This is a genomic window from Myxococcus sp. AM010 (genome assembly GCF_013372585.1).
Lineage (GTDB): Bacteria > Myxococcota > Myxococcia > Myxococcales > Myxococcaceae > Myxococcus > Myxococcus vastator.
Genome location: NZ_JABXEO010000053.1, coordinates 1 through 57,225, shown reverse-complemented (window position 1 = coordinate 57,225; position 57,225 = coordinate 1). Strand labels below are relative to the sequence as shown.

The window sequence follows — 57,225 nt, the reverse complement described above, 5'->3', positions numbered from 1 at the left end:
GCCCGCGGCGCCGGATGCTGGTGGCCTTCCAGGGTGCCACGCTGAGCGACGGCACCGTGATGCCGGGCACCATCGGCATCTACTCCGGGGACTGAGCGGCCCGTCGGACGGAACGTGGGTCGCGGCCGGGCTTCTTCACGGGAGCCCGGCCGTCGCCTGTTCGCGCTTCGTGGCTACTTGTACCAGGGGTACGTCAGGTTGGCGGGGAGCAGGAAGCCCCACCCCGCGTCGATGACGATGGGGCCCTCGCCGGGCCTGCCATACACCTGCACCGGTACCTGGGTGACACCTTCCTTGTATGGGTACTGCAGCGGTTTGTCCCCCTGGCGGAAGTGCACGTCCCGGAGCACCACGCGCAGTCGCTCCGGGCTGTACAGGGTGGCGACGAACAGGAAGTGCTCGTCGTCTCCCGGCACTCGCTTGCGCTCCACCGTCATCAGCAACGACGTCCGTTCATCGGACTCCACGCTTCTCACCAACCTCCGCGTGTAGCGGGGCGCCAGCCAGAAGGCGGCCAGACCGATGACAATCAAGAGACTCCCCCAGATGGGGAGCTGGGCGCTGAACGGCCATCTGTACCTTCCGGAATCGAGCGCCCGCTGGAACGATGACGCGCCGTAAAGCACCGCCAGCGCCCCCAACGCCACACCCACGCCGGCCCAGCGGAAGGAGCCCGCGAGGCGCTGTCGCAGCGCATCAATCAACTCGTCACGGCTCCCCTGCACAGGCTTCACCTCGGGACGCGCATCCGGAACCACGGAGGACCTCCTGGTTCACTGCCCCGCGTCCTAAATCGCCCCGCCGCGCGGCGATAGCCTCCGTCGACCGCGCGCCGCTCCTGCCAAGCGTGCAGTTCCGCCCTCCGCGGGCCAGCGGCCTTCACGAGCCGCCGTGTGGCGACGCCGGGCTGCCCCGCCTTCGATGCGCCACGGGAGCCCGCCCCGCCCGCCTCCGGTCGGCCCCCGCATGGCCGGCTGCTGGGCGGGCATCGTCCTGAGGGACAGGAAGTCACCATGGAGCGCGAAGCCGTCTAGAATCCCCGCCGGCCATGCCCGCTCTGCCCCCCGCACCCATCCCCTCTCACACCGTCGTTGGCGCACGGACCCAAGGGGAACGGCTCTCCGCCCAGCTCTTCCACCTGGTCCTGCTGGACACCGAGCGCGCCGGCACCGTCTTCCCCCTGGCCAATGAAGCCCTCCGCGTGGGCAAGGCCCCGGACAACGACGTCGTCATCGACCACCCCACCGTGAGCCGCAACCACCTGGTGGTGCGCCGCCAGGGGGACCGCTTCCTCGTGCAGGACCTGGGCTCCACCAACGGCACGTTCCTCGACGGTGCCCAGGTGCGCGAGGCCTTCCTCCGCCCCGGCGCCCTGCTGGAGGTCGGCGACGTCCGGCTGCGCTTCAGCCCCCAGGTGTCTCCCGTCCAGGTGGAGCCCATCCTGGAGGACCGGCTGGGCGACCTGGTGGGCCGCAGCCTGCCCATGCGGCAGATCTTCGCGCTGCTCCAGCGAATCGCCCCCACCGACTCCACCGTGCTGCTCGTGGGTGAGACGGGCTCCGGCAAGGGCGCCGCCGCCAAGGCCACCCACAAGCTCAGCCCCCGCGCGGGCGGGCCGCTCGTCGTCTTCGACTGCGCCAGCGTGTCCGACTCCCTCATCGAGAGCGAGCTGTTCGGCCACGAGAAGGGGGCCTTCACCGGCGCGGTGAGCCAGCGCGTCGGCTGCCTGGAGCGCGCCAACGGCGGCACCCTCTTCCTGGACGAAATCGACGACCTCGCCCTGGACCTGCAGCCCAAGCTGCTGCGCGCCATCGAGGACCGGGAGTTCCGCCGGCTCGGCGCCTCCGCCCCCATCTCCTTCGACGCGCGCATCATCGTCGCCAGCAAGAAGGACCTGTGGGCGGAGACGCAGGCGGGCCGCTTCCGCGAGGACCTCTACTTCCGCCTCTCCGTCTTCACCGTCAGCCTGCCCTCGCTCAGGGACCGCAAGGAGGACATCCCCCTGCTGGTGGATGCCTTCGCGGGCGAAGGCGTGTGGCCCCGGCTGCCGGAGAAGATTCGCGAGCAGTTCACCGGGCACACCTGGCCGGGCAACGTGCGCGAGCTGCGCAACGCCCTGGAGCGCGCCCGGCACATGGTGGACATTCCGGAGCTGGCCGGGGACACCCTGCTGCGTGAGTTCACCCGCGAGCCCCCCGCCGCCGCCGGAGACTCCCTGCCCGTGGAGTTCACCGGCCCCTTCAAGGTCTGCAAGGACGAGCTCATCCGCGCCTTCGAGCGCGAGTACCTCACCCGGCTCCTGGGCCGCGCCAAGGGCAACATCGCCCGCGCCGCCCGCGAGGCCGAGCTGGACCGGAAGCACCTGTACTCGCTGCTCCACAAGTACGGACTCGTTCAGAGCGAGACGGACTGAGGCGCCCACAACGTCCGGGCGCGTCGGACTGGCCAACAGCGGACGGAGTGTAGAAGCGGCTCGTGACAGCCCTGCGGGCCGTGGCATGTTCGCGGCGCACTGGGAGTCAAGCCTCCCCCCTCTAGGAGACGTCAAAGAATGAAGCGTCCGTCCCCCTGGCTCGCCATGCTGTTCGCCGGTTTCATGTCCATGCACGCCACCGGCTGCTTCGGCCAGTTCCAGCTCACGCAGAAGATCTGGAACTTCAACAAGAACATCTCCGGCAACAAGTTCGTGCAGTGGCTGATGTTCCTCGTGCTCACCATCATCCCCGTCTACGGGCTGGGCGCGTTCATCGACGCCATCGTCATCAACAGCATCGAGTTCTGGACGGGCAGCAACCCCGTCGCCAGCGTCGACGGCGCGCCGGAGACCACCCGCATCGTCAAGCTGAGCCCCACCGACACGCTGCGCCTGTCGCGTGACGTGGAGACGGGCGTCATGCGCATGGCGCTGGAGCGCGAGGGCCAGGAGACGATGGTCCGCTACTTCGAGCCGCTCGAGGACGGCATGGTGGTCCGCGACGACGCCGGCGCCATGCTCATCCAGGCCCAGGAGGCGACGGACGGCGCGGTGGCCGTGACGGACGCCGCCGGCACCACGCTGACGGTCCACGCCCGTGACGCGCTGGCCGTGGCCCGCCGCGTGTACGAAGAGGGTGGCGCGCAGGCGCTCGCGCAGCACGCCGTGTCCCAGGCCTCCGTGTCCCAGGGCCTGGCCAGCAACACCTGCGTGGCCCAGTAGTCACCACGCCCAAGGCTCGCTGTTCGGAAATGTCGGGACATTCGCGGCATCAAAACCCCCGACATTCCCGAACAGCAGCCTGCCCGACGTGCTCCGGCCCCTCCCTTATTCGGGAGGCGTGCCCGCGTCGGGAGGCGGAACGCCGCCGTCGAGCAACTGGCCCGGCTCCGGGCCGAAGCTCGCGTCCTGCGCGACCACGGAGAAGGTGCCTTCCAGGTTGCGGCCAGCGCCAAAGCCATCACCCCGGATGAAGGACATGGAGAAGTCTCCGCGCGTGGGTTCGCCCGGGTTGCCTCCAGACTCCAGTTGCAAGTCACCCTTGTTCACCGGCCCGAAGACGCGCGCGGGCTCGCCCGCGTTGAGGTGCACCACGGTGGCCCGAGCCTGCCCCGAGGGCGTGGTGCCCGCGAGGTCCACCTTCGTCCCGGGACGCAGGTCCAGCCCCTCGGTGGACACCGTGAGGCGGACGACCAGGTCCACGTCCAGGTCGTTGTTCCGGTAGTAGCTGACCTGGAACGCCTCCGCGTTGCGCAGCACCTCCACGCGGGACACCTCCAGCGGGAAGAGCTCAGACACGCTGCCGGCCAGCGAGTTGTCCGCGAGGCCGCACGCGGCCAGCCCCGCCCCGGCCATCAGGGCGGACAACCCCACGGCGGCCAGCGCGCGGGCCGCGCGCGTCATCGCTCCACCGCGAGCTTCAGCACGCCCTTGTCCTGCGCCACCACCGGCGCCCGGTACAGGACGACGCGCTTGCCGTTGGACAGGTACGCCAGCTTCGGCGACCAGCCACCGCCCGCGTCCACCAGCGTCTCCCGCCAGTTGCCCTGGATGCGCGTGGAGATGACCAGCGCGTCGTCATTGGGGTTGCAGCTGGTGTCATTGCGGCCGGACTCGGCGGCGCAGATGTAGAAGGCGATGGACGGCTCGTGGTGGACCGGGTCGAAGGCGAGCGACGGATACCAGCCGCCCGTGCCGTTGTTGAACACGGGGTCCGGCGAGGACCAGTCTCCGGTGGCCGTGCAGGCCGTCCCCGTGGTGTCGGCGCAATCCGTGTACGTGAGCTTGTCGCCGTTCTTTTCCAACACGGCGATGCCGAATCCCGCCTCCGCGTCGTAGGCCAGCGAGGCGCCAAGCTGCGTGTTGCTCACCGCCTGCACACGCACCGGCGCCGTCCACGTCAGCCCGTCCGGGTTGCGGCGCTGGAAGTGCACGTCCGTGCCGGTGGCCTGCGCGCCTTCGGGCGCCTTGTCGTGCACCACGGCCGGTTGCGAGCCCGCCATCACCAGGGAGATGTGGGCTCCGTAGCCATGCTTGTTCTCACCCGAGGACATCGCCACCCGGCGCTGCCAGTTGGTGGGGCCGCCGCTGGCAATCTCCAGGTCGCTGCTCTCCCAGTCCTGACGTCCGAAGTTGCCGCTGTGTCCGTCGCGGTATGCGACGATGGCCTCGCTCCCGTTGAAGACGATGGCGGGATTGAGCCCGACGAGGAAGCCCACGTCCGTCACGGGATTGACGGGCTGTGCCTCGTCGGAGCGCCGCACGACGACGCGCTCCGTCCAGGCGCCAGAGGCACTGCGATAGGACACCGCCAGGTCGCTCTGGAACCAGAACGACGAGGGCTCTTCGCGGTCGCCGCCCAGGTACGTCACCACCGGCTGGCCGTCCGGTCCGAAGGCCACGGACACGCCGTACACGCGCTGCGTGGTGGAGATGCGCTCCGCCGCGCCGAGCTGCCCGCCGTTGAACTCGCGGTACATCAGGTCCGAGTTCTCCACGTTCTCCGTCGTCGTCCCCGTGCGGACGAAGTACGCCATGCCGATGCGGTCCTGAGGGCCCACTGCCATGGCGATGGTGGAGATGGGGTCGAACTGGCCTTCGTCGGAATCCACCACGAACTTCGCGAAAGACGAGGTGTCGGTCGGACCGCCGTCGGGATTGCCGCCCGCGTCAGGGAGCAGCGGGTTGCCGTCCTTGTCACATCCCAATGCGAGCACCAGGCCCAGCGCCCAGGCATGCCGTTTCATGTGCCACTCCTCGTGTGTTGTCGGCCCTGCACGTCGTGGTGGCATCCTACGCCAGCGCCGCGCGGCGGGGAGCGACCGAGCATGTCTTATGAATCCAGCGCGAAGCGCGCGCGTGCGCTAGGCTCGCGCGCCGTATGACACGTGCGCATTCCAACCGGGGGCGCCTGTCCCGGCGCTCCCTCATCCAGCGGCTGACCTTCCTGGGCGGAGGCGTGGTGCTGCTCGGCCCGGCCTGCAAGCGCTCCTCCGAGTCGAAAGACAAAGCGCCCCCCACGGACCCCGGTCCGCTGGCGGCGAAGCAGGACGGCCAGGGCCCGCGCACCTTCTCCTCCTTCGAGTACGCCGTAGTGGCCGCCGCCACCGAGCGCGTCCTCCCGAGAGATGAAGACCCGGGCGCCCTCGACGCGAACGTCCCCGTCTACATCGACCGCATCCTCCAGACACCCGAGCTGGAACCCGTGCGCGAGGACTTCCTCTCCGGCGTGGCGGCCCTGGAGCGCCGCGCCCAGCGCATGCACAAGAAGGGCTTCGCCGCCCTGACGGCCGAGCAGCAGGACGAGCTGCTCACCCTCTTCAAGGACAGCCCGCCCCGCAGCGGCGAGGCGCACTTCTTCGAGCTGCTGACGGTGATGACGCTAGAGGGCTTCCTCGGGGACCCGTCCTACGGCGGCAACCAGGGCAAGGTGGGCTGGCGGCTCATGGGCTTCGACACCGTGGGAACCCTCGCCTCCGCGCCGCCGGAAGGCCACGACGGGCCCAAGTGCCTGCGGGAATGCGGGGTCCACCGGTGAGCCTGCCCGAAGTGGACATCTGCATCATCGGCAGCGGCGCGGGCGGGGCGCCCATGGCGCTGGAGCTGGGCCGCGCGGGCTTCAAGGTCGTGCTGCTGGAGAAGGGCCCGCACTACCAGCCCAAGGACTTCATCCACGACGAAATCCTGAACAGCCGCCGGAACTTCTTCATGCCGGTGCCGTGGGAGGAGCCGCACCTGGTGCGCCAGGGCGCGAAGGGCCGCTATGAGAAGACGAGCGCGGCGTGGACGGCCAACTGCGTGGGCGGAGGCACCGTCCACATGAGCGGCTTCTTCTACCGGCTCAAGCCGGTGGACTTCCGCCTGCGCTCCACGCTGGGCGCCGTGCCCGGCAGCACCGTGGCGGACTGGCCCATCTCCTACGAGGAGCTGGCCCCCTTCTACGACAAGGCCGAGGCGGAGCTGGGCGTGTCCGGCGAGTCCGTCCCCCACCCCTTCGCCGAGCCGCGCAAGGGCCCCTACCCGCTGCCGCCGCTGGACGTGCACCCGGTGGCGAAGGAAATCGACAAGGCGTGCGGCGCCATGGGCTGGCATTCCCTGCCCACCGCGCGCGGCATCCTCAGCAAGCCCTACCGGGGCCGGGCGCCGTGCTCGTACTGCGCGCTGTGCGGCAGCTACGGCTGTGAAACCGGCGCGAAGAGCGGCACCCACGCCAGCCTCATCCCCGCCGCGGTGGCCACCGGCAACGTGGACCTGCGCCCCAGCTGCATGGCGCGCACGGTGGAGGTGGACAAGCAGGGCCGCGCGCGGAGCGTCGTCTACATTGACGCGGACGGCGTGACGCGCGAGCAGCCCGCGAAAATCATCGTCGTGTCCTGCACCGCCGTGGAGAGCGCGCGCCTGCTGCTCAACTCCACCTCCAGCCGCTTCCCGAAAGGCCTGGCGAACGGCAACGGGCTGGTGGGGCGCAACCTCACCTTCAGCTCGTTTGGTGAGTCCCACGCCACCTTCCGCCTGTCGAAGCAGTCCGCGGCGCGGCCGTGGCTGAAGGACCCGTCTCCCTTCGTGAACCGCAGCCTCCAGGACTTCTACCTGCTGCCCGACGCCCGCTTCGGCTTCCGCAAGGGCGGCACGCTGGGCTTCATGTGGGCGCACCCCAACCCCATCCACGCCGCCGTGGGGCTGGCGGGCAAGGGCGAGAAGGCCCTCTTCGGCAAGGCATTGAAGGACAAGATGCGGGAGTACCGCGACTCACGCATCCTCCAGTTCGAGGTCTACGCCGAGTTCCTCCCCACCGCCGGCACCTACGTCAGCGTGGAGGACGGCGTGAAGGACCGCTACGGAATCCCCGTGGCGGCCATCACCGTGGACCGGCACCCCATGGACCTGGCGGCCACGCGCTTCCTGGTGGAGCGCGGCGAGGAGGTCCTCCTGCGCCTGGACCCGGATGACGTCCGGCGCGGCACCACCAGCGGGGAGACGTCCATCCTCCAGCACGGCACCTGCCGCTTCGGCGACGACGCGGCGACGTCCGTGCTGGACCGCGACTGCCGCGCCCACGAGGTGCCCAACCTCTACGTGGTGGACGGCAGCTTCATGCCCACCGGCGGCAGCGTGCCGTCCACGCTCACCATCAGCGCCAACAGCTTCCGCGTGGCGGACCATCTGGTGCGCAAGCTCAAGGGCTGACGCTAGCGATTGCGCAGCGGCGTCACGTCCACCTTGATGATGTAGCGCGCCTGCATGTCGGACTCGAACTCGATGAGGTGGTCGCCCACGCCCGTGAGCTCCGCCTCCTCGGTGAAGGCGCCCTGCCGCTCCATCACGTCCAGCACCGCGCGGCCCTCCGTGGCCCGGCGGATGCGCGCCCGGCAGCCCTCTTCATGGAAGAGCATCACGGTTTCGCTTCCCGCCGCGGTGACGTCCTCCAGGAAGAGGCTCACCTTCACGGCGGAGGCTTCCTTCAACTGGACGATGACCTGCTGCCGGCCAGGGAAGCGGCCTTCCGAATAACTTTCCGAGCCGAGAATACAGCCCGCCACGCGGTCGCACACGGGCCAGGCCGCGCCGCAGGTGTCCTTCACACGCGCGCCAATGAAGTCTTCGCGCGTGCCGTCGCAGGCGCCCCAAAGCGACGCGAAAAGCAGCACCGCTGCTGCCTGGGCCTTGCGGCCAAACACTGTTACAACCGGCGTCATCTTCAGACCCTCATGCGAGGCGTGTATGTCCATGCGACTGCGTACCCGTTGGCTCCCCATCATCTTCTTCGCCCTGGCTGGCTGTGGGAACGAAACGGAGCTTCCCCAGGCGCCCACTCTCTTCATCGACCGCCCGGCGCTGACGTTCAACCGCGAGTTCGAGCACGGCACCTACGTCGGGCAGACGACCTTCAACTCGCTCGCCATCCAGAACCGCGGCCTGGACCCGCTGGACATCACCGCCATCACCCTGTCGGCGCCAGGCGTCTTCACCCTCCAGCTCCCCGAGGGCTTCTCCCCGGGCACGCCGTTGCGGCTGGAGACGTATGAGCGCGCCTTCCTGACGGTGGCCTTCCGGCCCACCGATGACACGGAATACGACGGCACGATTACCATCGAATCCAACGCCCCCCAGCAGGTCATCACCCTCAACGGGCTGGGCGTCGCGCCCTGAAGTCCTCGCGGACCACCGCGTGACGGGCGGGAGCCAGCGCTCCCGCCCCGCCGCCGCCAGGCTCATGGCTGGTAGGTGAAGTTGCAACCTTCGGCGTAGTTCTGGATGACGCCGCCATCCGCGTCCGGCGTCGTCCCACCGTCGGTGACGACCGGGCACGACACCGTCGACCCGCCATCCACCGGGTAGCTCTGGGGGTAGTCCCCATAACCGGTGCGCAGCGTGTAGTTCACCCGCTCGTAGTCCAGCCGCTCCGACGCCGTCACGTCCACGCGCAGGGTGCCGCCGCGGATGAAGCGCCGCTCCAGGCAGCCGCAGGCATAGGGCGCCAGGGTGACGACGGTGGAGTTGGGACGGTCCTCCAACTGGTAGAGCGGCTGCAGGCTGCTGGTGCCCGCGTTGGACGGCGTGTGCCAGGCCCGCAGCGCATCCGAGCGGTAGCCCAGCGTCAGCGGCCCGCGGTTGCCCGTGCGCACGGGCGTGCAGGTGCCGACACCGGCGTCCGTCGCATCCCCGTCGCAGAAGGTCAGGTCCAGCGCCAGGCCGTGCGGCGTACCACCGTCAGCCAGCTTCGCCACCTCCCACTGGAGCAGCCACGTCCGGTCCTCCGGCGGCGGCACCGAGGGCAAGTCAAACACGTACGAGTCCATGTCGGAGGGCACGGCGTCGTAGTCCAGCGGGCCGCGCACCCCCAGCCCATTGACGCGGTCCGTGCCGCTGCGCAGCCGGCCGTGGCCATGCGACAGCTGGCCCGTGACGGAGAACTCCGCCGTGTCGGGCGGCGACGGGAAGGCCGTGGTGGACGCGAGCGTCCGCGCCACCGGCGCCTCCGCGCCGTCGACGTAGCGAGACAGCTCGTCCGCGTCCTCCGCGTCCCAGCTCACCTCCAGGCGGTAGTCCTTGTCGTCGACCCACGAGCCGTTGTCCTGCACCAGGAACAAGTACGTCACCGCGCCGGCATGCGCCGGGACCGGGACGACCCCCCGGAAGTTGCGCAGCCCGGTGAAGCGCGAGTTGCCCACCGCCTCCTCACGCGACGAGTGCACGCACATGGGCGCGGGCAAGTCCGTGCGGCGGCAGAAGCCATCCACCAAGGCCCGGGCGTCGGGGTTCTCCGAGAAGTCACGCGGGCAGACGGCCGCGTTGGTGGCGCAGTTCTCCCGCCACTCGCTCAGGTTGGCTCCGACGGAGCTCAGGGTGAACACATGCAGCACGCGCGAGGCCGTCACCGGCAACGCGGGGAAGCGGCCCCCCGTCTCCAGCGGCACCAGCCGGTAGCGCAGCAGCGTGGGGGCGCTGAAGGCCGGCAGGCGGATGGAGTACCAGTCCCGGTCGGAGACGTAGCCCAGGCGGCCGGTGAAGGAGGCCGTCGCACCGGCGCCGCCGGGCGTGGCGCTGTCGAAGTTCCGCGCGGTGGCCTCCTGCACCCGGTCATTGCCCATCCGGTCATCGACCGTCACGACGCGGTCCGGCGCGTCCTCCTCCTCCAGCACGCGCACCTCCACCTCATAGGGCTGCGAGAGGTCCCCCTGGGCCGTGTCCCGGTCATTGGTGCCGCGGTAGCCCTTCACCACCAGCGTCCACCGCCCCGCGTGCCCCACCTTGATTTTGCGCGCGGTGGCCAGCTCGCCGCCGCGCACCTGGGGCAGCACCACGCCTTCGTCTTCCTTCTCCATGAAGCGCGGGCGCCACAGCTCGTAGGACAGGCGCCAGTTGGGAACGAAGTCCAGGTTGGGCGCGACGACGCGCACGTAGGCCACCTTCCCCACCTCCAGGTCGAAGGCGTAGTGGTCCACGTCGTTGTCGGTGGCCAGGTAGCCGGTGGAGGCGCCCATCAGCATCTCCCCCGACTGCGTCAGCACCAGCGGGGTGGCCGTCTCCGGCGTGTCGTTGGGCTCCTGCGCGTCCGGGTTCTGGTCGATGCGCACCGTCAACCGGTACTTGCTGCGCGCGTCGTAGTTGGGCCGCGACGGCACGTCCGGCGCGTCCTGCACCAGCACCAGCAGCGTCTGGCTCTCCAGCCCGTCGCGCAGCGGCAGCACGATGTCCACCGGGCGGGGCGCGCCCTGGGCGTGCTTGTCCTCCTTCTTCGCCAGCGCCCCCTCCGTCCCGTCCAGCTGCGGGCCCAGAATGGTGACGGACAGATTCACGGCGGTGCTGGACGCCAGGTACGTCCCGTTGACGTTCAGCAACGTGCGGGCGTTGGTGCCGGGCGGCAGGACGACGCGGTACCAGTCCTGGTCACCGGCGCGAGGCTCGCTGTCCAGCGCCAGGAAGCGCTCCAGCGGCTCGCCCGGCTTGAGCTCGCACTCGGGCCGCGTCAGCGCCTCCTCGCGCGAATTGCACAGGTCCTCCACCACGGGAGTCCCCGCGTCCGGCGTCTCCCCTCCTCCGGACGAACAGGCGGCGAGGACGAGCAACGCGAGCGGCAGCAGACGAACGGAGGTGGGCATGGCGTCGGTTCTCAAGGCGTTGGGGGCACGTCGTCGGGGCGGCCGGGGCAGCCGTCGACGAACTGCTCGGGCTCCACGCGGAGGACGCCGTCGGCGGGCGACTTGATGCCGCCCACCGGGTAGCGCACGTCATTCACGCGGAAGGTGCGGACAAGCGTCCGGGCGGTGGGGTCGTCTCCGGGCACCATGGCCACGGACATCGCGATGTCGTTGAAGCCCGCCCCGCGCAGCACCACGCCCGCGTCGTCCGTGGACGCCATCGTCGGGGCCAGCAGGACGTTCTCCACGCGGAAGCGGTAGCACTGGCGGCCCAGGGTGTCCGGCGGGCCGTCCGCCTCGAAGGCGTAGCGGTAGCCATTCACCGACAGGTCCGCGCTGTCTACCACCAGCGGCCGGGTGTGCATCCGCAGCTCCATCCGGTTCGTCAGCCCGTCGTTGTCCGGGTCTTCGTCCAAGTCGTTGCTGGCGCCCTGCGTGCCGCCCAGCCACTCCATGCCGTCCGGCACGCCGTCCCGGTCACTGTCCGCCAGCGTCGCGTTGGTGCCCACGAACTGCTCGTCGCAGTCCAGCAGGCCGTCGCAGTCCGAGTCCACCCCGCGCAGCGCCGGCGGGCACCCGCGGTCCAGTCCGCCGCCGTCCGGCAGGGCCTCCTGCGTGGGGTCGAAGTCCACGCCGCGCTCGCGGAAGTACACCTCCACACCGTCGCTGAAGCCGTCCCCGTCCGTGTCCACCTGGTGCGGGTCCGTGCCCAGCTCCAGCTCACGCGCGTCCGTCAGGCCGTCACCGTCCGAGTCCGCCTCGCCCACCGGGCTGCCGGGCGGCGCGGAGAAGTTGAAGGCCACCAGCTCCTTCATGATGAAGGCGCGGCGGACCTGGCCGAAGGTGAAGTCCAGGAAGTTGATGGGCTCGTTGTTGCGGAAGTCGCGGAAGTTGCCGCTGCCCAGCGAAGCCATCTGCTCCAGCCGGTCCGCGTTCTGGTTGATGATGAGCAGCGGGCAGCCCCCGTCACCGGACAAATCACACACCGAGGACACCGGCTGCGTGGGGTTGAAGACGTGCACGGTGTTGACGCGCACGTCCTCCACCAAGTCCCGCAGCTGGCGGATGCGCACCACCGCGTCGCCCCGGAGCAGCTCGTCGTCCTGGTCGTTGGTGGGCTTGCCGTCCGACAGGAAGATGACGGAGTAGCGCGCCTGCGCCAGCGCCTGTGAACCGCCCGGCTCCAGCCGGCTGCGCGCGATGTCCGTGTTGATGAGCGAGTAGATGTCCGACAGCGGCTTGACGAAGTCCGTCGAGTCCCGGTTCGGCGAGGTGTCGGGGTTGCGGAAGGTGAGCAGCTGCTCGGACAGGCGCCGCAGCGTGGCGTCATCCATGGAGGACACCTGGACGAAGCCGTCCTCGGGCGGGTTGCCCGGCTGCTGCGTGAGGAAGGCCGTGGTGCTGCCCGCGAAGAGCATCACCGCCAGGTGGACCTCGGGGTCCCTGGGCAGGTTCTGGATGAGCTCCACCAGCGCGGTGGCGCGCGCGCCGTCCGGGTCGCTCACCCGCATGGACTGAGAGGCGTCCATGGCGACCACCAGCTTGATGGGCCGCACCACCTCGTTGCTGCCCACGGTGCAGAAGCGCCCCTCCAACGTCACCGCCCGGTCCTCCGGCACTTCCGTGTCACGGCGCGGGTCGTACAGATAGGAATCCGTACACGCCATCACCAGCGCCACGGACACCAGGACGCCCGCCAGGACTCGTGCGGCGCGGCTCACGGGTTGACGCTCCCCGAGGGCGGGATTCCGACGCAGTCGTTCTGGTTGTTCCACGGGTTGCTCAAGGTGTCGGGCCGGCGGAAGTCAGCATCATCGAAGGTCAGCTCGGGCCCCAGCGGGACGCGCACGCTGGGCGGCGCGTACTGCGCCCAGGCGCAGGCGGTGCGCCACACGCCGTAGTCCGTGCTCACGCCACTCTCCGGCGCCTCGGCGAACCACACCTTGAAGAGGTTGTAGCCCTGCTTCACGCCCGCGCGGTCCGGCGGCGTGACGAGCTGCAGGTTGGACACGGTGAAGTCGTAGCAGAGGCTGCCGTCGGGGCGGACCTCCGCGATGCGCGTCTCGTACTGGTAGCCGAAGCGCTCGTGGAAGGCCTTGTCGCGGCGGGTGGGGTCACTGCCCGCGCGCAGCTCCTGTGCGTCCGGGATGCCGTCCCCGTCCGTGTCCAGGCCCGACACGCTGTTCTCCAGCGGGTCGAGCCCCCAGCGCGCCTCCAGGCCATCCGGCACGCCGTCACCGTCACTGTCCACGATGCCGGCGCGCGTGCGCAGGTAGTCCTCGGCGAACTGGGACAGGCCGTCACCGTCCGTGTCGCGGCAGACGCAGTTGGGCGTCAGCGGCGAGGCCGGGTTGCACCCGCGCGCGTCCAGGTGATTGGCGGCGCGGAAGCCCTGGTCCTCGCGGCGGGACTCGAAGCCGTCATCCAGACAGTCGCCGTCGCTGTCCGCCACGAAGGTGTTGGTCTTCAGCGTGAAGCTGTTGTCGATGGCGTCCGGCACGCCGTCTCCGTCGCTGTCCAGCACGCGGCTGGTGTCACCCGGCGCGGAGCTGAGTGACTCCACCATCAACGTCTTCATCACGTTGCGCGAGGCGAACGACGAGTAGTCCAGCGCGCCCAGCCCCAGGTTGGAGATTTCGCCCGTGTCGTTGAACTCCTGGTACACGCCGTTGCCGATGTCCGCGAAGCGCCGCAGCAGCCACGCGGCGATCTTCTTCGCGGCCTCCGGATATTGCGCCGGCGCCACGCCCGGGTAGACGCCGTAGATGTCCTGGCAGATGGGGCCACACGCCCGCACCGCCTCCTGGTTGAAGAGCAGCACCGTGTGCATGCGCAAGTCGCCCACGTTGTGCTGGTCCTTCAACTCCATCAGCCGCCGCACGTAGCTGAACAGCTGGTAGTTCTGGTTGCGGTCCGTCCCCACCTCGAACCCGTCAATCTGGTCCGTCGTGTTGGTGAGGTTGCAGAAGTCGACCAGCGAGTCCGCCCACGTCAGGTCCGGGTTGTCCGGGTCGGCGTAGACGCTGAGGTTGTCGGTGGCCGAGCAGCGCGGATACGGCGTGCCGTCGGTGAGGAAGACGACGACGTAGCGCGTGCGCGGCAGCAGCTCCGGGTTGGACTGCGCCACCGCGTTGATGTCGCTGGAGATGAGGCTGTAGGCGTAGGACAGGGCGCCCTGGTAGTCGGTGCCCTTGCCCAGCTGGCTCTGCAGGCCCTCGATGTAGCTGTCGATGTTGTTGTCCGGCCGGGCGAAGCGGTCCCCCGTCGTGGCGGGCGGCCAGACGTTGCGCACGTTGGTTTCGAAGGGGGCCACGGACACCTGCACGTTGCCACCCTGCGCATTCACTTCCCGGAACTGCTGCACCAGCCGCTTGAGGGCGCGCACGCGCGCGGGCTCGGTGACGCCCTCCGGGATGATGTCCAGAATCTCCCGGCGCTGGCAGAAGCCGCTGTCGAGCTGCGCGCCCGGCGGGTCGGAGACGCACATGCTGCCCGACTCGTCGATGACCACCACCACCTTCACCGGGAAGCCGGAGGGGCTGGGCGGGCGCGTGCACACCCGCCCCTGGAGCGTCAGCCGGTCATCGAGGTTGGAGAGCGCATCCACCCTCGATTCGAGCATGGCGTCCGAACAGGACCACAGGCCCGAAGCCAGGAGGCCCGCCGCGAGCAGCGAGGTACGAACGAAGCGGCGCATGCGGAAGGGACCTCCTGGTGGGGGAACGGCGAGGTTACTGCTGGGGACGGCGGCGGCGCATCAGCACGCTGAGCAGCGCGGCGCCCAGGGCGGTGGCGCTGAAGCCCACGGGCACCGAGCTGCAGCTGTTGCCCTCCTCCGAGTCATCCCCCACGAGCACCGTGAGGGTGGAGGTGGACACGCGCTGGTCGGGGAACACGCGGTCGGAGAAGGCCAGGCGCGCGGTCAGCTGGAGCTGGTACTCGCCCTTCTTGTCCGGGACGAAGGTGGGCACGCTGCCGTCGACGTACATGTACTGCCAGTCACGGCTGAGCGTCACCGCGCCCTGCGGACGCTCCACCACCGCGGTGGAGCCCGAGGGACGCTTCACCACCGCCCACTCGTACTCCATGGCCGCGCCGTTGCGGTTGGCGAACAGCGGCGGACGGATGGTGATGCCGGCCTCGTCCGTGCGGAACAGGCCACCGGCGCTGACGGTGAACGGCGACTTCGGGTCCAGGCAGTCGTCGGGGCGCTCGGGGTTCGTCACCAGGCAGTAGCGCGTGTCGCACGCGTCGCCCATGCCGTCCCGGTCATCGTCGCGCTGGTCGCGGTTGTCGACGGCGGGGCAGTTGTCCTGCGTGTTGAGCACGCTGTCGCCGTCGATGTCGGGGTCGCACGCGTCGCCCACGCCGTCACCGTCCGTGTCGCGCTGGTCGGGGTTGGGCACGCCGGGGCAGTTGTCGCTGCTGTCGGAGATGTTGTCGCCGTCCGCGTCCACGCGGCACTCGGTGACGTCCTCCGGCATCGCCTGGTCCGGGTTGTAGCCGCGGGGGCAGTTGTCCTCGCCGTCCGGCACGCCGTCGCCGTCGTCGTCCAGGTCGCAGACGTCGCCCAGGCCGTCACGGTCCAGGTCCTCCTGGCCCGGGTTGGGAACCAGCGGGCAGTTGTCCTCCGCGTTGACCTTGCCGTCGTTGTCCTGGTCCGGGTCGCAGTCGTCGCCGATGCCGTCGCCGTCCGCGTCGCGCTGCTGGAAGTTGGAGAGCGTGGAGCAGTTGTCGCAGGAGTTGCCCACGTCGTCGCCGTCGTCGTCCGCCTGGTCGCGGTTGGAGACGAAGGGACAGTTGTCGCGGTCATCCGCGCGGCCGTCGCCGTCCGCGTCGTCCGTGTACGACAGCGTGTCGCCGTCGTCCGTGTAGTTCACCCACACGCTGCCGCCCGCGCCGCAGCCACAGCCACCGCCGACCTCCAGCGGCATGCCGCACCGGTCCCCCAGGCACTCCGGGTTGTCGGGATTGTTGTTGTTCTGTGCCAGCGCCCCCGTGGGGCCGAGGACGAGGAAAGCCCCCAGCGTGAGGGCTGAAGCGAAACGAGCGCGTGTCATGGTGACTCCTTTCAACACCGGACGCCTAGCAAGGAACGATCCGTACCAGACACTTGGGAGAAACCCTGGAATGTCAGCGAGTTGGACACGAGGAGGAGCACGTCAAGCTGAGGATGTGGGGGGGACTCCCCAGTGAAGGCGAGGGGTACACCCCACACCCTCGCAGGGCGTCAGGTCCCCGGGATGAAGGTGTCGGGCTCCAGGGGAATGATGCCGGCCGGCAGGCGGCCCCCCTCTTCGCTGTATTGGATTTCCTGGATGAGCAGCGAGCCGATGCCCGCGCCTCGTGGATCATTGTCCCGGCCGGCCTGGAGGTACAGGTACACCTCGTTGGTGCCCGCCTTGATGACTTCACCCGGGATGAAAGGGTGTGCCCGCTCGCGGGTGGGGACGACGGTGACGTTCTCCACGCGCACCTGGTAGCAGCTGCGGCCATCCGCGGTGGGCGTGGTCTCCACCAGCTCGTAGCCGTAGCCACGCTCGCGGTGGAAGTCGAGGTCGGCGCTGAGCGGGTCCGCGTGCGCCTCCACCTCCGCCACGTTGGTGACGCCGTCGCGGTCCGTGTCGAGCAGGTCCTCGGGGATGAGCGGGTTCGTCATCGCCAGCGCCTCCACCAGGTCCGGGAGCGCGTCCCCATCCGTGTCACCGATGCAGGCGTTGGTGCCCAGCACGCGCTCCTCGCAGGTGTTGAGCCGGTCGCCGTCCTCGTCCAGGGACACGTTGCAGCCGTTGATGATGTCCGGCTGGAGCGGGTCCAGTCCCATGCGGACCTCGACGCCGTCCATCAACCCGTCCTGGTCCGTGTCCTGGCGCAGGGGGTCGGTGCCCATCAGCTCCTCATCCTCGTCGGGCAGGCCGTCTCCGTCGCTGTCGACGAGCACCTGTCCAGCGCGCACCACCACGTTGCGGTTGTAGGCGAAGAAGCGCTTGAGCTTGAGGGTGTTGGTCCGCGCGGCGTACTGGATGTTGGTGAGGGTGCCCGACAGGCCCGCCGCGTCCGTCTCCAGCGGCTCGGTGCCGCCGGCGGCGGCGATGGCGGCCACGTGCTGGCGGGTGATGGGGTCTGGCGTCTCGCCGCGCACGTAGATGGGCTGCACCACCACCTCGCCCGCGCTGAACTGCGAGGCCAGCGCCTTGATTTCGCCGGTGACGGCGGTGAGCTCACACTGGCTGCACGCCGACGTGTTGCCCAGCGCGCTGCAGCGCGAGTCGAGCCCCACGTTGAAGGCCGGGTTGGCGCAGCTGGTGTCCTGGCTGCGGACCACGACGACGATGACGTAGCGCGTGCGAGCGACCTCGCCGCGGCAGGACGTCTGCATGTCGCCCGACAGCAGCGTCTTGGCCAGCCGCAGGGCGGCGCGGACGCTCACGGGGCCGGACTCCTGGTAGGTGGCGTAGCGCGGCAGCGCGGCCTGGAAGTCGGACGCATCCGAGAAGCTGCCCAGCAGGCCGGTGGCCACCGTGTGGTACGCCACCAGGCTGAAGTGGACGAAGGGACCGGAGAAGCGGCTGGAGAGCGTGGACAGCGCATCGGTGGCGTAACCCACCACCTCGCGCTCGACGCCTTCGCCGCCCTGGAGCGCGAAAATCACCTTCGTGGGAAAGGCCTCGCCGCCCGCGAGCGGCACGCAGACCGTCCCAGAGAAGCTGGCGCGGTCCTTTCCGCCGGGTCCCCGGCCATTGAGCGCGTAGAGGCCCGCGTCGGAACACGACAGCAACAGCACGGGAATGAGCCAGACGGACCGCGAGAGGGCGCGCATCAGTCCGATTGTACACCTTAGGCCCCGGTGACAACGCAAGTGCTCGTGACACGAAGCCCGCAGGCACCGCTCAAGTGGCACAGCCCGGGCCGACAATTCGCCCCCCCGTGGAACGGGCGTCGGGCCACCCGGAGGCGCCGTGAAGCCCGGTGTCCTCCGGGTATGGGCAGCCAGGTGACATCCTACAGGGTGAGCAGGAACGCCAGCAGGTCGTCGCGCTCTTCAGACGAGAGTGCCCTGGCGTCGCCATGCTGGGGCCCGGACGTCTCCAGCAGCGCGCGCAGCGCGAAGCGCGTCTCCACCACGAGCCGGTGGTCCTTCACCCCGTAGCCGGCGGTGCCGCTCGTCAGCAGGGGCCACACGTCCCACGCTCCCACCAGGGAGGGCGTCGCCGCGCCGGGCGCCAGGTCCTGCTGCTCCAGCCGCAGCGGCAGCGCCACGGGCGTGCCCACCTCCAGATACCGGCCCCGCGTGGCCAGGTCCTGGTCCAAGGTGTAGAGCGGCGCCGGGTGACACGTCGTACAGGCGCCCTTGCCCTCGAACAGCGCGCGTCCTCGCGCCGGCCGCCCCACCCTGCCGTCCGGCAACTCCACCGCCTCCAGCGGGGCACCGTCCTCGCCGCGATGGGGGTTGGGCGGGGTGACGATGAGCGCGTTGAAGAGGGCCAGCGCCTCCACCTCCGACGGCGACGGGGCCGGGTTGTGGAAGCGGTTGCGCGCGCCCACGAAGCGCACCGTGTCGACGAGGCTGATGTGACTGGCGGGCGTGAAGTACGGCGGCGTGTCGCGGCTGCCTCGCAGCGTCGTGGAGCGGTAGATGCGGTTGGGCTGCGTCTTCTCGTAGAAGATGCCTCCCGTGTGACCCTCGATGTGGCAGCCGTCACAGGTGATGCCCGTGCGTCCCAGGTCCGCGTAGTAGAGGACCTGCCCCAGCCGGCGCTTGGCCTGCGCGCGGGACGTCTCCACCGGAAGCTGACGCACCACCCGCGCCTTGCCCGCCTTCGCCTCGCGCACGTCCACCACCGCCACCGTCCGGGTGAAGCGGTTGAGCACATACAGCGTGCGCGCGTCGGGTGACAGCGCCAGCGCGCTGGGGCCTGAATGGAGCGCCTCGCCCGCCCTGCCCCGGACCCCGAAGTCCTCGGGCGGCCGGATGCGCGGCGTGCCTTCGGGCGGCGCCACCGCCACCTCCTGGAGCACCGCGCGCCGAGCGGGCGCGTCTCCCGACACCAGCGCTCGCGCATCCAGCACCCGCACGAGCCCCAGCCCCACGTCCGCCGCGTAGAGCAGGCCCGCGCCGTCATCCAGCGCCAGCCCCTCCGTGCCTCCCGCGCCGAAGCCCCGGTGCCGCACGTAGCTGCCCCGCGAGGGCTCCACCACCGACACGCCGCTGTTCGCGCTCACCTCCATGCGCTGGGGATTGGGCCCCACGTTCGGCCCCAGGCTCGACATGAAGACGTGCCCCAGACGCTCGCTCGCCACCAGGAAGCGCGGCGCCTTGCCGCCCATCACCTGCTCGCGGAAGCGCTCGGTGTTGCCCCCGACAATGGCCACGCCCGGGCCCGGCGCCACCGTGGAGACGAGCGCCCCATCCTCCTGCCGCAGCAACTCCAGTTGCCCCGTCTGGAGGCTGCCCACCGCCAGCAGGTCCTTCCACCGCGCCAGGGCCCGCGGGTTGGGGTCCACCGGCGCCGACCACCGCACGCGCCCATCCGCCAGCGACAGCGCCCGCACCTGGTCCCGCACGCGCTCGGCCACGAAGGCCACGCCGGCACGGCCATCCACGGCCAGCCCCTCCGCCCCCAGCGGCGCGGGCAGCACCCGAGGCGCGGCCTCCGGCGCGTCCAGCGCGTACAGCCACAGCTCCGGCTGATACCGGTGCGCCACGCCCAGCCAGGGCCGGCCGTCCGCATCCGTCCAGGCCGCCAGCGCGGAGGGACCGTCTCCCGTGGCCAGCCGCGACACGCGCCCGCTGTCGACCTCCAGCGCGAACACCGTGTCGGTGGGCGACGAAGCGATGAAGAGCGTGCGTCCATCCGGCGCGGACACCATCGCCGTCAAGTCAGTGAAGGCCGCGTCATTCACCACCGTGAGCCGCGCCGAACCCTCCGACTCGGTGCCGTCCGGCCCGACGAGCCGCGCCTCCACCACCGCCTGCGGCGCCTCCGCTGGCAGGCTGAGCCTCGCGGGCAGCCGCGCATAGGCGTGCGTGGCATCCACCACCGTCAACGGCAGGCGCAGCGACAACGGAGGCCCCAGCGACAGCGACAGGCCCGACACCAGCCGCTCGCCCTGGATGGAGAGCGGCTGGGAGGTCTCATTGCTCGTGAGCCGAGGCCCCACCGACGACAAGACAGGGCGTTCGGCCTCGGTGACCGAAGCGGGCGCGGCTGCTTCACGGAGCCGATACACCACCACTCCCGCGGCGACCATCGACACGCTCAGCACCGCCAGCACCGCACGCCTGCGACTCCTGCTCATCCGCGCCAGTAACCTCCGCGCGCGAGCATACCCATCAGCCCGGCGAGCTCGAAACGCAGCACCGCACGCCATCTTTCCAGCGTCCCGGAAACATCCCGCCCTACCGTGGTGGACGCGCCCCACATGGGGTGGAGTGCCCTCTACACCTGGGCGCGCACAGCGTCACATGTGCGCGCCGGAGTGTGCGTTGACAGGTCGGTACACGCATCGCTTAACCTGTTGATGATGCGACGCTTCCTCCTCTGCATGGCTGTCGCCCAGCTCATCGGCGTCGGTACGCTGGTGGCTCCGACCGAAGCCTGGGCCCAGAAACGTGGCCGTACCTCGCGCCAGGTGAAGTCCAGGGCCGCCAAGAAGGCGGCCGCCAAGGCGCCGCCGAAAATCGAAACCAAGGGCGCGTCCGTGGTGGACCCCGTGACGGGCGACGCGGCCACGGCCTCCTCCAACCCGCTGCCGCAGCGGGGCCCGGCGCGCATCGACTTCGATGACCGGCTCATCCAGGGACAGACGAACAAGTCCGGAGCCGTGTACCTCTACGACCGCAAGGAACTGAAGACGCGGTCGATGATCCGCGAGCGCGAGAGCTTCCGCTCCGAAACGCTCTCCACGGTGTACGACCCCTAGGGCAGCACCGCCCCCCAGCCCTTGAATGGAGCGTCACTGTTGAGCGGTCAGCCCAGCGTCCTGCAAGTCGTCATCCTCCGCGACGGTCTCCTCGTGGGTACCGAGGTGTTCGTCCCGGGCACCTATGCGCTCGGCTCGGATTTGTCGTCCGACCTGCGCCTGGATGACCCGTCCGTGGAGCCGCGGCACGCCCTGCTCTACTTCCAGAACGGCCGCGCGGCGGTGCAGGACGCGGGCTCCAGCACGGGGCTCTTCGTCAATGGCCACCGCGTCTCCGCATGTGAAATCCGGCCGGTGGATGAGGTCCTCTGCGGGCCGTTCATCCTGAAGACGCGCGTGCTGTCGCAGAAGCCGCAGGAGGCCAAGCCGCAGCCGCCGCCCGAGGTCGCCGCGCTGCTTGGCGCGGCCCAGGCGCCCACGCCACTCGCCCCGCCGCCGCAGCACGCCGCGGCCCCGCAGCACACGCCGCCGCAGCAGCACGCCGCGGCCCCCGCGCGGCAGCTCCGTCCCGCCACGGGCGTCCCTCCGCTGTCCGCCACCATGCCCGCCGCGCGCGCCCCACAGCAGGTCGCCGCGGTTCCTCCCGTCCACGTGGCGACGCAGGTGGCCTACCCCACGCCCGCGCAGCCCATGCCCGCGGTGGCCGTGGTTCCGCCCGTGACTCAGCAGGCCGCCGTCCACGCCGCTGGGGCCCACGCGCATGGCGTCCCGCAGGCGCAGCCCGCCGTCATCCCCGTGTCTGGCGCGCAGCAGGCCCCCGCGGGCGTGCCGGCGAGCACGGTGCCCTCGGTCCGCCGCAGGGCCGCGCCCGAGCCGGCCCCCGTGGCCAACCCGGGCATGCAGTTCGCGGACGAGCTGATGGCGGATCTCGCCCTTGATCCGCTCCCCTCGCCCACCGGGCCGCTGCTGGAGGAGCAGCGCACGCTGACGCGGCCCACGCATGCGCCGCGCATCGCGTCCGGCAAGGGCACCGCGCAGCTCTATCTGGAGCTGTACTGGGGCGCCGTCCGCCGCGACGCGCGCCGCTTCGCGCCGGACAAGAAGAAGCCGGTGCAGGCCTCGCTGGACCTCGAGGGGGCCATGCCCTTGTGGGGCTTCACGCTGCCGGAGGGCGCGCCCTTCACGCTGGCCGAGCCGCTCAACAACGCCTTCCGCCTCTTCGTGCCGCCGGGCACCGACGTGGAGAAGAGCGCGGGTGACGGCCGCTTCACCCCCGTCACCGGCGCGGCCCTGGAGTCCGACGGCAGCCGCCGCTTCCTCACGCTGCGCGAGGGCACCGCCGCGCGCCTGACGCAGGGGCAGATGTCCCTGGTGGCCTACGCCGCGCCCAAGCCCGCGCGCGTCTTCGTCAACCCGCTCAAGGGCCTGCCCTGGCTGACGCTGACGTGCCTGGGCCTCTTCGCCTCCGCGATGGCCGCGTTCCTCGTCTTGAAGCCACACCAGCCGGAGGTGGCGGACTTCCAGCAGAAGAGCCTGCCCCCCGTGGCGCTGCGCCTCATCGCGCCCGAACCGAAGAAGAAGGAAGAGGCCAAGAAGAAGCTGGAGGCCATCAAGCAGCAGGCGAAGAAGCCCACCAAGGAGAAGGTGGCGCAGAAGGCCCCGCCCAAGCCGGCGGAGAAGACGCCGCCGCCGAAGCAGCCCGAGCAGGCGGTGGCCGCCGCGCCGCCGCAGAACAAGGCGCTCAAGGCGCTGGCCAAGCTGTCCGCCGCGGGACCCGCCACCAAGGACCTGCTCGCCGCCGTGGACAAGCTCGGCAGTGGCCCCGGCAGCAAGAACGTGAAGAACTCCAACTACAAGCTGTCCGGCCTCATCGGGAAGGCGCCCATCGCCAACGCGGGCGTGGGCACCTTTGGGTTGGGCGGCGGCGGCAAGGGCGGCGGCGCCACGCTGGGCGCGGAGCTGCTGCGCGGCAAGGGCGGCGGTGGCATCGGCGCGCTGGGCGCGGGCCGCGTGGGCAAGGGCAAGGTGGGCGGCACCGTCACCCGCGCCACGGCCCGCAGCATCGCCTCCACGCAGGGCACGGTGGACCGTGAGGCGGTGGCGCGCGTCATCAACAGCCACCTCAACGAGGTCCACGGCTGCTACGAGCGCGCGCTGCTCAAGGACCCGGGGCTCGCGGGCAAGGTGGTGCTGCAGTGGACCATCGGCGCGAGCGGCCGCGTGGTGGCCGCCAAGACGAAGTCCTCCACGCTGCGCAATGCCTCCGTCGAGTCCTGCATCCTCTCCAAGCTGAAGTCGTGGACGTTCCCTTCCCCCAAGGGTGGCGTCGTCATCATCACCTACCCGTTCCTCTTCAACTCGGTCGGCTACTGACGTGGCCTCAGTCCGCGCGTCCGTTCCCGTCCTCCCCCAGGAAGCCCCCACCGTGCGATACGCCCTGCTCATCCTCTTGCTGCTGACGCCCGGACTCGTCCGCGCGCAGGCCGAGGCGCTGGAGAATCCCGGCGCCGTGTCCGCCATCCAGGAGCGGCGATTCCGGATGCACCACGAGCTGCTGCTCGGCGTGGGCGTGCTGCCGGCCAACGCCTACTACAAGGGCCTGGTGGGCACCGTCGGGTACACGTACCACTTCAGTGACACCTTCGGGTGGCAGGTCGGGCGCGGCACGTACAGCTACAACCTGCAGACCAGCCTGCGCCGTCAGCTCGAGCGCGACTTCAACACGTCCCCCAACGCCGCGGCCTTCCAGGACCAGGTGCAGTGGATGGTGGGCTCGGACCTCATCTGGAGCCCGCTCTACGGGAAGATGGCCTTCCTCAATGAGTCCGTGCTGCACATCGAGGCCTTCCTGCTGGGCGGCGGCACGGTGGTGAAGCTCGACCGGGACGGCGGCTTCAAGCCCGCCGTCAACGTCGGGCTCGGCCTGCGCCTCTTCACCGGCAAGACGCTGTCGCTGCGCCTGGACGTGACGAACAACACCGTGTTCACCGGCCCCACGCGCGTCATCCAGGTGCCGCTCATCCAGTTCGGAACCGCGTTCAACTTTGGCGCCACGGAATGACCTCCCGCTCGCTCATCGCCGCGCTCACCAGCGCCGCGCTCCTCGTGTCTCCAGCGCCCGCCGCCGCGCAGTCTCCGGCCGCCGCGCAGCCCACGTCCCCCGCTCCCGCGCAGGGCTCGCCTCCAGCGGGAGGAGCGGCCGCGGCCCCCTCAGACGCCAAGGCCGAGGCCGCTGACGCCGGCAAGCCCGCCGCGAACGCCGCGGCCGAGGAAGCGCCGCCTCCCGCGCCGCAGAAGGTGGACCCGGGCGTCTTCGACAAGGCGCTCAAGGATTACTTCGACGGCAAGCCGCGCGACGCCGCGGGGCCCCTCCACGCCTGGCTGCAAGCCGCCCCCAAGACGGATGAGAACTACGCCTGGGGCCAGTACTTCCTCGCGCGCAGCCTCATCGACCTGGGGCTGACGCACGCGGGGGCCTCATACTTGGCCCGCATCGCCCGCGAGCGCTCCAACCCCAACGCGCTGCCCCGCGCCCTGGACACGCTCAAGGCGCTGACGGACCGGCCGCACGACGAGGTGATGATCGAGCAGCAGGTGTTCGGCGCGCTGGACCTGGGCTTCCTCCCGGAAGACACGGGCGCGTATGCGCACTACCAGCAGGGCCTGGTGGACCTGCGCGTGGGCAACGAGCGCTGGGCCAACACCCACTTCGCCAAGCTGTCGGAGACGACCGCCGAGGCCAGCCACGCGAAGTTCGCGCTGCTCGTCACCCGCCTGAAGCAGGTGAAGGAGCCGTCGGACGAAATCATCGCCGACTTCCTGGCGCTGTCCGAGGACGAGAAGCTCACCCGCGAGGCGCGCAACGAAGCGGCGCTGGCGGTGGCGCGCCTGCGCTACGAGCGCAAGGACTTCCAGGGCGCGCTGGAGGCGTATGACCGCGTAAAGCTGCCCGAGCTGGACCCGGGCCGCGCCAGCCTCTACTTGGAGGAGGCGTGGACCCGCTACAAGCTGGGGGAGCTGCGCGCGTCGCTGGGCATCCTCACCACGCTGGACGCGCCGTCCTTCCGCGACGAGTTCATGCCGGACAAGTACCTGCTGCGCGCGCTCATCTACCGGGACTTGTGCCACTACCTGCCGGCCAAGCGCGCCGCCAAGGAGCTGACGCGGCGCTTCGCGGACTCGCTGGAGGCGGTGCGCAACCGCGAGGACCTCACCCAGGACGTGCGCCTGCGCCGCGCCGCCAACGCCCACGGCAGCACCCAGCGCGCCGCGCGCTTCCTGGAGACGCTGGAGCTGGAGGGCGAGCGGCTGGGCCGCTACGCCGGCAGCTTCGGCGACCGGCTCTTCTCGCACCTGACGAAGCTCTATGACTTGTCCCGCGCCGAGGCGGTCCGCGTCCATGACGCGCGGCTGGCCGAGGCCGTCCGCCAGGAAGCGGACACGCTGCTGCGCGCCGCCGAGCAGGTGCGCCTGATGGAGTACGAAGTGGGCTTGAAGCTGTACGAGCGCGTGAAGAAGGGCGCGCGGATTGTCGCGCCGGAGGACGAGCAGATTCTGTCGCCCACGCAGACGGCCTACCGTTTCGACGGCGAGTACTGGAACGACGAGCTGCGCTCCTACCGGGTCCGCATCGACAGCCGCTGCATCGAGGAGACGCCATGACCGGCCACCTGACGGGCCTGATTGCCGCCGCGATGCTCGCGGCTGCCCCGGGCGGGGCCGGACGTCCCGGCCCGGGCATCAACCCGATTGTCTCCAAGGCCAAGGAGCGCGACGAGCTCATCGCCAAGCTCAAGCGCGACATCTTCAAGGTGGACCGCGCCCTCGGCGAGACGGAGCGCCTCATCTCCAAGAGCCGCAACGCGCCCTACCTGCCGGACCTCCAGTTCCGGCTGGCCGAGCTCTACGTGGAGAAGAGCCGCTACGTGTACTACCTCCAGGCAGAGACGCGGCCGGAGGGGGCCAGCGGCGCCATCGTCTCCCCCGAGACGCGGCTGATGAAGCAGAAGGCCGTGCAGCTGTACTACCGGCTGCTGCGCGAGTACCCGGACTTCAAGGACGGCGACCAGGTGACGTTCTACCTGGCGCACGAGCAGCGCGAGCTGGGCCAGTTCGACGAGATGCTCAAGACGCTCGGCGACCTGACGCGCAAGTTCCCTGGCAGCCCGCTGCGCCTGGAGGCCGAGCAGATTCTGGGCGACCACTTCTTCGACAAGGCCGACCTGGGCCAGGCGGAGAAGCACTACCAGGCGATTCTGGAGGCCCCGCCCTCGCCGGTGCACGACCTGGCCCGCTACAAGATGGGCTGGATTCGGGTGAATCAGGCCAAGCACGCGGAGGCCGTCACCTTCTTCGAGGCCGCCGCCGCCAGCGCGCCGCTGCCCGGCGTGGACGTGAAGAAGGCGCTCAACGTCAAGCGCGAGGCCCTGCTGGACCTCGTCTACAGCTACACCGAGGCCAAGCCGGCCAAGGGCGCGCTCAACTACTTCGAGAAGCTCAGCGACAGCCGCGCCACCTACGCGCTCGCGCTGGACAAGCTGGGCAACCGCTACTTCATCAAGCAGCAGTACGAGTGGGCCATCCCCGCGCTGCGCAAGCTGATGGAAATCCAGCACGACCCGGAGCTGGACCTGGAGCGCGGCCAGAAGCTCTACGACGCCATCAAGGCCTCCAAGGGCAAGGTGCTGCCGGACGCCGAGGACCTGCGCATCCTCGTGCGCGCCGCGGTGCAGAGCAAGACGGACCCCGAGCTGGTGGAGGCCGAGCGCAAGAAGCACCTGGTGGAGCTGGAGGAGATGGCGCGCGACCTCTCCACCCTGCTCCACGTGGAGGCGCAGAAGAAGAACGACAAGGCGCTCTACGTGAGCGCGGCGGAGGCCTATCAGGCGTACCTGGGCCTCTTCCGGCCCCAGCAGCACGTGCGCACGATGATGAAGAACCGCGCGGACGCGCTGTTCTCCGCCAACGCGTACCCCGAGGCCGCGCGCCAGTTCGAGGAGCTGGCCCGCTACCACGTGAAGGCCAAGGACGCGAAGGGTGAGGAGGAGGCCCTCAACGCCGCGCTGCTGGCGCACTTCTCCACGCTCAAGCCGGAGGAGGCGCAGAAGCGCAACGCCTTCGAGGTGGCGGACGCGCGTCAGGCCATGAAGCTCCTGGGCGCCGACTTCGTGTCGCGCTTCCCCCGCAGCGAGAATGCCCTGGTGGTGAAGTTCAACATCGCCCGCGCCTACTACGAGGACGGCGAGTACCCGAAGGCCGCGGAGCTCTTCACCGCCTTCGCGCTGAGCCACCCGCAGCACAAGGAAGCCCCCGTGGCGGGCAACCTGGCGCTGGACAGCCTGCGGCAGCTCAACGACTTCAAGGGCCTGGACGAGACGGGCAAGAAGCTGCTGGGCGCGCCGCTGCCGGCCAGCTTCCGCGCGGACGTGCAGAAGATCCTCACCCAGAGCCGCGCCGAGGCGCTGGACGAGTTGGCCCTGCAGAGCGCCCAGGAGACGGGCGACGTCATCCAGGGCCTGGTGAAGGTCGCCGACGAGAACAAGAACACCGACATCGGCGAGAAGGCGCTCTACGGCGCGTTCACCGCGGCGCGCGAGAAGCGCGACATGCAGGCCGAGCGCGAGCTGGGCGCGAAGCTGGTGCAGGACTACCCGAAGAGCCAGTACCTGTCGGACGTGCTGCTGACGCTGGGCCGGCACGCGGCGGAGGCCGCGGCGTTCGGAGAGGCGGCCGGCTGGTTCGAACAGGTGGGCCAGAAGCTGGGTGGCGACTTCGCCGCCGTGGACGGATGGCTGGCCGGCGCGCGGCTGCGCATGGCGCTGGGCGAGCACAAGGAGGCGGCGCGTGACCTGGAGGCCGCCGCCGACATCGCTGGCGCGCGCAAGGCGGACGTCCTGGTGCTGCTGGCGCAGACGCGGCTGAAGCAGAAGGACTTCGCTCGCGCGAAGACGGCGGCCGAGGCCGCGCTGAAGCTGGACCGCCACAGCGCCGCCGCCGCGGCGGTGCTGGCCGAGGTGCAGGCCACCACCGCGCCCACCGCCCCCGCCGACGCGCTCATCGCCACCCTCACCACCGCGGTGCAGGGCCCCAACGGCGGCACCGAGGAGGCGGCGAAGGGCCTGTGGTACCTGGGCGAAATCCTCTACCGCGGCTACAGGGACTTGCCCGCGGACCAGGTGGAGGAGAAGGTCGCCGCGCTCCAGAGCATGGAGGGCATCTACACGCAGGCCGCGTCGCTGGGCTACGCCGAGTGGGCGGTGGCCTCGCTGTGGCGGCTGGCGCTCGCGTACGGCCACATCGCGGACGTGGTGGAGAGCACGGCCCTTCCCGCCGGCCTCTCCGCCGCGGAGGCGCAGCAGTTCCGGGCCGCGGTGAAGGAGCAGGTGACGCCGCTGAAGGCGCGCTCCGACGAGGCGTTCAAGGCCTGCTTGTCCCGCGCCGAGTCCCTGGAGGTCTTCAGCGCCGCGGTGGTGGGCTGCCGCGCCCGCGCGGAGACGGCGGCGCTGCCAGTGCCGCAGCCGGGAACGCCCACGCAGCCGGCGTCCCTGGAGGAGCTGCGCAAGAAGGCCGAGCGCACGCTCAACGCGGAGGCGCTGGAGGCGCTGGGGCTGGCCTACCTGGACGCGCGCCAGTACGGCATGGCGCAGCTCACCCTGGGCCGCGTCACGGAGCTGCAGGACACGCGGGCCTCGGCGCACTCCGCGCTGGGCCTGGCGCTGCTCCACATGGGTGACGCCATGGGCGCGCGCGAGGCCTACGGCCGCGCCATGGACTCCGACCCCACCTTCGGCAAGGCGCGCCTCAACCTGGCCGCGCTGCGCTGCCGCTTCGGCGACGTGGACGGCGCCCGCCGCGAGCTGGCCGTGCTCAAGGACGTGGCCTCGCTGGGCGGCAACGACGTGGATGGCGGGTGGAAGGCATGCAAGTGAGGCCCGCGCGTGCATCGTGGCTCGGCGTCCTGCTCACCGCCGCCCTCTGCGCCTGTGGCGACGAGGGCGGGCAGTTGGAGGGCAGCGTGACGTCGCTGCTCGACCTGCGCTACGACCGCGCGGAGGCGCAGCTGGCCGAAGGCGAGCTGGCGGTGAACTTCGTCACCCAGCAGGGCACGGGCACCAACACGGTGCTGAAGGTCAGCGCCCGGGTGCAGGACATGCTCCCGGAGGGCTACACCGGCTCGCTGGACGTCAACCTGGCGGAAGTCCTGGCCAACGGCGCCCAGCGCGGCGCCATTGGCCGCAACGTGCTGGATGAGCCGGCGCGGACCTTCCCGGAGCTGCGGGTGGGTGGGCTGAAGGTGAAGGCCCTTCCCAGTCAGCAGGGGCAGCGCATCTCCGGCGAGTTCCACGTCACGTTCGTCAACGGCACCCACACCTATTCCGGGCGCACCATCTTCGGAAGCTTCGAGGCGACGGTTCCATGAAGCGCTTTGTCCTGCTCACCCTCCCCCTGCTCTCCGCGTGCGGCGCCAGCTACAACATGCGCGTGCCCGACTCGCTGGAGAAGAAGCTCCCGTACGAGGCGCGCATCGAGCTGCTGGAGGCGGAGAACAACCTCGCGCTCGCCATCGACAAGGTGGACGAGGCCGACAATGAGATTGGCCGCGCCCGCGACCACATCCGCCGCGCCCGCTCACGCCAGGAAGCCGCGGAGGATGAAGTGGACCGCGCGTCGGACGAGGTGTCCCGCGAGGTGGCGAAGCTGGCCATCGCCGAGGCCGAGGCCCGCGTGGAGTATCTGCGCGCCCGGCAGCGGCTCACCGTGGGCCTGCGGGACGTGGAGCGGCTGGCGCTGCGCTGCGCCTTCGCGGAGTTCGAGCTGGCCCGCCTGCAGGTCGCCCGGAAGGCGAAGGTCGAGGGCAGCGAGCGGCTGGACCCGAAGGACTTCGAGGAGCAGGTCTCCGAGTGCAAGGCGGAGGTGAAGGAAGAGCGCGCCGAGCTCACGGGAGACGAGAAGGAAGAGAAGACGGCGCGGGAGGCGTGGGAGGCGAAGAAGGCGGCGCTCGCGAAGAAGACCTTCGACGCGCGCGCGAGTCCCTACGTGGAGAACCTATAATGAAGACTGCCAGCTTCCTGGTGCTCCAGCTCCTCACCGCGCAGGCCGCCGAGCCCGACACGGCCACGCTCGAGCGCACCGCCGCCGTGGAGAGCGCGCGGTTGGCCGAGGCCCCCGATGACGCGGACGCCCTGTATCGCCTGGGCACCGCCTTCCTCGCGCTCAACACGCCGAAGAAGGCCGTGGCGCCCCTGAAGAAGCTGGTGGACCAGGAGCCGGACCTCATCCCGCCGAAGCTGGCCCTGGCCCGCGCGCTGCGGCTGTCCGGGGAGCCGGGACAGGCGCGCGCGGTGCTGGACACGGCCATCGCCGCCTTCCCCGAGGAGTCCACCCTCCGGGCGGAGCGCGGCCTGCTGGCGCGCGTGCTGGATGAGCGCGACGTGGCCATCAGCCAGTACGCGGTGGCGGTGGAGCTGGCGCCCCAGGACGCGGAGCTGCGCTTCAACCTGGGCGAGGCCCTGCAGCGCGCCAGCCGCACGGACGACGCCATCGAGGCCTACCGCGAGGCGCTGAAGCTGGACGCGAAGCTCAACGTGGCCCGTGTGAATCTGGGCAAGGCCCTGGCGGAGAAGGGCCTCAACGGCGAGGCCAAGGAGACGCTGCGCGAGGCCACCCGGCAGAAGCTGGGTGACACCGAGGCGCACTACAACCTCGGCGTGCTCCTCATGCGGGAGAACGACCTGGACGGCGCCATCGCAGAGTACCAGCGCACGCTCGCCGCGGACCCCAAGCACGCCAGCGCGCACAACAACCTGGGCGTGGCGCTCAACGGGAAGGACGACCCGCGCAAGGCCACCGACGCCTTCCTCAAGGCCATCGCCGCGGACCCGAAGTTCGCCGAGGCGCACTTCAACCTGGGACTGGCGTACTACCAGCTCGGTGACAACGTCCGGGCCATGAAGGCCTTTGAGAAGGCCGTGGTGCTGGAGCCCCAGCGGTCCAGCGGGCCGTACATCCAACTGGGCCACCTGTACCTGACGCAGGGCAAGAAGAAGCAGGCCGTGGCGGCATTCAAGAAGGCCATCGAGAAGAGCGCCGAGGACGGGAAGAAGACGACCGAGGCGTACCAGGGACTCGCTCGCGCGTGGCTCAGCCTGGGCAAGGCGGATGAGGCGGTGGCCACCCTGAAGACGGCCGTGGACGCCTTCCCGAAGGACGCGAGCGCCCGCGCCGCCTATGGCGAGGCCCTGCGCGCCAAGGGTGATTTGGATGGCGCCATCGCCGAGTACGAAGTGGGCGTGAAGCTCTCCCCCACGCCGGAGAACCGGCTGGCGCTCGCGGATGTGTACGCGCAGAAGCGGGTGGGCGCGAAGGCGCAGCCGCTCTACAAGGCCCTCTTGGAGGAGGACCCCGCCAATCGCGCCGCGAAGCTGGCGCTCGCGGACCTGCTGCTGGCCATGGGCGACTATGTGGCGGCGGAGGGGCTGCTCAAGCCGCAGGACGGCGAAGAGGCCGACACCGCGGCGCTGGCGCGGCTGGGCATCGTCCACTCGCGGCGTGGGCGGCCGGACCTGGCCGTGTCGGAGCTCGAGGCGGTGGTGGCGAAGGACCCGGCGCAGTTGGAGGCTCGCGCGGAGCTGGGCTTCATCTACCTGCGTGGCGGCGACGGCGCGAAGGCGAAGAAGGCGCTGACATCCGTGCTGTCGGTGGACCCACGCCACTCGCTGGGCCTGCTGTACATGGGCCACACGCTGTACCAGCAGGGCAACACGAAGGGCGCGGAGAAGTCCTTCCGCAGCGCCGCGCAGTCGGACCCGAACTTCGCCGAGCCGCACAACGCGCTCGGACAGTTGCTGGAGGCGACGAAGCGCCTCGACGAGGCGAAGGACGCCTACAAGAGGGCCGTGCAGTTGCAGCCGGACCACCCGGATGCGAAGGACGCGCTGAAGCGGCTGACGGCGTCCGCGCCCACGCCGTAGGCCGCGCGCGGGCCCACGGCAGCGTGTGCGGGCATCGCGCCCGCGCAGTCCCGCGGGTGAGCCCAGCTACGTCGGCACGCCCAGCAACACCGCGCCCACCGCGACGAGCGCGGCGCCCGACAGCTGTCGTCGGCCCAGGCGCTCACCCTGGAGCGCCGCGAGCACCAGCGCGAAGGCGATGGAGGTGTTTCGAAGCGTCAGCACCGCTCCCGCCCCGCCCCCCGCCAGCGCCGTCAGCAACAGCCCGAACGACAGCGCGGAGATGAGCCCCGCCGTCAGGACGAGCCCCGGTGCGAGCAATGCCTCCCGGCGGAAGGCAGCCCACCCCTGCTGACGGCCCCGCTCCAGGAGGAGCACGGGCAGCGCGACGAGCAGGCCGGTGGCGAACAACGCAGGAGGCTGCGCGCCCGCCCCCAACGCCATCTTGTAGCTCAAGTGGTAGCCCGCGATTCCCACCGCCGACAGGGCCGCCCACGCCACTCCCATCCCCGTGGGCCCCGAGGGGCGGGACAGGTTCATCACCGCCAGCCCGACGCAGAGCATCACCACGCCCGACACCGTCCACGGGGACACCGCCTCCCCCAGCCACACCACGGACACGGGCCAGACGAGCAGCATCGCACCGCCACGCGACACCGTGTACGCGAGTCCGAGTGGCGCCTGACGCAGCGACCGCGCGAGCCCCGCGAGGTACACGCTCTCACACACGCCCGCCCATAGCGCCCAGGCGAACCCCTCCGTGCTGGAGAACGCGGGGCCCCGCATCCCCAGCGCCCAGATACCACTGGCCAGGATGACCACGGAGATGACGCTCACCACGCCCGCTTCCGGATTGGGATGACGCTTGAGCAGCGCGCTCCAAGCCGCGTGCAGGAGCGCGGACGACAACACCAGCACCAGCGCAGCAGTCTCCAATGCGGCTCCTCGACGAAGGCTCGTGCCCCTGACTCTTGGCGCACCGCTGGGTGCGCGATGGCGACGATTCGGGGTGCGCACCTGGCTCCGGGGCCAACTGTTCGACGGGCTCACCTGCACCCATGACGCGCCGACCTCTGTGCCTACGCCACGAGCAGGCTAACGCGTTTCATTCCTCGTGGGTCGGGCGCCAGCCCGGTGGATAACTGTTCGGAAATGTCGGGACTTTTACCGCCGCCAAAACCCCCGACATTTCCGAACAGCGACCTGCCAACCTCGGCCCGGCCCCTCTCTGTCAGGGCTCCTCATCCGTTGAGCCAGAAGGCGTGCCGTCCGCTGTCATGAGCACGGCGGGCAACTCAGGCCCCGTGGGCACTGGCTGGGGCTCCAGCGCAAGCGTCCGGCCGAATCGATGGCGCGCCTCCGCGTGCACGCCAAAGGACGCGCCCTCCGCATGCGCCACCAGCACGAGGTCTTCCGAGGGCGGCGTGCCAGCCTCGAAGGCCACGCCGTATGGCACGGAGCGCACGCCCTCCCCCACCCCAGCGGGAACGGTGAAGGCGGCCGCGCCCTCCGTCAGCGTGGCGCCGGCAGGAAGCGAGAGCCGCACTTCAACGGGTGCCTCGAAGCCCGCGCGCCGCTCCACTTCAGCCACAAGCCACACCTGCCCAGGAGAGGACGCCACCACCGTCCAGCTCACGCGCAGGGGCGAAGGAAGCCTCGCCGTGAGCCCAGCTCCCGGACCAGTGGCGTGCGCATGCCCAGCAGCGCCCAGCGTCGGCGCGTCGTCCGCTGGCCGTGCATCCTCCGCAGATGAAGAAGCACCACGGCTTGTCCAAGGCGCATGACCATGGCCTCGTGCCTCCTCCGTCCGGGCAGCGCGGTGCCCCGACGCGGGAGGCGCCGAGAGCGCACTGCGCGCGGAGACACCTCCCTGCATCGGAGACAGGGCAAGGTCCGCGAGAACCGGCGCCCGCACCACAGCCGCGTCCCCGGTGACGCGTGTGCGTACCACGGCTTCCTGATGAGCGAACGGCGCGAGGCGCTTGCGAGTCTTGCCGCGGAGGCGCTCCACCCCTGAAGCCACGCCCGTGGACAGGGCTCCCGCCAGCGCGAGCGCCAGGACGACGCCCGCCACTCGCTTGCGCGTCAGCAACATGCGGCCTCTCCGTGACATGGCGTCGTCATCGACATGCTCCGCGGCGTCACTGGCACAGCGGTGAGTGACTGAGATACGGGTAGGCGGACTCCGGCTCGGTGGCCGCGTCCATCACCCAGCGCGGGAAGCCCTGGCACATCATCGTGTCCAGGAAGTCCGCCAGGCAGGGAGCGGGGATGTCCGTCCGCGCCACGTCCACCAACTGGCCCGCCTCCACACGCCACTGGTGCCGCTGGTAGCCCCGTCGCCACGGCGCCGCGTTCATACCGGGGGCCGCGAGCGCCTCATACATCGGCTGCCGCGAGGACGTGCCCTTGCCGAGTCGGTAGAGGATGGCGGCCACCTCGCTCACCTCCAGCTTCTGCAGCAATCCCGCCTCCGGACGGGGCCGCGTCCACGCACCCGTCGCGGGCCGGCGCGCCTCCAGGTCCATCCAGAACATCGTCCCACCCTGCCTGTCGAAGTAGCGGGGACTGCCTCGCACGTCCGCGCTGAACCAGGTGGCCCACCCCTCACTCCACGCCTGTCCCGGGAAGGTGGGCACGCCGAGGTAGTGCGGGCCGCCCTCGTTCGGACTGGTGCCATGGCTGGCCATCACCCAGTGCCCGAGCTCGTGCAGCACCATCGCCTCCGACCACCAGGCCGCGTCGCCATCCCCCGGCAGCCACACCTGCGCGCCCCACGTCCGCCCCGCCGCCGTCACCGGCCACGGCGCGAAGCAGGCGCCGCAGGACCACGTCGTCCCAAAGCCGAGCCACACCACGACAGGCAGTCCCGCGCGGCCATACCGTCCCCGCGACTCGTGCCACGCGGCGCGCAGCGCGCTGAACACGGAGGCGGCTCCGGAGCCGTCCGCCTCCGCGATGGAGAAGACGCCCTGTCCGGCAACCGCGCGCGTGGACTGAGACCAACTCCAGATGCGCGCCGCGCTGCCCGGCACCTCCGTCACCTCCCGAGCCCCTCGCTGTCCCGGGTCCGCCACCGCGTAGGCCACGCGCGCGGCCGAGCCCAGCCCTGCCGCGTACACGACGATGCGGTCCTCTTCCCGAGGCTGCGCCGCGACCCGCACCGAGAACCGTCCATCCAGGCCCGACACCTGGAAGTCCATGAGCGTGGCCCCCTGATACGAGGCCACGAGGAAGCCTCCAGCCGGGACCCACTCCGCCTCGGCCGACCATCCGGTGAAGTCGGCATCCGGGAACCGGCGCGCGTAGCGCACGGTGCCGCTCAGCGTGGGCCCGGGCGCGCCACACCAGCCGCGCCCCTCCGTCTCCACGCAGCCCGCCGCGCACGCGCGCGCACGCCACTGCCCCTGGACACAGGCCTGCCACACACCGTCCGCCAAGCACCGCGAGCCGCCGTCCAGGCACGCCGCGCCCGCGGCGCAGTGGGCTCCGCCCTCCAGCACGCAGGCCTCGTTGGCACCGCAATCCTCCTGGAGATGCACGCCCTCCACGCACCGCTCCACGATGCGAGTCCCCAGACACCGCCCCCCCACCGGCATGGAGACACAATCCGCCGCGGTGCGCAGGGCCTCGTCGGGAAGAGCGGAGGCACACGCGCGGGCGCGGCACACCGTGTCCTCCGGCACACAGGCGGCATCACATGGCGGCCCGTCCTGCTCCGGCCCGCACGCCAGCACGAGGATGCCCAGGCACCACACCGCCGTTTCGAAACGCAATGCCGTGGCACCTCCGCGCCCGCCGAAGGGAGACGGGGCGGGGAGGCACGACAGCACGCCTGGTGTGCGACTTGGGAGCACCGGGCAGGCCAAGGCTCCCCTGCCCGTCTGCCGCCAGGGTGACGCAACGGCGCCCCCCACGGGAGAGGCCCTGGGTCATCACGCGCGGTGTGGAGGGGCACCGGCGCCCAGGACCTGTCCCGCGGGGAGCTGAAGCCAGCGGGCACGGCTCCGTCCGTGCTCAGGGAGGCAGCGGCGCGCGACCCTCCGGGATGACCAGGGGACCGGGCAAGCCCGGCCACTCGACGACCTGCACGCGCAGGCCGAAGACGCGGGCCACCAACGCCTGGGAGAGCACCTTCGCCGGGGCGCCCAGCTCCACCACCCGACCCTCGGCGAGCACGGCCATCCGGTGCGCGTAACGCGCGGCCAGGTTGAGGTCATGCAGCACCGCCAGCACCGCGCCGCCCTCCTGGGCGAAGCGTGCCGCCGCCTCCAGCACGAGGTGCTGGTGGGCCAGGTCCAGGCTCGCTGTCGGCTCGTCCAGCAGCAGGTAGCGGTGTCCGGAGGCCAACGGTTCGGAGAGCTGAGCCAACACCCGCGACAGCTGCACCCGCTGCCGCTCGCCCCCCGACAGCGTGAGGTACGAACGCGAAGCCAGGTGCCGCGCGTCGGTGGCATCGAGCGCCGCCACCGCCGCAGCCAGGTCCGCGCTGCCTTCAGCGCGGCTCGCGTGCGGACTCCGCCCCAGCAGCGCCACCTCCAGCGCCGTGAAGCCGAAGCTCAGCGACGACTCCTGGGGAAGCACGCCCAGACGCACGGCCCGCTCCCGCGGCTTCCAACGCGACAACGGGAGGCCGTCCAGGAGCACCTCGCCCGTCGAGCACGGCAGCTCGCCCGACATGGCGGACAGCAGCGTGGACTTGCCCGCGCCGTTGGGCCCCACGACGGCGAGCACCTCGCCGGGCCGCAGGGCCAGGTCCATGGGCCCCAGCGTCCGCCCACGGCCCCGCCACACCTCGATGCCACGCACCTCCAGGCTCATATGGCCCCCTTGCGCGACAGCAGCGCGACGAAGACGGGGACGCCCAACACGGACGTGAGCGCGCCCACGGGCAACTCAGAGGGGATGTCCGCCGTGCGGGCCAGCAGGTCCGCGCCCACCAGCAGCGAGGCCCCCAGCAAGGCGGACGCGGTGAGCAGCCGCCGGTGGTCCGGCCCCAGCGCCAGCCGCAACAGCGCGGGCACCAGCAAGCCCACGAAGGCGATGACCCCGGTGACGGACACCGCGGCCCCCACGCCCAGGGCCGCGGCGAGGATGAGCCGGCGCTTGAGGCGCTCGACGTCCACGCCCAGGTGCCACGCCTCGCGCTCCCCCAGCAGCAGGAGGTTGAGGGTGCGCGCCTCACGCAGCAGCAGGCCCAGTGCGATGAGCAGCGGGGGCGTGGCGGCCCCCACCACGTCCCAGGAGGCACCGGCCAGGCTGCCCCAGGTCCAGAAGGTGATGGAGCGCAGTTGCGCGTCGGTGGCCATCTGCGTGAGCAGACCGATGCCCGCGCCCGCCCCCGCGCTGACGGCCACGCCCGCCAGGAGGATGCGCGCCGTCTCCGTGCGACCGCCGCCCCCACCCAGCCGATGCGCGAGCAGCGTTGCGCCCAGCGCGCCCATGAAGGCCGCGCCCGGCACCGCGAGCATCCGCAGCGAGCCCAGGTGGGCGCTGAGGGCCACGTCCATGACGATGGCCGCCACCGCCCCCAGCGCCGCGCCGCTGGAGGTGCCCAGCAGGCCGGGCTCCACCAGCGGGTTGCGGAACAACGCCTGCAGCGCGGCCCCACTGGTGGCCAGCACCGCGCCCACCATGATGCCGAGCGCCACGCGCGGCAGGCGGATGGTCAGCAGCACCGCCTGCGGCACGGACTCCAGCCTGTGGCCGATGTCCAGGCCCACCCGCTCCAGCAGGCTGCCCGCCAGCGCCAGCAGCGGCACCGTCACCGCGCCCACGGCGAGCGACATGAGCGCCACGCCCAGCAGCAGCGCCGTCAGCAGCAGCCACGGACGCGGTGCTGCCGGCGGGAGGGGCTCCTGGGCGTGGCAGGTGGCGGAGACGGGCGCAATCCCCGACGCGCTCATTTGCGGCCCCCAGCCGGGGCCGCGTACCCATCCTGCAAGCGGCTCACGGCCTTGCCCAGGTGGGGCCCCAGCCCCATGAAGTGGACGTCGTCCACGGTGATGAGGCGCCAGCCGCGCACCTGTGACAGGCCGGGCGTGCGCGACAGGCCTGCCTCACCGCCCACCGGCTCCAGGGAGCTGGCCGGCATGAGGATGAAGTCCGGCGCCGCTTCGACCACCGCCTCCGGCGTCAGCGGCTTGTGGCCCGCATAGCCGGCGATGGCATTCACGCCGCCCGACAGCGTGACGAGCTCGCCCGCCGCCGTCCCCGTGCCCGCCACCATGAGGACGTTGGCCCCGCGCGCGTACAGCGCGAGGACCTTCGGCGGCTTCGCGTCCTCGCGCGCCGCCGTGCGCTCCCGCGCCTTGCGCAGGTCCGCGTCCAACTGCTTGACCAGGGCCTCCCCCTGCTCGGCCTTGCCCAGGCGCCGCGCGAGCGTCCGGATGCGCTCGCGCGTGGCGTCGACGGTGTGCTTGTTCGGCAGCACCACCACGTCCACGCCCACGGCCTTGAGCTGCTCGAGCACGCCCGGGGGGCCCGCCTCCTCTGACGCCAGCAACTGCGACGTCCCCAACGCGACGATGGCCTCGGACGACAGCGCCCGCTGGTAGCCCACCTTCGGCGACTTCCGGGCGGCCTCCAACGCCAGGCTGGTGTCGTCCACGCCCACCACCTGCCCGCCCGCGCCCAGCGCGAAGACGGTTTCAGTGATTGCGGGGCCAATGGTGACCAGCTTCGCCGCGTGGGCCGGGGCCTTGGCCGCCGCCTGGGGCTTCGCGGGCGCCGGCGCCGCCGCGTGCGCGAGCGAGGCCACCGCCATGAAGAGCCAGGACAGTCCGGACGCGCGGCTCATCGCGCCACCTCGCTCGCGGGCAGCGCCTGGGCCAGCGCCTCGGCGAGCGCCCGCCACTCGGGCGACTCGGGCTGCCCCGGCTTCCGCTTGCCGAAGATGAGCGCGATGTTGTCCCCCGCCTCGTTGAACAGCTCCACCGAGGTGACGACGCCGTCCCGCGTGGGCTTGCGCACGACCCACGCCGAGTGGACGTGGTCCGCGCGGACGTGGAGGTTGAAGTCCGCGTCCAGCACGTTCATCCACGGGCCCACCGGCTTCACGTTCTTCACCGGGCCGGTGTGAATCTGGATGCAGCCCGGGTTGCCCACGAAAATCATGATGGGCAGCTCCGCTTCGGCCGCCTTCTCCAGCACCCACGTCAGCGACGACGGCGCCACCGGGGTGGTCAGCTCCGGCTCGGCCAGGCGGAGCGCCTGGGTGCGCGCCACGCTGAAGCGGTTGAGCAGCATGAAGAACTCATGCGTGTCCTGGAGCGCGCGCCAGCCGGAGCGCAGCCCCTCCGCGTTAATCTCACTGTCGGGCTTGGGCGCCGCCGCGGGCGTGGCCGGGACGATGCTGAGCACCGGCGACTGCTCCGCGTGGGTGAACTCCTTCACCAGGGCGTCGAACGTCTCCTCGCGCCCGGCCTCCTCCACGTAGATTTTGTGGACGGCCGTCCCCGACGCGTCGAAGAACTGGAGGCTGCGACGGAGGCCCTCGCCGTGCGGCTCGCGGAGGGCGAAGCCGAAGCTCCAGCGCGAGAAGAACAGCCGCAGGTCGATTTCCTCGTCCAGCACCAGCCCCTGCTTGCCGTGCAGCTCGATGTTGCGCCAGGTGCCACGCTTCTCGTGCACGGCCTGCGCGTTGCGCGTGAGCGACATCACCCGCCCCAGCGACTCGAAACGAGGCAGGAGCGCGTCCAGCCGGAGGTCCAGCCGGACGACGCTCTCGCCCAGTCCCGTGGCGAGCAACTGCGCTTCACTCACCCCCAGTTGCTCGGCGGCGTCACGGATGCGGGTGCGGGGCTGCTCCTCGCGGAGGGTCTGCCAGCGCTGGCGCAGACGGGTGGGCTCGGAGACGACATCAGCGTTCGCGGTCTGATTCATGTTGGACACCTGGAAGCGGGAGGAAGCTCAGTACACAGACGGCTGCGTCACGGCGCTGCCGCTGGAGGCGGGGCCAGGCACCTTCGCCCAGCGGAACGACAGCATCCCCGGCGTGCCCGCGTCGTCGTAGTAGGACTGCATGGCGACCTTGAAGTAGTCACCCGCGTCGGAGCGGACGACGTACACATTGCGACGCGCAGTGAGGGCGTGCGTCGTCATGTCATAGGCGTACCAGCCGTCGCCCTGCTGGAAGGCGCTGTCCGGGTCCTCGCCCCGGTCCGGGCCGTCCTCGGCATCCGCGACGTAGCCCTCCGCCGGCGCTTGCGTCACCGCCGCGAAGTCCGTCTCGGGGAGCACCGCCACCGCCACGTCGCCGGTGCCACTCACGCCGCCCCGGGTGCGGACGTTGAAGCGGTTGAAGGCCAGGTCCCAGACAGTGTCCTCGGAGGAACTCACCTGCGCGCCCTGGTCCAGGTCCAGGCCAATCCAGTCCGCGCTGCTCGTCGCGTTCACGGTGGTGGTGTACGAGCCGTCATCGTTGGCCACGTGCTTCACGTGAGTGCCATCCGTCGGCGCGTTCTCATCCGGATTCCCCGGCTCCTGCGGGTCGGGATTCTGCGTGTCGCCGGGCGGCAGCTCCAGGTCATCGCCGCACGCGGACAGGGAACCGGCCAGCAGCAGGGCGGCGGCGGTGCGGCCCAGGAAGGAGGAACGGGGAGAGAGGCGGGACATGAGGACTCCTTGAGTGAGTGAAAGGTGGAAGGAAGCGTCAGAGCCGGGCGGAGAGGCCGGCCTGGACGGCGCGAGGAGGAATGGGGAGGTCGGTGGGGTTGCCCGCGTTCGCGAGGTTGGTGCCCAGCACGAAGAACTGGAGCTCCTCGCGCAGGCGCCAGCCCAGCCGGGCATCCACGGTGACGTAGGTCTTCGCGTCGTACGGGTTGGCGACGCCGTCACCGTCCGTGTCCGGGTAGAAGGGGCGCGGCCCCACGAGCGCGCCGCGCACCCATGCCTCCAGGCCCGACGTCCGGTGACGCCAGGTGGCCTGCGCGGTGAGGCGATGACGCGCCTGCCCCTCCAGCGCCAGCCCCGTCTCCTCAGAACGGCCGTCGGTGAGCGTGTAGCCCAGCTCCGCGGAGACGCGGCCCGGCAGCTGCTGGCGCACGCCCAGCTCACCGCCGCGCACGCGCGCACGCGCGATGTTCACGTAGGTGAAGAGCTGCTGCGGACCGACCAGCTCCGTGGAGACACCAATCATGTCCCGCAGGTTGTGCTGGAAGGCGCTCACCCACAGGAGCGAGGACGCCGCGGGCTTCACCTCCACCGACAGGTTGAAGCTGCGCGAGCGCTCTGGGCGCAGGTCCGGATTGCCGTGCACCCGGTAGCCCACGCTGGGGTTTTCGAAGTCGAGCAGCAGCTCCTGGAAGCCCGGCGCCCGGAACGCCCAGCCATAGCTGCCGCGCAGCGTAAGCCAGGACGCCGGGTCCATGCGCGCCGCCAACCGCGGCGTCACCGCCGTGCCGAACTGCGTGTCCGTGTCCACGCGCGCGCCCGGCACCAGCGTCAGCTTCCAGCGCGGCGCCAGGGTCCAGTTGTCCTGCACGTAGAGGGACGCGCGGGCGCGCTGGCCGGTGCCGTCCTCGCCCAGCCGGTCCGCCCGCAGCCATTCACCGAGCAGCTCCGCGCCCGCCACGAAGGCGTGGGCGTCTCCCACCTTCGCGTCCAGCTGCGCGCCCAGCCGGCCCTGCTGCTCGCGCGTGTCCTCGATGGTGTCCAACGCGTTGGAGCGGCGCTGGTCTCTCAGGTAGCGCCGGTTGAACCACGCATAGGCGCCATCCACGCGCAGCGAGGCGTTGTGGGACAGCGTCCACCGGGGAGACAGGCGCACGGAGAGCGAGTCATCCCGGCTGGCGCGGTCGAAGGTGGCGCCCGTCACGCCCACGTCCACGCCGCGCTGCACTCGCCGCGCATAGGTGGCGTTGGCCTGCAGCGCCGTGCCCTCGCTGACGCGCAAGTCTCCGCCCGCGGACGCGTCAATGCCATCCAGGCTGCTGCCCGTGGTGCCGATGCTCGTCGGGTCCAGGAGGTACGCGTCCCGCCGCGCCAGACCGCCGCTCAGGCGCAGGCCCCAGTCCTCACCCTTCGCCTCGCCGGTGGCGTCCAGCTCCAGCCGCTGCAGGGAGCCATAGGAGGCGCGCAGCTCGGCGCCCAGCGGCCGGCGTGCACGGCGGGTGATGAGGTTCACCACGCCCGCCACCGCGTCGCTGCCGTAGAGGACCGACGAGGGGCCCTTCACGACTTCCACCTGTTCGATGTCCTCGGTGGACAGGCGGGACAGGTCCACGCTTCCAGCGACCCGGCCGGCCACGCGCTCGCCATCCACCAGCACCAGGACGTACTCGGGCGACAAGCCCTGCAACTGCACCGTGGCGCCCGCGAACGTCTGGACCACCTGGAGCCCTGGATGCGCGGCGAGCAACTCCGACGCGTCCCGCGCCCCGCTGGCCAGGATGTCCAAGCGGGTGATGACCTCCGTGGCCACCGCTGAATCCTCGAGCCGCTCCGGTGAGCGCGACGCCGTCACCACCGTGCGCGCCTCCGGCAGCGCCTCCTCGGCGGACGCGGGCTGCGGCCCCGCCTCGGCCTGGGCCACCCGCGCGTCGGACGGAGCCTCCGCGGTGGAATCCTCGCGGGAAGCCACCTCGGCGGCTGGCGCTTCACTGCCACCGCCCCACGCCGTCCACGGCATGGCACAGGCCAAGAAGAGCAAACACCCACGCCACGCCATGCTGCGTCCTCCGGCGCGAGGCCGGGGGCCTTTCACGCGAAGGCCCTGCAGGGCGCTGGGCTCAAGGGCCTCGGGCCTCAGGAAACAACCTCACTGCACCGGGCCCGCGCGGCCCGGGAACGACGCACACGTCAGCGGCCGGAGCCGCTCACCCGCGCACCACCACCTTCCGGCGGCGTCCGCTCCAGGGGCACCACCCGCGTCCGGTGACAGCGGCGGCACTTGAGCTCCACGCCCTCCGGCACCAACCGCGCCAGCAGGCTGCCGCACATGCAGCGCAGCTCCTCCGCCCCGCCTTCACCGTGGCAACCGTCGCGCATCACCGCTCCTGGCTCGAAACGCGGCGACGATATTGATAGTGATTTTCAAAGTCAAATGATTGGTAAAAAACCGTCCCTGCGAGAATCAGGGTGTGTGGGAGCGCGCCGCTCAGTGAACCTTGGAGCGCGCGGAGGTGTCGCGCGCCAGACGCACCTTGGGCGTCACCATGCGAGCGACACCAAAGTAGAGCTGCTCCTCGGTGTAGACCTTGCGCACCCGGCGGGGGCCGCCGGGGTGGTAGGCGGGGCCGGGCCGCTCCAGCCACTGGAGGATGCGCACCTCGCCGGAGTGGGCCATGGCGGCCAGCAGCTCCGGGGGGCACAGCTTGAGGTAGCGGCGCACCAGCGGCTTGAGCTTGCGGGAGAAGTTGCGCCCCAGCACGGCATGGCGCCGGCCGGCGTGCAGCGTCCCGTCGAAGCGGCGCGACAGGTGGAAGAGCTCGTGAATCACCGTCTCCACGCGGGCCTGCGCGGTGGAGCCCCGGAAGAAGAGCGGCCGGAGGGTGACGCAGTACAGCATCCGCGTGCCCTGGATGCGGATGATGGGCTTGCGGCGTCCGGTGCGGTCCGTGCTCTTCCCGCCCCGGAAGCACAGGGGCTTCACGGTCCCCCGGGAGGCGCGGCGGGCCTCGCCGGCCACCACGAGGATGCGGCCCGCCTTCACATGCCCGAACTCCGGCATCTTCGCCGCGATGTCCCGGATGAGGGAGCGGAGCGTCTTGTTGAAGTTGGGGCGGCGTCGGGCCACGGCTGGTGGACAGTCTAGCGGAAAAGCCCTTGAGAGGACTCCTGGGGGTGGCCACATTGTCTAGCGTCATGCGCTTGCGCTCGCCCATGTTCCGACTGGCCGTGGTGCTGTCCCTCTGTGCGGGGTGTGCCTCCACCCCCACCCGGCCTTCCAGTCCCGCCGTCCTCACCGCCCAGCGGACAGTCGTCGCGTCCCAGGGCCTCACCGACGCCCTTTTGCGCTACGAGGCCCAGGTGACCAGCCCCGGGGAGGGGGTGGTGGAGCGGGCCGACTACGAGCTCGTCGCCGACGGCCAGGTGGTGAAGACGGGCACCGCGAAGCTGGACGTGGCGCTGACGCCCGGCGCGCCCGCGGACGTCTCCTTCGAGGAGCGCGCGCCCTACGTGAAGAACGCGGACGACCTGGCGCGGCTGAGCGCCCAGGGAGGCACGCTGCTGCTCGCCCTGCGCGGCACGCTCGTCGTGCGCTCGGGGGGCCAGGAGCAGACGATTCCCTTCGCCGCCAGCCGCGCGGCGCGGATGCCCCGGCTGCCCACGGTGGTGGTGGAGGAGCTGGACGGGGCGCGCTACTCGGATGAGGAGGTCCAGCTCAACCTCCGCCTGGGCGTGCGCAACCCCAACCCCTTCCCGCTGCGGCTGGAGGGCCTGACGTGGACGGCGTCGGTGGCCGGCAAGACGCTGGGCAGCGGCACGCTGGCGCGGGCGGACACCGTGGACGCGTCCGCCACGGGCGTGTACCCGGTGGAGCTGGCGGTGACGAAGGACACCTGGGGCCCGGAGGTGAAGGCGCTCATCTCCAAGGGGCTTTTGCCCTATGGGGTGATGGGTGAGGTGACGGGCCCGCTGCTGCGCGTGCCCTATTCGCTCACGGGCGAGGTGAAGCTGAACGTCTCCCGGTAGAGTGGCGCGCCGTGCCCATCTACCTGTTGAGTGACGAGCACCCGGAGCTCTTCCCGCCCCCGGAGCGCGCCGACACGAGCGGCGTCGTGGCCGTGGGCGGTGACCTGCGTCCGGAGCGGCTGCTGGCCGCGTATGCCCGCGGCATCTTCCCCTGGTACAGCGAGGGAGACCCCATCCTCTGGCACTCGCCGGACCCGCGCTTCGTGCTGACGCCGGACGCGCTCCACGCGGGCCGCTCGCTGCGCAAGACGATGGCGCGCGGCGTCTATGAGGTGCGCTACGACACGGCCTTCCGGCGCGTCATCACCGAGTGCAGCCGGGTGCCGCGGCCCGGGCAGGCGGGCACCTGGATTACCGAGGAGATGATGGAGGCCTACGTCACGCTCCACGAGGCGGGCTTCGCGCACTCGGTGGAGGCGTGGGCCCAGGGCGAGCTGAAGGGCGGCCTGTACGGCGTGTCCCTGGGCGCGGCCTTCTTTGGAGAGAGCATGTTCGCGCTGGCCCCGGACGCCTCCAAGGTGGCCTTCGTCACCGCGGCGGAGCGCTTCCAGGGCTGGGGCTTCCAGCTCATCGACTGTCAGGTGGAGACCGAACACCTGGCCCGCTTCGGCGCGGAGAACTGGCCCCGCAGGCGCTTCCTCGCGGCGCTCGCCCGGGCGCTGAAGGAGCCCACCCGGCGCGGGAAGTGGACGCAAGACGCGGCCGGGGCGACCTGATGCTTTCAGAGATGTGCGGGCCCCTTTGAATATCGGCGGTGGCGGGCCGTCACGTCCTCACCCCGCCGCCAGAGGAGCCGCCCATGCGCTGGAAGTCCGCTCTGTTGCTGCCGCTGTGCCTTGTCACCACCGCCTGCGGCACCTCCGCGAAGCACCAGGCGCTGCTCGAACGCCGCGACGCCATCCGGCTGGCGGACGTCGAGCGCGAGCAGGGTGAACGGGAGCAGTACCGGAGCGTCAACGGCTTCCAGGACACGCGCTGGGGGATGACGCGAGCGGAGGTCCTGGCCGTCGCGCCTGGCGCCCTCCCGTCCAACGCGTGGGGAGACCTGCGAGCCCTGGGCGTCGTCGCGGACCGCCCCGCCGTCATCGACTACGTCTTCGCCGACGGACAGCTCGCCCAGGTCTCGCTCCGGTTCCGGACACCGGGCGCGGTTCGAGGCGACTTCCGGGCGCTGGAGGAGCTGCTGAGCATGAAGTACGGCAAGCCGGCCTCCAGGGAGGACTCCGCCCTCGACGCGGCCCAACACCTCGCGCTGGTGGAGATGAGCAACAACCTCTCCGAGGCCTCGGCGAACTACCACGCGGCGCGCTCGGGCTACCGGTCCCCCACCCCAGCGGTGGGCTCCTTCGAGCGCCAGCGGGAGGCTGATGCGCGGAATGATGCGCTGACCGCCCACTACGACTACGCGCTCGAGTCCACCTGGAAGGACGCCGAGACGGACCTGGTGCTCACCGGCACGCAGCAGCCCGGAGCGCGCGGCCTCTCCCTCCAGTACCAGAGCGCGCGGCTCACCCCCTACCTGTCCCAGGAGCTGGCGGTCCGCGCGGAGCAGCGCAAAGTGGAGCAGTCACTGGAGCTGTAGCCGCGGCGCTCAAGGGCCGCCGCGGGCGAGGACCTGCGGCGGAACTCAAGGACGCGAACAGCACGGACTCATCCGACCGTGGATTCAGAACGTGGTTCCAGTCTCCATGAAAGTCCCTCCGGACGAGGTGGAGCTTGCGCATAGCCCCTTGAGCGCTGCTGACACCCGTGTGGTAGCTGGACCGTTCCGCGACCCGTACATGCTCGACTTCCTCGAACTCGCTAACACATACAAGGGGACGCAATAAGTGACGGCGGGCTCCGCCACCGCGTAGATGCAAGCCCCGCGAGAGAAAGTGCGCATGGAACAGGCACGCTGCTGGAGCCCCAGCGGCCCCCTCTCCCAGCCCAATCCAAGGACTCAATCCCCCGACGCCCCTACTGCTTGCACGACGACAGTGTGCGCTTCCCGAACGCCAGCTCTTCCTCCGTGGGGCTGCCGTAGCGCACCGTCTTCGGCGCCGCCTTGGGCCTGCCAGCGTCGTGGACGTGGAGCACGCCCAGGTCGCGGCTGAGCACGGTGCGCAGCCCGGTGCCGTCATAGAGCGCGCCAAAGAAGGCACCACCGCCGCGCAGCGGCAGCGGCGCCAGCGCACCGGCCGGCCGGAGCAGCAGCGCGGTGTGGTCCTCCGTGGCCCACTCGCAGGGGTCCTTCTTCCCGTCGCGCTTCATCCACGACACCAGGATGTCGAACACGGCGCTGCCGTCATCCCACCGGCTGCTGAAAATCTCCCACTCGCGCTGGCACTCCGGGGCCTCGCACGACGCGCGCTCGGGAATCACGTCCGACAACTCCAGGGGCAGTCCCCGGCCCTCCTTGCTCGTGGAGTTGTCATCGGCGCGGCGCAGCTTGCAGCCCGTGGGCGCGTCCTTCTGGCGCAGCGCCACCGGCGTGCCCGACAGCCGGCCCGGGGGCAGCACGTCGCAGTCCACCTGCAGCTCGGACATGAGGTACGTCTTGCGGTCCGCGTCCGTCCCCATCCGCACCGCCCACCACACCACGGGCACCGCGCGGCAGGCCGCCGAGTCCGCCTTGCCGAACACCCACAAGGGCACGGACGGGTCGGGCGCGCCCAGCTTCCGGACGTCCACATCCTCCGGCACCAGCTTCACGCCGGAGCGGTCACGCTCGCCCTCCGCGAAGAAGCGGTCCTTCGACTCCGGGATGATGGCCTGGTGCGCCAGCCAGCCCGAGCCCTTGAGCCCCACCAGGTTGCGCGCCGTGAAGGGCACCACGGCCGGGCGCTTCGGACAGCCGCGCTCGGGCTCGGCGGCCGCAAAGGTGTCCACGTCATCGAACTGCGCGGACGCCACCAGGGGCATCAGCAGCGCCAGGCTCGACACCCACGCCTGCGCGGTCAACCGGACTGCCAAACGCATCGGGCTCCTCCACGAAGAAGCGTCCGCGGCCGGTGGGGGCGCGCGGGCGAAAGAGGGAGCCTCCCGTCATACCGCAAGCCCGCGACACGCCAAGCCCAAGGCCTCAGCGCTTGCGTGACTTCTTCTTCGGCGGCGGCAGCACCTCCACCGGAATCTCCCGCTCCGCCTCCACCACGGCCGGCGCACCGGCGTCAGCGGGCTCGGGCGGCTTCACCTCCTGAATCTGGTCATCCAGCGGCACCCGGCCCACGGAGCGGTGGAACAACTCCCACAGCGCCTTGCGGTGCACCTCCGGCGAGCCCGCGCCCGATACCACCACGCCCGCGCCGCTGTAGCGGGCCTCCAGCCCCAGCGGCTCGAGCCCCGCTCCCAGCGAAGCGAGCTGCTCCTGGAGGATGGGCAAGTCGAACGTCAGCTCCAGCTCCCGGGCCACGAAGGCGTCCGTCTTCAACAGCTCCAGCAGCGCCAACCTGCACGCGGAGTCCTTCACCGAAGCACTCAAGGAGCGCTCCGTGCCGGTCGTCGCGTTCAGGTCCGGACAGGCCTCGCGGGCCGCGGCCAGCCGGGGCGCGGGGTCCTCCGGCGGCGGCGAGCCCACCGTGAGGCGCCACACGGCGAAGCGCCCCCCCGCGTACAGCAGGAGCAGCGTCCGCCCCGCCTTCTGGCCGGTGAGCAACAGCTCATTGCTCCCAGGCAGCAGCTCCGCGTCCGCCACGGAGGCGTCCGCCACCTGGACCCAGTCCACGGTGTCGAGCTTGTGGAAGCGCTCCTTCCCGGGCTCCAGGGGGACGACCAGGTCCACCGGCCACGCGCGCGCGCGCGCCGGGACGAGAAGGGCCAGGAGTGCTCCAACAACGTACATGCGAGCGGACATCAGGGCTCCAGCGCAGTGGTGTGGACCCTTAGCACGGGATAAGAACAGGGCTCTATGCCTACCTGGACCCTCTGGGTCGCCTGCCTGGCGCTGAGCTTCATCAGGGCCCTTGTCGCCGCTTCGGAGTCCGCGCTCTACGGCGTGTCCGACCTGCGAGCACAGGAGCTGGTGGACACGCAGCCGGGCCGCGCGACGCGCCGGGTCCTCCGCCACAAGACGGACCGCGAGCCCGTGGCCACGGCGCTGCGCCTGGGCATGGTGCTCAGCGGCTTCCAGGCCGCGGCCATTGGGGCCTTCGTCCCGCCGCGCATGCTGGACTTCAGCCGCTACGGCGAAGCCGAATGGCTGCCGGTGGCCACCGTCGCCGCGGGCGCGCTGCTGGTGGGCGTGCTGGCCACGCTCATGGAAGTCACCATGCGCGGGCTGGCCAACGGCAGCCCGGAGCGCTGGGCCCTGCGGCTGTCGGGCTTCACCGCGCTGCTGGTGACGGTGCTCTACCCGCCCATGCGCGTGGCCATGGTGGTGCTCAACCTGATGGCGCGCACCTTCGGCCGCACGCTGCGCTTCGAGCCGCCGCCGCCGCCGCTGGAGGAGCTGGAGAAGCTGCTGGCCGCCCAGGCCGCGAAGAACGAGGTCGACAAGAGCGCCCCGCAGCTCATCCGCTCCATCTTCGAGCTGTCCGACAAGCGCTGCCGCGACGTCATGGTGCCGCGCACGGAGGTGGTGACGGTGGACATCACCATCCCCCCGGACGAGCTGCTGCGCCTGCTGGCGGAGGAGAACCACTCCCGCATCCCCGTGTACCGGGACGACGTGGACCACGTCATCGGCGTGCTGCACGCGCGCGACATCATCCCGCTGCTCCAGCACCCCGAGCTCATCGTCCTGCAGGACATCATCCGCCCGGCGCACTTCGTGCCGTGGATGAAGCCCATTGGCGACCTGCTCCGGGACATGCAGAAGCAGAAGATTCACATGGCCATCGTCGTCGACGAGTACGGCGGCTTCATGGGCGTGGTGACGCTGGAGGACATCCTCCGCGAAATCGTCGGCGACATCGGCGACGAGTTCGAGGTGGAGGAGAAGCACGTGGAGAAGCTGGCCGACGGCAGCTTCCTGGTGGACGCCGCGCTGGAGGTGGACGCCTTCACGCAGACGTTCGGCTTCCCCCTGCCCGAGGGCGACTTCGACACGCTGGGCGGCTTCCTCTCCTCCATGGCGGGCCACCTGCCCGACGTGGGCGAGCGCTTCGCCTACAGCGGCTGGCAGTTCGTCGTGGCGTCCAAGGAAGGCCCCCGCATCGACCGCGTGCGGATGTCGCGCGGGAAGTCCGGCCTCACCAAGGACGGCAAGGCCACGGAGCCCCGCGACGGCCTGCCGCGCGAGCCCGGCCGCGAGGAGCAGGCCTCCGCGAAGAGCTGAGACCCCAAGCGACACCGGCCCCGCTCCGGGGCCGGTGTCCGCGCGCTACTGGGACCAGTAGCACTCCAGCGTCTCTCGCGCGGACTTGCCAATGAGCTCGCAGTTCTCGAAGCGGGCGCGGTCGCTGCCGCCGAGCTGCTGGCCGTAGCGGTCCGCGAAGCGCCGGAAATAGGCATCCGGAAGCGCCCGGGAGTCGAGCCGGAAGTCCGCCGCCGGGGCGCGCTCGAGCTCCAGCCGGAAGGCGATGCCCCGCCCGGCGACGAGCCTGCGGATGCTGGCCTCGTCGGTGATGGCCTGCTCCACCAGCTCGTTGAGCGGCTGCCTCAGCGACACGGCGCCGTCCTCGCCAGTGCGCCCGGTGCGCCGCGCGGCGCCCAGGGAGACGCTCCAGTGCAGCGGGCCCTTGAGCGCGAAGGTCCGCTCGTCACAGCGCTGGGAGCGCTCCTCCTCCACCTCGCCGGTGTTGACCACCTCGCGGGTGACCTCCTCGTCGGTGAGGGCCGTCACCAGCGGATAGATGGAGGCCAGCGCCAGCACCACGCCGAGCGTCATCGGGAGGTCGATGTCCTCGTCCTCGGACTCGCCGTCGGACATCGACATCAGGACGCCGCCACCCCCGAGCATCGCGAGCCCGCCGAGCAACGAGCCCATGGGCGGGCTCGTCGTGGTGTCGACGCGCTTCTTGCTGAACTCGGTGGAAATCTCGGTGCAGGTGTTGCGCTTCACCGCGACGCGGCCCACGTAGGACGCATCCACGACGCTCTCCAGCGTGTCGCGGTGGGTCTCCCCCAGGGACGCCTCGCGCAGCCGCTCGCCACGCACGTACTCGGACGTCGTGCCGCAGCCCGCCTGGGAGAAGAGCAACGCCGCCAGCCCCGCTGCCCCGAACCTAGAAGAGCCGGTTGCGCGCATCTTCCATCGCCCCACAAAGCCGCGAGTAGTGTTCCAGCGCCCGCTCCAGCCGCAGGCTCTTGTCGACGTCCGTCTGCCGCCCGGGGACGAAGTCCCGCACCGACGTCACGGAGAGGTCCACATAGGGCAGGCTCTGGAACTTGCCGGTGGGCTCCGCGCAGTAGCGGTTCTCCGCGCTGCACTTGCGGAACATGGAGTACGTCCCGGTGTGCTTCTCCTTCACGCGAAGCCGGAGCGTCGCATCGTTCCCCCCGTTGAGCCGGATGACCTCAATGGGCAGCAACAACCCTCGCAGGTCCACGATTTCGGTCCGCTCACGGGGCTTGTCCAGCACCATGATGCGGCAGTCCTTCACCGTGACGTGCACCTCCGTGTCGTTCCACGCCTCGATGTGCTCGCGCAGCCACGCCTCCGTCTGCGCCTTCGTCGGGTCCACCTTGCGCGCGGGAGCCGGGGGCTCTGGAGGTGTTTTCTCCGCGGCCAGGGCACCGGCGGAGCTCAACAGCCCCAGGGAAATCGGAAGCATGTATCGTCGTAAAAGCGACATGCACCACACGGTGCCATGTCCTGCACTCCGTCAGCAACGGACAAGTCCCATGTCACCGCATGGGTAAAGCCTGCCCCACGGACATGTGCGCCAGCGGCCTCAGCCCCCGTCCAGCGGCGGCACCCAGGCCAGCGGCAGCACGCGCTCGGACTTGAAGGGCGCGCGCCGCTCGGTGCCGCCGAAGCGCAGCACCACCCCGCCCTCCACCCGCACCCGCCGGGGCACCGGCGCCGGCCCGCCCGTGGGGCGCGCGCTGGCCAGCGGGAAGAGCACGCGCAAGGGGGCGCTCCCATCCGCGGCCAGGGGGGCCGCCACCTGCTGCGTGCCCACCGCCACGCGGCGGCCGTCCACCCGCAACGTGAAGTCCACCGCGGCCAGCGTGGCCGCGTCCGAAGCGGGGTTCGTCACCGCCAGGTCCAAATCCAGAACGCCAGTGCCGTCCTGCCGGAAGTCCACCTGGAAGCCCACCACGCGCACCGCGTCTTCATAGGCCCGCGGCCGGAAGGGCACCGAGCCCAGGCACCCGGACACGGCGAGCCCGCCTCCCAGCAGCCCCAGGATGACGGCCCGGCGCGAGCGCATCTCAGCCACCCAGCAGCGGCTGGAGCGCCTCCACCGTCAGCGGCCAGCCCGCGCGCCGGGACAGGGACTCCAGCGCCTTGATGAACTCCGCCGCCGTCTGGAAGCGCCGCGCCCGGTCCGCGAACAGCGCCTTGCGCGCCACCTGCACCGCGTAGTCCGGCAGCTCCGGGGAGGACGTCAAGAGCGGCACGCGGGCGTCGCGCACCTTGTGCATCAGCTCCGCCTCGTGCTCCCCGGCGAAGAGGCGGCGGCCGGACCACAGCTCCCAGAGGAGGATGCCCACCGCATACAGGTCCGTGCGCGCGTCCACCGGCAGCCCCAGCACCTGCTCCGGACTCATATAAGGCAGCGTGCCGCGCAGCGCGCCGGAGTCGCCGCGCATCATCCCCTCCACCTCCGCCACGCCGAAGTCGGTGAGCTTCACGTCGCCGTTGATGCCCAGCAGCAGGTTGGCCGGATTCACGTCGCGGTGGACGATGGTGGCGCCGTTCTCCCCCACCTTCGCCCGGTGGATGTAGTCCAGCGCCTTGAGCAGGGACCAGGCGATGTAGCAGGCGGACTCGGGCGGCATGGCCGCGCCGGCCTTCACCAGCAGCTCCTGCATGTAGCCCAGCGTCCGGCCACTCACGAGCTCCTGCACCATCAGGTAGTCCGGCCCCGCCTTGAACAGGCGGTAGGTGCGGACGATGTTCGGATGGCGCAGGCGCACCGTCAGCTTCGCCTCGTCGACGAAGGCCTTGACGTAAGCGGTGTCGCTGCGAAACGACGGATGCAACCGCTTGATGACAATCTCGTCCGGTTCACCCGGTGAGCGCTGCGTGGTGACCCGGGCTCGCGCCTGGTACACCTCCGCCATGCCGCCCACCGCCAACCGGCCGACTACCTCGTAACCACCCAGGTCCGGAGCATCCGCCACGGCACAACACTACTGCGAATTTCCGTCCGCACCCACTATTCCGCCACCAGGTCGTGGAAGAGCGCCTCATAGCGGCGGCCGGACGCCCCCCAGGAGAAGTCCTTCTCCATGCCCCGGCGCCGGAACTCGCCCAGGCGCGACGGGTCCGCGTAGAGGGCCAGGGCGCGGCGGATGGCCGCCAGCAGGGCGGACTTGTGGAAGGCCTCGAAGAGGATGCCATTTCCGTCCAGGCCCCCCTCCACCGTGTCCACCAGCCCGCCGGTGGCCCGGACGATGGGCACCGTGCCGTAGCGCAGCGAATACATCTGGTTCAGGCCGCACGGCTCATAGCGGCTGGGCATGAGGAAGAAGTCCGCCCCCGCCTCCACCAGGTGGGAGAGCGCCGGGTCGAAGCCGAGGTGCACGCCCACCTGCTTCGGGTAACGGGCCTGCAACGCGAGCAGCCCCTCCTCCAGGGGGCCTTCGCCGCTGCCCACGCCGACGACGCGGAGGTCCGCGTGGAGCGCGGCCGGAAGGGCCTCCAGCAGCAGGTCCATGCCCTTCTGCCACGCCAGCCGGCTGACGAAGCCGAACACCGGCGCGGGGCTGTCCTCCAGCCCGAAGCGGGCCAGCAGCTCGCGCTTGCACACGGCCTTGCCGGCCAGGTCCTTCAGGCCGTAGCGGGCCGGGATGAAGGCGTCGTCCTCCGGGTTCCACTCGTGCGTGTCCACTCCGTTGAGGATGCCGTGGAGCCGGTGCGCGCGGTGCCGCAGCAGGCCGTCCAGCCCGTAGCCCTGCTCCGGCGTCTGGATTTCCCGCGCGTAGGTGGGGGACACGGTGGTGAGCGCGTCGGAGAAGACGAGCCCCGCCTTCAGGAAGTTCACCGCGTCGTGGAACTCCAGCCCGTCATGGGCGGTGAACAAGTCCCAGGGCAGCGCCAGCTCCCCCATCACGTCCTTGGGGAACTGCCCCTGGTAGGCCAGGTTGTGGATGGTGAAGACGCTCTTCGCGTGCGCCAGCGGCCCCGTCTGGAAGCCGCGCCGCAGCGCCACCGGCACCAGCCCCGTCTGCCAGTCGTTGGCGTGGATGATGTCCGGGATGAAGCGCAGCCGCTGCGCCGCCTGGAGCGCGCCCACGCTGAGATAGGCGAAGCGCCGGTGGTTGTCGGCGAAGGCGCCCCCCGCGTCCCCGTAGAGGCCGTGGCGGTTGCCGAAGAGGAACTCGTTCTCCAGGAAGAGCACCTCCAGCCGCTCCGACACGCGTGCGGAGAGGATGGGGCCCGACAGCTCGCCGAAGGGGAAGCGCAGCAGCAGGGACTGGCCCGTGGGCTCCAGCCGCCCCGCGCCTCGCAGGTCGCGGTAGCGCGGGGTGATGACCTTGACGTCGTGGCCCAGCGAGGCAAGCGCGGCGGGGAGGGCCCCGGCCACGTCCCCCAGGCCCCCCGTCTTGGAGAACGGGGCCACCTCCGAGGAGATGAAGAGGACATTCATGTGCGCACATTGACGTGTGTGCCGGATGAGTCAACCGCGAAGGTGCACACCTGCCCCGCCCCCCATATGTTGCGACGCGTGATGATTCCTCCAGACCCCATCCAGCGCTTCGCGGAGCTCTTCGAGCGGGCGAAGCAGGCCATCGCGGTGGACCCCAACGCCATGGTGGTCGCCACCGTGGGCGCTGACGGGCGCCCCAGCGCGCGCGTCGTCCTGCTCAAGGACTTCGATGCGCGCGGCTTCGTGTTCTACACGAACCACGAGAGCCGCAAGGGCCGCGAGGCCCGCGCGCATCCCCATGCCGCGCTCTGCTTCTACTGGCAGCCCTTGAATGAACAGGTGCGCGTGGAGGGCCGCGTGGAGCGCGTCACGGACGCGGAAGCGGACGCCTACTTCCAGAGCCGCGCCCGCGGCAGTCAGGTGGGCGCCTGGGCCAGCCTGCAGAGCCAGCCGCTGGCGACGCGCGAGCAGTTGGAGGCCCGCGTGGCGGAGGTGGAGCGGAAGTACGCCGGCCAGCCCGTGCCGCGCCCGTCGCACTGGTCCGGCTTCCGCGTGGTGCCGGACCGCATCGAGTTCTGGCACGCCCAGGAGAGCCGCCTCCATGACAGGCACGTCTACCTGCGCGAGGACGGCGGCTGGCGCACGCAGCTGCTCTACCCCTGAGGGCACGGCTACCAGGGCACTTCGGTCCCCTGGTAGTCGAAGAACCGGCCGCTGTGCTCCGGACTCAGCCCGTCGATGACCCGCAGCATGCCGCGCACCGAATCCGGCGTCGGCAGCGTGGCGTCCGGGCCGCCCATGTCCGTCTGCACCCAACCGGGGTGGAGCAGCACGGTGACGAAGCCCTCCGGGCGCAGGTCCGTGGACATGGAGCGCACGGCCATGTTCAGCGCGGCCTTCGACATGCGGTACGCATAGGCGCCGCCGTCGGTGTTCGCCGCCAGCGAGCCCATCCGCGAGGTGACGTGCGCCACCCGCCGCAAGGCGCCTTGCCGCAAGCCGGGCAGCATCGCGTTGGTGACACGCAGCGGGCCCAGGGCGTTGACGGTGAACGTGCGCGCCAGGTCCGCGTAGTCCACGTCACCCAACGCGCACCACAAGCCGGAGACACCAGCGTTGTTGATGAGCACGTCCACGGGGCTGGTGCACACGTTCGTGGCGAACGCGCGCACGCTGGCGTCGTCTCCCACGTCCAGCGCATGGATGCGCAGGCGGTTGCCTGCCTTGTGCTTCAAGGGCTCCAGCCGCCGTGCTCCCTCTGGCGACCGGACCCCGGCTTCGACGGTGTCGCCCCGCAGCAGGAGCTGCTGGACGAATTCGAAACCAATCCCCCTGCTCGCTCCGGTGATGACGTAGCGCATGCATGGCATTAACGCGCTGAATGCCTCCCGCTGGCAAAACCCGCGCGCTGACAATCGGGGAGTGCACGCTGGTAACCGCATGAACCACATGCAGAGAACACATTTGATGAATGTCGCCGTCGTGGGAGGTGGGATTTCCGGGTTGGCCATCGCGCACGGCTTGCGTTCGCGCGGTACGGCTGCCGTGCTCCTGGAGACATCCGCACGCCTTGGAGGCGCGGTAGGCACGCATGCGCGCGCTGGCTACCTGGTGGAGCAAGGCCCCAACAGCTTCCTGGACCGCGAGCCCGCGACGCGAGCACTCGCGGCGGCGCTGAACCTGGAAGGTCGAATCCGGGCCGCCGACCCTTCGGCGAAGCGGCGCTATGTCTACACGCGGGGCAGACTCCGGTCGGTGCCGGCTTCGCCGCCGGCGTTCCTGGCTTCGGACATTCTTCCGCTGGGCGCGCGGCTGCGGGTCGCCGGCGAGCTGTTCTCCAGCCGCGCGCCAGAGGGCACGGACGAATCACTGGCCGCGTTCGGCCGCCGCCACCTGGGACGCGCGGCGACGCGGGTGCTGCTGGACGCGGTGCAGACGGGCATCTACGCCGGTGACGTGGAGCAGCTCAGCGTCGAGGCGACGTTTCCCCTGCTGGTGAAGCTGGAGCGCGAGCACCGCAGCCTCATCCTGGGCGCCCTCCGCGCACAGAAGGCCCAGCGCAAGGCCCTGCCCACGGGTGACGCGCCGAAGCTGACGGGCGCGCTGAGCACGTTCGACGGGGGCCTCCAGGTGCTCATCGACGCGCTGGCCGCCTCGCTGGGCGGCGCGGCGCACGTGGGCGCGCGGGTGGAGGGCCTGACGCGCGTGGACGGCGGATGGAAGCTCGCCGTCGAGGAGCACGGACGCCGCGCGGAGCTGACCGCGTCCCACGTGGTGCTGGCGGTTCCCGCGTTCGTCGCCGCGCGGCTGCTGCGCCCCCTGGATGACGCGCTGGCGGAGCAGGTGTCCCGAATCGAGTACGCGCCCATCGCGGTGGTGCACCTGGGCTTCGACGCGGGCGCGCTCCCCGCGCCGGATGGCTTCGGCTTCCTCGTCCCCTTCGAGGAGCAGCGGCGGCTGCTGGGCGCCATCCACGCGTCCACCACCTTCCCCTTCCGCGTCGAGGGCGGCCGCGTGCTCTACACCTGCATGGTGGGCGGCGCGCGGCAGCCGGACCTGGTGCAGCGGGATGAAGCGGCGCTCGCGGCGCTGGCGCTCGAGGAGCTGCGGGCCCTGACGGGCGTGACGGCCCGGCCCACCTTCACGGAGGTCTTCCGCTGGCGGCAGGGCATCCCCCAGTACAACGTGGGGCACCTGGCGCGGATGGCGGGCATCGACGCGGCGCTCCAGCGCTGGCCGGGGCTGCACCTGGCGGGCAACGCCTACAAGGGCATTGGCCTCAACGACTGCATCCGCAACGCGGCGCGGCTCGCGGATGCCCTGGCGGACGAGGGCACCGTTCGGAAATAGGGACTGCGACCGCTCGTTGTCAGGGAGCGACCGCTCGGGCCGGAGGCGTCAGCGTAGACCAGGAAGTCGCGTCAGACTGGCAGTGCATGCTTCCCGGAGTCAGGAGCCCCCCGCCATGTTCGCCCTCC

At 70.9% G+C, this 57,225-nt stretch carries 49 protein-coding genes (1 of these 49 only partly in view); 20 read left to right on the top strand and 29 right to left on the bottom strand.

Annotation, left to right across the window (positions count from 1 at the left end; all coding sequences use genetic code 11):
* A protein-coding gene (locus HV826_RS23050; RefSeq protein WP_368670973.1) for a hypothetical protein crosses the window boundary here: on the top strand, positions 1–95 show its final stretch. The gene continues 1,510 nt to the left of window position 1, outside the view; only the last 95 of its 1,605 coding nucleotides appear in the window; the start codon falls outside the window, past its left edge; it ends in the stop codon at positions 93–95.
* A 78-nt stretch (positions 96–173) separates the two neighbouring features.
* Here the strand turns inward: HV826_RS23050 and HV826_RS23045 are convergent, their stop codons facing one another.
* The gene (locus tag HV826_RS23045; protein WP_176419163.1) at positions 174–758 is read right to left on the bottom strand and encodes a hypothetical protein; all 585 of its coding nucleotides are present in this window, start codon (positions 756–758) and stop codon (positions 174–176) included.
* Positions 759–1,048: 290 nt separating this feature from the next.
* On the opposite strand from HV826_RS23045, the gene HV826_RS23040 reads away from it, so the two are divergent.
* Entirely contained in the window at positions 1,049–2,413 is a 1,365-nt protein-coding gene (locus HV826_RS23040) for a sigma 54-interacting transcriptional regulator (RefSeq protein WP_176419162.1), read from the top strand.
* Between the two features lie 138 nt (positions 2,414–2,551).
* Positions 2,552–3,196, top strand: coding sequence for a DUF3332 domain-containing protein (locus HV826_RS23035; RefSeq protein ID WP_176419161.1), 645 nt, complete (start codon positions 2,552–2,554; stop codon positions 3,194–3,196).
* Between the two features lie 105 nt (positions 3,197–3,301).
* Here HV826_RS23035 and HV826_RS23030 read toward each other — a convergent pair whose 3' ends face one another.
* On the bottom strand, positions 3,302–3,877 hold the full coding sequence (locus HV826_RS23030; protein WP_176419160.1) for a hypothetical protein: 576 nt from the start codon (positions 3,875–3,877) through the stop codon (positions 3,302–3,304).
* Positions 3,874–5,220 carry a hypothetical protein gene (locus HV826_RS23025; protein ID WP_176419159.1) on the bottom strand — a complete coding sequence of 449 codons (1,347 nt, stop codon included), beginning with the start codon at positions 5,218–5,220 and terminating at the stop codon, positions 3,874–3,876. The genes HV826_RS23030 and HV826_RS23025 overlap by 4 nt, the downstream gene beginning before the upstream one ends.
* 134 nt (positions 5,221–5,354) lie before the next feature.
* Between HV826_RS23025 and HV826_RS23020 the strand changes: the two genes are divergently transcribed.
* Both HV826_RS23020 and HV826_RS23015 read left to right on the top strand, forming a co-directional pair.
* Positions 5,355–6,011, top strand: a complete 657-nt coding sequence (locus HV826_RS23020; RefSeq protein ID WP_176419158.1) for a gluconate 2-dehydrogenase subunit 3 family protein — start codon at positions 5,355–5,357, stop codon at positions 6,009–6,011.
* On the top strand, positions 6,008–7,660 hold the full coding sequence (locus tag HV826_RS23015; protein WP_176419168.1) for a GMC family oxidoreductase: 1,653 nt from the start codon (positions 6,008–6,010) through the stop codon (positions 7,658–7,660). Before HV826_RS23020 ends, HV826_RS23015 begins: the two co-directional genes overlap by 4 nt.
* Positions 7,661–7,662: 2 nt before the next feature.
* Here the strand turns inward: HV826_RS23015 and HV826_RS23010 are convergent, their stop codons facing one another.
* Positions 7,663–8,169 carry a hypothetical protein gene (locus HV826_RS23010; protein WP_255207876.1) on the bottom strand — a complete coding sequence of 169 codons (507 nt, stop codon included), beginning with the start codon at positions 8,167–8,169 and terminating at the stop codon, positions 7,663–7,665.
* 31 nt (positions 8,170–8,200) lie between these two features.
* Here HV826_RS23010 and HV826_RS23005 point away from each other — a divergent pair, with 31 nt between their 5' ends.
* Positions 8,201–8,623, top strand: coding sequence for a hypothetical protein (locus tag HV826_RS23005; protein ID WP_240358091.1), 423 nt, complete (start codon positions 8,201–8,203; stop codon positions 8,621–8,623).
* Between the two features lie 62 nt (positions 8,624–8,685).
* Here HV826_RS23005 and HV826_RS23000 read toward each other — a convergent pair whose 3' ends face one another.
* The 6 genes from HV826_RS23000 to HV826_RS22975 form a co-directional block, all read right to left on the bottom strand.
* A complete protein-coding gene (locus tag HV826_RS23000; protein WP_176419156.1) occupies positions 8,686–11,076 on the bottom strand; it encodes a hypothetical protein in 2,391 nt (796 codons plus the stop codon).
* Positions 11,077–11,087: 11 nt separating this feature from the next.
* Positions 11,088–12,836 (bottom strand): VWA domain-containing protein, encoded by a 1,749-nt coding sequence (locus HV826_RS22995; protein ID WP_176419155.1) that lies wholly within the window; start codon positions 12,834–12,836, stop codon positions 11,088–11,090.
* Entirely contained in the window at positions 12,833–14,812 is a 1,980-nt protein-coding gene (gene mtsD / locus HV826_RS22990) for a cell-cell cohesion protein MtsD (protein WP_176419154.1), read from the bottom strand. The genes HV826_RS22995 and mtsD overlap by 4 nt, the downstream gene beginning before the upstream one ends.
* A 34-nt stretch (positions 14,813–14,846) precedes the next feature.
* Positions 14,847–16,175: a cell-cell cohesion MYXO-CTERM protein MtsC gene (gene mtsC / locus HV826_RS22985; RefSeq protein ID WP_176419153.1), complete on the bottom strand. Its 1,329-nt coding sequence runs from the start codon at positions 16,173–16,175 to the stop codon at positions 14,847–14,849.
* 170 nt (positions 16,176–16,345) lie between these two features.
* Entirely contained in the window at positions 16,346–17,935 is a 1,590-nt protein-coding gene (locus HV826_RS22980; RefSeq protein ID WP_176419152.1) for a thrombospondin type 3 repeat-containing protein, read from the bottom strand.
* 182 nt (positions 17,936–18,117) lie between these two features.
* The gene (locus tag HV826_RS22975; protein ID WP_176419151.1) at positions 18,118–20,538 is read right to left on the bottom strand and encodes an MtsA protein; all 2,421 of its coding nucleotides are present in this window, start codon (positions 20,536–20,538) and stop codon (positions 18,118–18,120) included.
* A 99-nt stretch (positions 20,539–20,637) separates the two neighbouring features.
* Between HV826_RS22975 and HV826_RS22970 the strand changes: the two genes are divergently transcribed.
* The 8 genes from HV826_RS22970 to HV826_RS22935 are packed head-to-tail and all read left to right on the top strand — an operon-like array spanning position 20,638 to position 31,949.
* The gene (locus HV826_RS22970; protein WP_255217368.1) at positions 20,638–21,039 is read left to right on the top strand and encodes a hypothetical protein; all 402 of its coding nucleotides are present in this window, start codon (positions 20,638–20,640) and stop codon (positions 21,037–21,039) included.
* A 39-nt stretch (positions 21,040–21,078) separates the two neighbouring features.
* Positions 21,079–23,352 (top strand): AgmX/PglI C-terminal domain-containing protein, encoded by a 2,274-nt coding sequence (locus HV826_RS22965; protein WP_176419150.1) that lies wholly within the window; start codon positions 21,079–21,081, stop codon positions 23,350–23,352.
* Positions 23,353–23,404: 52 nt separating this feature from the next.
* Positions 23,405–24,040: an outer membrane beta-barrel domain-containing protein gene (locus HV826_RS22960; protein ID WP_163780492.1), complete on the top strand. Its 636-nt coding sequence runs from the start codon at positions 23,405–23,407 to the stop codon at positions 24,038–24,040.
* Positions 24,037–25,641: a hypothetical protein gene (locus HV826_RS22955; protein ID WP_176419149.1), complete on the top strand. Its 1,605-nt coding sequence runs from the start codon at positions 24,037–24,039 to the stop codon at positions 25,639–25,641. Before HV826_RS22960 ends, HV826_RS22955 begins: the two co-directional genes overlap by 4 nt.
* Complete coding sequence (locus HV826_RS22950; protein ID WP_176419148.1) at positions 25,638–28,907, top strand: tetratricopeptide repeat protein; 3,270 nt, start codon at positions 25,638–25,640, stop codon at positions 28,905–28,907. The genes HV826_RS22955 and HV826_RS22950 overlap by 4 nt, the downstream gene beginning before the upstream one ends.
* Positions 28,889–29,398 (top strand): hypothetical protein, encoded by a 510-nt coding sequence (locus tag HV826_RS22945; protein WP_176419147.1) that lies wholly within the window; start codon positions 28,889–28,891, stop codon positions 29,396–29,398. The genes HV826_RS22950 and HV826_RS22945 overlap by 19 nt, the downstream gene beginning before the upstream one ends.
* Positions 29,395–30,030: a hypothetical protein gene (locus HV826_RS22940; RefSeq protein ID WP_176419146.1), complete on the top strand. Its 636-nt coding sequence runs from the start codon at positions 29,395–29,397 to the stop codon at positions 30,028–30,030. Before HV826_RS22945 ends, HV826_RS22940 begins: the two co-directional genes overlap by 4 nt.
* Complete coding sequence (locus HV826_RS22935) at positions 30,030–31,949, top strand: tetratricopeptide repeat protein (protein ID WP_176419145.1); 1,920 nt, start codon at positions 30,030–30,032, stop codon at positions 31,947–31,949. Before HV826_RS22940 ends, HV826_RS22935 begins: the two co-directional genes overlap by 1 nt.
* Before the next feature lie 66 nt (positions 31,950–32,015).
* Here the strand turns inward: HV826_RS22935 and HV826_RS22930 are convergent, their stop codons facing one another.
* From HV826_RS22930 to HV826_RS22880, 11 genes are all read right to left on the bottom strand, one after another.
* The gene (locus HV826_RS22930) at positions 32,016–32,864 is read right to left on the bottom strand and encodes an EamA family transporter (protein ID WP_255207873.1); all 849 of its coding nucleotides are present in this window, start codon (positions 32,862–32,864) and stop codon (positions 32,016–32,018) included.
* 295 nt (positions 32,865–33,159) lie between these two features.
* Positions 33,160–33,519 carry a hypothetical protein gene (locus HV826_RS22925; RefSeq protein WP_176419144.1) on the bottom strand — a complete coding sequence of 120 codons (360 nt, stop codon included), beginning with the start codon at positions 33,517–33,519 and terminating at the stop codon, positions 33,160–33,162.
* Positions 33,520–34,069: 550 nt separating this feature from the next.
* Positions 34,070–35,704 carry a hypothetical protein gene (locus tag HV826_RS22920; RefSeq protein WP_176419143.1) on the bottom strand — a complete coding sequence of 545 codons (1,635 nt, stop codon included), beginning with the start codon at positions 35,702–35,704 and terminating at the stop codon, positions 34,070–34,072.
* A 241-nt stretch (positions 35,705–35,945) separates the two neighbouring features.
* Positions 35,946–36,749, bottom strand: coding sequence for a heme ABC transporter ATP-binding protein (locus tag HV826_RS22915; RefSeq protein ID WP_176419142.1), 804 nt, complete (start codon positions 36,747–36,749; stop codon positions 35,946–35,948).
* The gene (locus HV826_RS22910) at positions 36,746–37,834 is read right to left on the bottom strand and encodes an iron ABC transporter permease (RefSeq protein WP_176419141.1); all 1,089 of its coding nucleotides are present in this window, start codon (positions 37,832–37,834) and stop codon (positions 36,746–36,748) included. Before HV826_RS22910 ends, HV826_RS22915 begins: the two co-directional genes overlap by 4 nt.
* Entirely contained in the window at positions 37,831–38,727 is an 897-nt protein-coding gene (locus tag HV826_RS22905; protein ID WP_176419140.1) for a hemin ABC transporter substrate-binding protein, read from the bottom strand. Before HV826_RS22905 ends, HV826_RS22910 begins: the two co-directional genes overlap by 4 nt.
* Positions 38,724–39,812, bottom strand: coding sequence for a hemin-degrading factor (locus HV826_RS22900; RefSeq protein WP_176419139.1), 1,089 nt, complete (start codon positions 39,810–39,812; stop codon positions 38,724–38,726). Before HV826_RS22900 ends, HV826_RS22905 begins: the two co-directional genes overlap by 4 nt.
* Positions 39,813–39,839: 27 nt before the next feature.
* Positions 39,840–40,544 (bottom strand): HmuY family protein, encoded by a 705-nt coding sequence (locus HV826_RS22895; protein WP_176419138.1) that lies wholly within the window; start codon positions 40,542–40,544, stop codon positions 39,840–39,842.
* A 37-nt stretch (positions 40,545–40,581) separates the two neighbouring features.
* A complete protein-coding gene (locus HV826_RS22890; protein WP_176419137.1) occupies positions 40,582–42,597 on the bottom strand; it encodes a TonB-dependent siderophore receptor in 2,016 nt (671 codons plus the stop codon).
* A 131-nt stretch (positions 42,598–42,728) separates the two neighbouring features.
* Positions 42,729–42,917: a hypothetical protein gene (locus HV826_RS22885; protein WP_176419136.1), complete on the bottom strand. Its 189-nt coding sequence runs from the start codon at positions 42,915–42,917 to the stop codon at positions 42,729–42,731.
* A 109-nt stretch (positions 42,918–43,026) separates the two neighbouring features.
* On the bottom strand, positions 43,027–43,665 hold the full coding sequence (locus HV826_RS22880) for a hypothetical protein (protein ID WP_176419135.1): 639 nt from the start codon (positions 43,663–43,665) through the stop codon (positions 43,027–43,029).
* A 68-nt stretch (positions 43,666–43,733) separates the two neighbouring features.
* Between HV826_RS22880 and HV826_RS22875 the strand changes: the two genes are divergently transcribed.
* The 3 genes from HV826_RS22875 to HV826_RS22865 all read left to right on the top strand — a co-directional run bounded on the left by HV826_RS22875 (position 43,734) and on the right by HV826_RS22865 (position 46,146).
* Positions 43,734–44,564 (top strand): LEA type 2 family protein, encoded by an 831-nt coding sequence (locus HV826_RS22875; protein ID WP_407938436.1) that lies wholly within the window; start codon positions 43,734–43,736, stop codon positions 44,562–44,564.
* Between the two features lie 11 nt (positions 44,565–44,575).
* Positions 44,576–45,280: a leucyl/phenylalanyl-tRNA--protein transferase gene (gene aat / locus HV826_RS22870; protein WP_176419134.1), complete on the top strand. Its 705-nt coding sequence runs from the start codon at positions 44,576–44,578 to the stop codon at positions 45,278–45,280.
* Positions 45,281–45,363: 83 nt separating this feature from the next.
* A complete protein-coding gene (locus HV826_RS22865) occupies positions 45,364–46,146 on the top strand; it encodes a hypothetical protein (RefSeq protein ID WP_176419133.1) in 783 nt (260 codons plus the stop codon).
* Between the two features lie 377 nt (positions 46,147–46,523).
* Here the strand turns inward: HV826_RS22865 and HV826_RS22860 are convergent, their stop codons facing one another.
* Positions 46,524–47,525: a hypothetical protein gene (locus tag HV826_RS22860; RefSeq protein ID WP_176419132.1), complete on the bottom strand. Its 1,002-nt coding sequence runs from the start codon at positions 47,523–47,525 to the stop codon at positions 46,524–46,526.
* 103 nt (positions 47,526–47,628) lie between these two features.
* Complete coding sequence (locus HV826_RS22855) at positions 47,629–48,399, bottom strand: pilus assembly protein N-terminal domain-containing protein (RefSeq protein WP_176419131.1); 771 nt, start codon at positions 48,397–48,399, stop codon at positions 47,629–47,631.
* 54 nt (positions 48,400–48,453) lie between these two features.
* Here HV826_RS22855 and HV826_RS22850 point away from each other — a divergent pair, with 54 nt between their 5' ends.
* On the top strand, positions 48,454–49,821 hold the full coding sequence (locus tag HV826_RS22850; RefSeq protein ID WP_176419130.1) for a hemolysin family protein: 1,368 nt from the start codon (positions 48,454–48,456) through the stop codon (positions 49,819–49,821).
* 45 nt (positions 49,822–49,866) lie between these two features.
* Here HV826_RS22850 and HV826_RS22845 read toward each other — a convergent pair whose 3' ends face one another.
* From HV826_RS22845 to glgA, 5 genes are all read right to left on the bottom strand, one after another.
* The gene (locus tag HV826_RS22845) at positions 49,867–50,733 is read right to left on the bottom strand and encodes a hypothetical protein (RefSeq protein WP_217917229.1); all 867 of its coding nucleotides are present in this window, start codon (positions 50,731–50,733) and stop codon (positions 49,867–49,869) included.
* Positions 50,711–51,259: a hypothetical protein gene (locus tag HV826_RS22840; protein ID WP_217918742.1), complete on the bottom strand. Its 549-nt coding sequence runs from the start codon at positions 51,257–51,259 to the stop codon at positions 50,711–50,713. Before HV826_RS22840 ends, HV826_RS22845 begins: the two co-directional genes overlap by 23 nt.
* A gap of 120 nt (positions 51,260–51,379) precedes the next feature.
* Positions 51,380–51,862, bottom strand: coding sequence for an LEA type 2 family protein (locus tag HV826_RS22835; RefSeq protein WP_176419127.1), 483 nt, complete (start codon positions 51,860–51,862; stop codon positions 51,380–51,382).
* Between the two features lies 1 nt (position 51,863).
* Complete coding sequence (locus tag HV826_RS22830) at positions 51,864–52,778, bottom strand: serine/threonine-protein kinase (protein WP_163782549.1); 915 nt, start codon at positions 52,776–52,778, stop codon at positions 51,864–51,866.
* Between the two features lie 35 nt (positions 52,779–52,813).
* Positions 52,814–54,247 carry a glycogen synthase GlgA gene (gene glgA, locus HV826_RS22825; RefSeq protein ID WP_176419126.1) on the bottom strand — a complete coding sequence of 478 codons (1,434 nt, stop codon included), beginning with the start codon at positions 54,245–54,247 and terminating at the stop codon, positions 52,814–52,816.
* Here glgA and pdxH point away from each other — a divergent pair, their 5' ends adjacent.
* Positions 54,248–54,910, top strand: coding sequence for a pyridoxamine 5'-phosphate oxidase (gene pdxH, locus HV826_RS22820; RefSeq protein WP_176419125.1), 663 nt, complete (start codon positions 54,248–54,250; stop codon positions 54,908–54,910).
* 8 nt (positions 54,911–54,918) lie between these two features.
* Here pdxH and HV826_RS22815 read toward each other — a convergent pair whose 3' ends face one another.
* Complete coding sequence (locus HV826_RS22815) at positions 54,919–55,608, bottom strand: SDR family oxidoreductase (protein ID WP_176419124.1); 690 nt, start codon at positions 55,606–55,608, stop codon at positions 54,919–54,921.
* A 79-nt stretch (positions 55,609–55,687) separates the two neighbouring features.
* Here HV826_RS22815 and hemG point away from each other — a divergent pair, with 79 nt between their 5' ends.
* Positions 55,688–57,097 (top strand): protoporphyrinogen oxidase, encoded by a 1,410-nt coding sequence (gene hemG, locus HV826_RS22810; RefSeq protein ID WP_176419123.1) that lies wholly within the window; start codon positions 55,688–55,690, stop codon positions 57,095–57,097.
* Positions 57,098–57,225 lie beyond the last annotated feature (128 nt).

What these genes read in the sequence shown, in the direction of transcription:
- HV826_RS23040 (WP_176419162.1), top strand. Translation starts at nt 1,049, where the DNA reads ATGCCCGCTCTGCCCCCCGCACCCATCCCCTCTCACACCGTCGTTGGC.
- HV826_RS23035 (WP_176419161.1), top strand. Translation starts at nt 2,552, where the DNA reads ATGAAGCGTCCGTCCCCCTGGCTCGCCATGCTGTTCGCCGGTTTCATG.
- HV826_RS23030 (WP_176419160.1), bottom strand. Translation starts at nt 3,877, where the DNA reads ATGACGCGCGCGGCCCGCGCGCTGGCCGCCGTGGGGTTGTCCGCCCTG.
- HV826_RS23025 (WP_176419159.1), bottom strand. Translation starts at nt 5,220, where the DNA reads ATGAAACGGCATGCCTGGGCGCTGGGCCTGGTGCTCGCATTGGGATGT.
- HV826_RS23020 (WP_176419158.1), top strand. Translation starts at nt 5,355, where the DNA reads ATGACACGTGCGCATTCCAACCGGGGGCGCCTGTCCCGGCGCTCCCTC.
- HV826_RS23010 (WP_255207876.1), bottom strand. Translation starts at nt 8,169, where the DNA reads ATGACGCCGGTTGTAACAGTGTTTGGCCGCAAGGCCCAGGCAGCAGCG.
- HV826_RS23005 (WP_240358091.1), top strand. Translation starts at nt 8,201, where the DNA reads ATGCGACTGCGTACCCGTTGGCTCCCCATCATCTTCTTCGCCCTGGCT.
- HV826_RS23000 (WP_176419156.1), bottom strand. Translation starts at nt 11,076, where the DNA reads ATGCCCACCTCCGTTCGTCTGCTGCCGCTCGCGTTGCTCGTCCTCGCC.
- mtsD (WP_176419154.1), bottom strand. Translation starts at nt 14,812, where the DNA reads ATGCGCCGCTTCGTTCGTACCTCGCTGCTCGCGGCGGGCCTCCTGGCT.
- mtsC (WP_176419153.1), bottom strand. Translation starts at nt 16,175, where the DNA reads ATGACACGCGCTCGTTTCGCTTCAGCCCTCACGCTGGGGGCTTTCCTC.
- HV826_RS22980 (WP_176419152.1), bottom strand. Translation starts at nt 17,935, where the DNA reads ATGCGCGCCCTCTCGCGGTCCGTCTGGCTCATTCCCGTGCTGTTGCTG.
- HV826_RS22970 (WP_255217368.1), top strand. Translation starts at nt 20,638, where the DNA reads ATGATGCGACGCTTCCTCCTCTGCATGGCTGTCGCCCAGCTCATCGGC.
- HV826_RS22955 (WP_176419149.1), top strand. Translation starts at nt 24,037, where the DNA reads ATGACCTCCCGCTCGCTCATCGCCGCGCTCACCAGCGCCGCGCTCCTC.
- HV826_RS22950 (WP_176419148.1), top strand. Translation starts at nt 25,638, where the DNA reads ATGACCGGCCACCTGACGGGCCTGATTGCCGCCGCGATGCTCGCGGCT.
- HV826_RS22940 (WP_176419146.1), top strand. Translation starts at nt 29,395, where the DNA reads ATGAAGCGCTTTGTCCTGCTCACCCTCCCCCTGCTCTCCGCGTGCGGC.
- HV826_RS22935 (WP_176419145.1), top strand. Translation starts at nt 30,030, where the DNA reads ATGAAGACTGCCAGCTTCCTGGTGCTCCAGCTCCTCACCGCGCAGGCC.
- HV826_RS22915 (WP_176419142.1), bottom strand. Translation starts at nt 36,749, where the DNA reads ATGAGCCTGGAGGTGCGTGGCATCGAGGTGTGGCGGGGCCGTGGGCGG.
- HV826_RS22910 (WP_176419141.1), bottom strand. Translation starts at nt 37,834, where the DNA reads ATGAGCGCGTCGGGGATTGCGCCCGTCTCCGCCACCTGCCACGCCCAG.
- HV826_RS22905 (WP_176419140.1), bottom strand. Translation starts at nt 38,727, where the DNA reads ATGAGCCGCGCGTCCGGACTGTCCTGGCTCTTCATGGCGGTGGCCTCG.
- HV826_RS22900 (WP_176419139.1), bottom strand. Translation starts at nt 39,812, where the DNA reads ATGAATCAGACCGCGAACGCTGATGTCGTCTCCGAGCCCACCCGTCTG.
- HV826_RS22895 (WP_176419138.1), bottom strand. Translation starts at nt 40,544, where the DNA reads ATGTCCCGCCTCTCTCCCCGTTCCTCCTTCCTGGGCCGCACCGCCGCC.
- HV826_RS22890 (WP_176419137.1), bottom strand. Translation starts at nt 42,597, where the DNA reads ATGGCGTGGCGTGGGTGTTTGCTCTTCTTGGCCTGTGCCATGCCGTGG.
- HV826_RS22885 (WP_176419136.1), bottom strand. Translation starts at nt 42,917, where the DNA reads ATGCGCGACGGTTGCCACGGTGAAGGCGGGGCGGAGGAGCTGCGCTGC.
- HV826_RS22875 (WP_407938436.1), top strand. Translation starts at nt 43,734, where the DNA reads ATGCGCTTGCGCTCGCCCATGTTCCGACTGGCCGTGGTGCTGTCCCTC.
- HV826_RS22865 (WP_176419133.1), top strand. Translation starts at nt 45,364, where the DNA reads ATGCGCTGGAAGTCCGCTCTGTTGCTGCCGCTGTGCCTTGTCACCACC.
- HV826_RS22860 (WP_176419132.1), bottom strand. Translation starts at nt 47,525, where the DNA reads ATGCGTTTGGCAGTCCGGTTGACCGCGCAGGCGTGGGTGTCGAGCCTG.
- HV826_RS22855 (WP_176419131.1), bottom strand. Translation starts at nt 48,399, where the DNA reads ATGTCCGCTCGCATGTACGTTGTTGGAGCACTCCTGGCCCTTCTCGTC.
- HV826_RS22850 (WP_176419130.1), top strand. Translation starts at nt 48,454, where the DNA reads ATGCCTACCTGGACCCTCTGGGTCGCCTGCCTGGCGCTGAGCTTCATC.
- HV826_RS22845 (WP_217917229.1), bottom strand. Translation starts at nt 50,733, where the DNA reads ATGCGCGCAACCGGCTCTTCTAGGTTCGGGGCAGCGGGGCTGGCGGCG.
- HV826_RS22840 (WP_217918742.1), bottom strand. Translation starts at nt 51,259, where the DNA reads ATGCTTCCGATTTCCCTGGGGCTGTTGAGCTCCGCCGGTGCCCTGGCC.
- HV826_RS22835 (WP_176419127.1), bottom strand. Translation starts at nt 51,862, where the DNA reads ATGCGCTCGCGCCGGGCCGTCATCCTGGGGCTGCTGGGAGGCGGGCTC.
- glgA (WP_176419126.1), bottom strand. Translation starts at nt 54,247, where the DNA reads ATGAATGTCCTCTTCATCTCCTCGGAGGTGGCCCCGTTCTCCAAGACG.
- HV826_RS22815 (WP_176419124.1), bottom strand. Translation starts at nt 55,608, where the DNA reads ATGCGCTACGTCATCACCGGAGCGAGCAGGGGGATTGGTTTCGAATTC.
- hemG (WP_176419123.1), top strand. Translation starts at nt 55,688, where the DNA reads ATGAACCACATGCAGAGAACACATTTGATGAATGTCGCCGTCGTGGGA.